Genomic DNA, 57671 nt, shown 5'->3' with positions numbered 1-57671 from the left:
GCCAGGCCACAGGCCAGCGAGGCGAGGGCGAACACCCACAGACACAGCACCAGCACGCGCCGCCTACCGAAGCGATCCGCCAGGGTGCCCGCCGCCATCAGTACACTGGTGCAGGCCAGGGTGTAGGCATTCATGATCCATTGGGCGTCTTGAAAACCGGTGCCCAATTCCTGTTCCAGTGTGGGCAGGATGACCGGCACGCTGGAGATTTCCAGGCCGAACATCAGGGCCACGAGGCAAACGGCCGTGAGTGCCAGGGCATTTCTGGCGGTGCTCGGCGGGGTGAGGGCCGATGCAGCAGCGGCGGACGGCATGATGAGTTCCTTTCAAATAGGGGAGGGCTCTATTCTCTCGGGAACTGGATTCGTTATTCGTGATAAGTTTTCCATTGATATGGGAATCAAGGGCGACAATTGACTCATGGCTACCCCGCGTTTTGATGGCGTCGAACTGTTTTTGCAGATCGTCGAGAGCGGCAACCTGACCGACGCCGCCGAGCGCCTGAACCTGACACGCTCGGCCGTCGGTAAAGGCTTGGCGCGTCTGGAGGCGCGGCTGGGCACGTGCCTGTTGCAGCGTTCCACGCGCCGGCAGCGGTTGACCGAAGACGGGCAGGCGTACTACGAACATTGCCTGCGCGCATTGGCCGAACTGGAGGCGGCCGAATCGGTGCTCGAGAGTGGTCGGCAACAGCCACGAGGGCGGCTGAGGGTCAGTGTGCCGCTGGCGTTCGGGCACCACTATGCGGCACCGGCCTTGTGGGGCCTGATGGAGGACTACCCGGAACTGGAAATCGAGATTTGCTTCTGCGACCGCATGATCGATTTGGCGCAGGAAGGCTTCGACATGGCCGTGCGTATCGGCCCGTTGCCGGATACCGATCGCCTGAGTGCCCGCCGCCTGGGTCAGCAGGTCATGGGGCTGGCAGCGTCACCGGCGTATTTGCAGCGCAAGGGCGCCATTGAACGTATCGAAGACTTGGCTGCTCATCGTGGCATTGCCTACCGCAGCAACACCGCACAGCGCTCGCGCCTGGCTTCGCCCTTGATTGTGGATGACCTCCAGGCGGTAGCCGATGCCGCCATCGCGGGCGTGGGCCTGGCCTGGTTGCCGAGTTGGTTGATTGCCCACTATGCGTTGCGCGGGCAGTTGGAGGCGGTGCTGCCCAGCTATCGCGAGCAGCCGGCGCCGATCCATGTGGTCTGGCCGACGGCGGTGCATATGCCGGCCAAGACGCGGTGTGCCATCGATGCGCTGGTGGCGGCCACCCCGAGTTGCCTGGCGGGCAACTGAAGTCGGTTAGGTCCAATGTGGGAGGGGGCTTGCTCCCGATGGCGGTGTATCAGTGGCAAATGTACCGACTGACACACAGCCATCGGGAGCAAGCCCCCTCCCACAGTAGGTTCTGTGTTGTTCTGCAGATTTGGGTCAGAACGCGATAGAGGTTTGCACATACACCGTACGCGGCTCACCCACATACTTGCCCTTGTTGTTGTCGTCAAACGAGCGCGTGTAGTACTGCTTGTTGAAGATGTTTTTCACCCCCACCGCCACATTCAAATCCGACAACTGCGGGCCGAAATCATAGGCCGCGCGGCTGCTGAACAGCATGTAGCCGGGGATGCGCCCGTTGGCACCGTCGGCGCTTTCGGCCTGGGTGTTGGCGTTGTCGGCGAACTGGCTGCTCTGGTAGCTGCTGTCCACATTCAGCTTCCACGGGCCTTCGGTGTAACCGACGCCCAGGGTGCCTTTGTGCTTGGACGAGAAGGGCACGCGGTTGCCTTTGTTCGGCCCGTCTTCGCGGATGGTCGCGTCCACATAGGCGTACGTGGCGTACACATCAAACCCTGCCAGCGCCGGGCTCAGGCCGTCGAGCGCATAGTTGACGCTCGACTCGATGCCCTGGTGACGAGTTTCACCGCGGGCGATCACCGTGTCGTTGGTCTGGTTGCTGTCGTACTGGTTGTCGAAGTTGATCAGGAACGCGCCGATTTCTGCACGCAGGTTACCGTTGTCATAGCGCGTGCCGAGTTCCCAGGTGCGGGCTTTTTCCGGTTTCACTTCGCCGCTGTTCACGCGGTTGGGCATCTGGCTGTACTGCACGCTGCCGAACGAGCCTTCGGTGTTGGCGTAGAGATTCCACTCATCGGTGAGGTGATAGAGCACGTTCAGCGCCGGCAGTGCGGTGTTGTAGTCGCCCTTGTATTTGACGTTGCTCAGGTTGTTGGTTTGCTGGGACTTGATCATCTCGTAGCGTACGCCCGGGGTGATGGTCCACTTGCCGATATCAATGCGGTCGTCGATAAAGAACGCGTTGGCCTCGGTGCCGCCACGGGTGTCGCGGTCGTTGCGACTGTTGGTGGTGGGGATTTGCTGGTTGGCGGCAATCGGCGTGCGGTAGCGCAACTCGTGACCGGCTTCATTGATATAGCGGTAGCCGACGCCCACTTCGTGGCTGGTGGGGCCAAGGTCGAAGCCTTGGGCGAAACGGGTTTCCAGGCCGCGTACCCAGTATTCGCGTGGCGACAGCGACAGGAAACTGCCCTGGTCCAGGTAACCGCTGCGCAGGGTCTTGGTGAAGAAGCTGTTGACCGTGAATTCGCGGCGGTCCTGCTCGTAGCGGTAGCCGACGTTGAACATCGTGCGGCGGCCCCAGAACTTGTCGTAGGGCCGAGTGGACTGATACGGGTCGGCCTTGTAGTCCTTGACGTTCAAACCACCGGGCATGTCGGCCTGGCCTTCGTAGTACTGCGCCATGGCGTTAAAGCTGTTGGCGTCGTCCAGTTGGTACTTGCCCTTGAGGATCAGGTCGTCGATGCGTGCGTTGCTGTTTTCGCGCCAGTCACCGCCACGGGTACCGGAGTACAAAATCGCGCCGCCCAAGCCGTTGTCGGCCGTGCCGCCGGCCAGCAGGTTGCCGGTGGTCTTGAAGCCGTCGTGGCTGGAAGACGGGCTGGTTTCGGTCTGCAAGCCGCCCTTGACCGTGGGCGCATCCGGAATGGCGCGGGTCACGAAGTTGACGATGCCGCCGACGTTTTGCGGGCCATAGCGTACCGCACCGCCGCCGCGTACCACGTCTACCGCGTCCATGTTGCCCATGCTGATCGGTGCAAAGGACAACTGCGGCTGGCCATAGGGCGCGAAGGGCACCGGGATGCCATCCATCAGTACCGTAGAGCGCGATGCCAGGCGTGGGTTGAGCCCACGAATGCCGAAGTTGAGCGCCATGTCATGGCTGCCGGTGCCGTTGTTTTCCGGGGCGTTGACGCCGGGGATACGGTTGAGCACGTCGCGGGCCTGGGTTGCACCCTGGCGCTCGAACTCTTCGCGGCGGATCACATCACGGGCGCCGGGGTGTTCAAACACGTTGGTTTGCGCCGCGTCACCGAGCCAGTCGCCAACCACATTGGAGGTTTGCAGTTCGAGGGTGGCGGGGGCATCAGCCGGTTGCAGGCTGAAAGCGTTGTCGCCCTCGGCCCGGGCTTGCAGGCCGGTGCCCTCCAGCAGTTTGCTCAGGCCCTCGGCTGCGCTGTAATTGCCCGACAGACCGCGGCTTTGCATACCGGCCGTCACATCGGAGCCGAACGACACCAACACACCGGCCTGGCGACCAAACTGGTTCAGGGCCGCTTCCAGGGTGGTCGGCGCAATGTGGTAAGCCTTGGCGTCGGCGGCCATCACCGCGGGCAGCACGGTCAGGCTGAGGCTGGCGCCCAGTAGAAGTTGGCGCAAGGTGCGGGCAATAAGCGTCGGTTGCTGGGGCATGAAGGCGGTCCTGAGAAGGAAGGATCAAGGTGGCTTTCCTTCTCTGTCACGCCAGGTGCGGAAAACGGCTCACAATTGCGTATAAATATTTTTGAATGCGCTTCCCACTGCAGGAGCGAGCAAGCTCGCTCCTACAATAATCAGGCGCGGGCCTGCACGGTCACCCAATAGCGCGTAAAACGCCGCACTTTCACCGGCAGGCTGATTTCCAGCAGGTCGAGGATGCGTTCGCTGTCATCCAGCGGGTAGCTGCCGGACAGCAACAGGTTCGCCACTTGCGGATCGCAATTGAGCTGGCCGCGACGATAGCGCCCCAGTTCACTCAAGAAGTCTTCAAGGCGCATATGTGCAGCCACCAGCATACCGTCGGCCCAGGCGCCGCTGTTGGCGTCGGTGGCGCGCGGGGTATCCCAGCCCTTGCGGGTGAAATTGACCTGGCGGGTGGCATCGACGCTCAGCGGCAAACCGCTGTAGCTGTTGGGCATGACGTCGACCTGGCCGGCCAGCACTGCCAGTTGGGTGTGGTCGTTGAACTGGCGCACATTCAGGCGCGCCGTCTGGCTACTGAGCAGGCCCTGGCCGGTCAGCACATGCAAGGGCGTGTCACCGGCACGGGTGGTCAGCAGGATTTCACCTTCGAGCAGGCGTACCAGGCGCTGCCGACCGTCGAAATGCACATCCACCGCGCTGCCGGTGTTGAGCTGCAACTGGCTGCCGTCGGCCAGTTGCACCGTGCGGCGCTGGCCCACCGGGCTGCGATAGTCGGCGCTCAGCGGCGGCAGGATATGTTGCTGGCGCAGGCTCCACGCCGCTGCCGAGCCAGCACCGAGGATCAACAGTAACTTCAGCGCCTGGCGTCGGCTGCTGGAGCGCGGTGCATTCAAGGCTGCGTGGGCCAGGGGCGAAGGCATCCCGCGCAGGCGCTGGTTGACCTGTTGGATCTGCTCCCAAGCACGCTGGTGCTCGCTGTGGGCGTTCAGCCATTGCTGCCAGGCCGCTTGCTGGCGAGGGTTGAGCGTGCCTTGCTGCATTTCCAGCAGCCAGTGCACGGCTTGTTCGGCGACTTGGCTGGAGACGTTCATAGGGCGAAGTAGCAACGCATGGCGGCTTTGGTCAGATGACGTTTGACCGTGGCGATGGAGATGCCCAGCTCGGCGCTGATTTGCGCGTAGGTCAGACCGTCGAGCTGGGCCAGCAGGAATGCGCGTTTCACCAGCCTGGGCAGGCCGTCGAGCAGTTGGTCCAGCTCCAGCAGGGTTTGCAGAATAATTGCGCGGTCTTCTTCCGATGGCACCACATGCTCGGGCATTTGCGCCAGGGCATCGAGGTAGGCGCGTTCCAGGTCCTGGCGGCGATAGAAGTTGCACAGCACGCGCTTGGCCACGGTGGTGAGGAAGGCGCGGGGCTCGATCAGCGTCGGGGTTTCCCGTGCGCTGAGCACGCGAATAAAGGTGTCCTGGGCCAGGTCGGCGGCGTTTTCCGGGCAGCCGAGCTTGCGTCGCAACCAGCCGGTGAGCCAGTGGTGATGGTCGTTATACAAAACTTCGACGGTGTTGGAAGGCTGCAACGCGATCACTCCACAAGCATTGACATGCTTTAGAGAACAAGAATTGTTCGCATTGTAGGGTGAGTGACGAGGTTCGGCAATCGGCCAGGGCAGGTGATTCATCCGTTCTCTTTTGCTTATGAGAATATTTATCATTAATATTGCGCGCTGATGAACTTGGCGCCTGCCGCATGAAAAGCAAAACCGCATTGCCCCTTTCCTATCGCCTCGCTGTCACCTCGCGCGTGCTGGCAGCTGTCATCGGTGGTTACTTGATGGCTTCCCTGGCCGCCATCTGCCTGGCGCTCTGGTTGCCCACTTCCCGCGCCGATGCGGTGGTCACCGGCATGATGAGTTCGTTTGTGTTCTACCTGTTGGCGGTGCTGTGGTGTTTTGCTTGCCGCACGGCCTGGCGCGCCTGGGCCGGGGTGATGCTGCCGAGTGCGCTGTTCGCCACGTTGGCCGGCGTAGGTTTCTGGATGGCGCGCTTATGAAAGAGGGCTTTCGCCAGGCCATGGCCTGGCTGCATACCTGGGCCGGATTGATCTTCGGTTGGTTGCTGTTTGCGATTTTCCTGACGGGCACCCTGGCCTATTTCAAAGACGAAATGACCCACTGGATGCAGCCCGAAGTGCAGGCCCATCCCCTGGACGACGGGCGTAGCCTTGCCGTAGCTCAGAATTACCTGCAACAACAGGCGCCCACGGCGGCGCGTTGGTTCATTACCTTGCCGACCCAACGCGATCCCGGCCTGTCGGTGATGTGGCAAGACAAGGTCGAGCCCGGCAAGCGCGGCACCTTTATCCAGAAAACCCTCGACCCGGTCAGCGGCCAGCCCGTCCAGGCCCGCGACAGCAAGGGCGGCGAGTTCTTCTATCGGTTCCACTTCCAGCTGCAAATGCCTTACCCGTGGGGCCGCTGGCTGTCGACCATCGCCGCCATGGTGATGTTGGTCGCACTGATCACCGGCATCATCACCCACAAAAAAATCTTCAAGGACTTCTTCACCTTCCGCCCGCGCAAAGGCCAGCGCTCCTGGCTCGACGGGCATAATGCGGTGGGTGTGCTGGTGCTGCCTTTTCACCTGATGATCACCTACAGCAGCCTGGTGATTTTCATGAACATGGTCATGCCCGCGCCCATCATGGCGTCCTACGGCGATGACAGCCGGGCGTTCTTCGATGAATTGTTTCCCGCTACCAACAATGCGCCCGCCCTGGGTCAACCCGGCCAATTGCTGCCGTTACTGCCGATGTACCAGCAGGCCCGCGAGCAGTGGGCGGGCGGCCATGTGGGGCGGCTGGCGGTCAACAACCCGGGTGATGTCAACGCCTCGGTCAATGTGTCGCGCGCCGGCTCCGACAGCGTGGTGCACGCCTTTGGCAATACCCTGTCGTTCAACGGCACCACCGGCGAGCTGCTGCGGGCCAGTGGCGAGCCGTCTTTGCCTGCGGTAATTGGTGGCAGCTTCTATGGCTTGCACATGGGCCATTTCGCCGGTCCCGTGCTGCGCTGGTTGTACTTTATCTGCGGCCTGGCGGGCACGGCGATGATCGGCACCGGGCTGGTGATCTGGCTTGGCAAGCGCCAGCTCAAGCACGCCAAAACCTCGGTGATGCCGTTTGAACTGCGGTTGGTGGAAGTGTTGAACGTTGCCAGCATGGCCGGGCTGATGATCGCCATCGCCGCGTTTTTCTGGGCCAATCGACTGCTGCCGGTGAGTTTCGCCGAACGTTCTGACTGGGAAGTACAGGCCTTCTTTATCGCCTGGGGCCTGAGCTTGCTGCACGCCGTACTGCGACGCGGTCGTCAGGGTTGGGTTGAGCAACTGAGCTTCGGCGCGTTGCTGTTCGCGCTGATCCCGCTGCTTAACGCCAGCACCACCTCGCAGCATTTGGGCGTCTCTCTGGTCAATGGCGATTGGGCCATGGCGGGCTTCGACCTGACCTGCCTGGCCAGTGGCGTGTTCCTCGCCTGGGCGGCCTGGAAGATGCACCACCGCACGGCGCCGCAACCCAAGGCCGAACGTGCGCGTGGCCTGACGCTCAAGCAGGAGGCCAACTGATGCTGCTCGCGCTGCTGATGTGCTACGCCGGGTTTACGGCGCTGTGCCTGTCCACCGACCGCCACCACGGCGAACTGCTGCACAGCAAACCTACGCCCACTCGGCGCCTGGGGCTGCGGGTGGGTGGCTGGTTGCTGCTGATGGTTGCGATCTGGCCCGCCGTGTTTGCCGCCGGTTGGAGCCAGGGCCTGGTGCAGTGGTGCGCGGTGTTGATGCTCAGCGCCTTGCTGCTGGTGTTGCTGTTGCCGTATCGGCCAAGGCTGGCCTTGATTCTGGCAGGCCTTGGCCTGCTGGCCAGCCCGGTTGCGGCCTTCGCCCTGTTCTGAGCCTGCCATGATGATCAGCCCACCGCCGGAACCTCAGGACAGCCCGCACCCGGATGCGGCCGGTGGGCGTGCGCATTTCCTGCAGGTATTTTTATCCCAGCGTTCGCAGATGGAGGCATTGGTGAGCCGCCGGGTTGGTTGCCGCGCCACGGCGGCCGACCTGGTGCAGGACTTGTTCCTGCGTTTCTGGCGTCGGCCCTTGGTGCAGGTTGAGGAGCTCAGCACTTACCTGCTGCGCTGCGCGGGCAATATCGCCATCGACCATCTGCGCAGCGAAGGCGCGCGGGTACGCAGCAGTGAAGGCTGGCGGCCCGAGCAGCCAGATCACCACAGTTGCGAACCCCAGGCGGCGCTGGAGGCAGGCAATGATCTGCGCCATGTCGAAGCCGCCTTGCGCAGCTTGCCCGAACGCACCCGGCAGATTTTCCTGCTTAACCGCATCCACGGTCGCAAATACGCCGAGATCGCCAAGGCCATGGGGCTGTCCCAAAGCGCCGTAGAAAAACATATGATGCGCGCCCTCGAAGCCTGCAAGGCCAGCCTTCGTGAACCGCCGCCTCCACGTACGCCAGGGAAAGCACCGTGAACGTTACGCCCACACCCGCCCAGGAACAGGCCGCGCTGGCCTGGCTGAGCCTGTTGCATGACCAGCCCAGCAGCGGCGACCAGGCCACGTTCAGCCGCTGGCTGCGCGCCGACCCCGCGCATGTCCAGGCTTACTCCCAGGCCCAGGTGCTGTGGGAGTTGAGCGAAGTGCCGGCACGCCAGCTGGCCGATGAGGACGCGCTGGCCTTGCAGGGCTACCTCAACCAGATCAACACCTCCAGGCGTTCACGGGGGTTGCGCTGGACCGGCGCCCTGGCGATGGCCGCAAGCCTGCTGCTGATGGTGGCGATGGGCGCCGGTTGGCAGCCGTCGCGCTGGGTCGATGAGTTGGGTGCCGATTACGTGACGGCGGCGGGGGAGGTGAAGACCTTCATCCTGGCAGATCAATCCCAGGTCACCCTGGATGCCGACAGCGCCATTGCCGTGGATTTCAGCCAGGGTGAGCGGCATATCCAACTGCGGCGCGGGGCGGGGTTTTTCAGCGTGAGCCACACGGGACAGCCCTTTGTGGTGGAGGCGGGCGGTGGTGAGGCGCGGGTGCTGGGCACCCAGTTCGAAGTGCGTCTGCAACCTGCAGGCGCTGAGGTCACCGTGCTGTCCGGGCGAGTCGGCGTAACCCCATCCAAACAGGGCCTGCAACAGGTCCTGGCAGCGGGTCAGCAAGTGGCCTATGCCGACGGCGTAGCCGACGCCCTGCACGCGGTCGACAGCCAGTCACGCCTGGCCTGGCGTGACGGCTGGCTCAATTACTACAAGGCGCCGCTGGCAGATGTGGTCAAGGACCTGAGCCGTTACTACCCGGGCCGCATCCTGTTGCTTAACGATGAAATAGGCGCCAGACGCGTCAGCGGCAGTTTTCCGAGCAACGATCCGCAGGCGGTGTTGAATGCGCTGCAAGCGGTGCTCGGCTTTGAGCAACATTCGCTGCTGGGGCGCATGATCGTGTTGCGCTAGGCCCAAGGCGTCGTTCACCGAACCTTCATCGCAATCACCCAAACCTGTCACCAAACGGTTACACGTGCCGTGGATCATCCCTGGTTCCTGAGCAAATGGTCAGGAAGAGCCTCTCTGCCCCATACAACACAACAATGTCAGTAAGGGATCAACACGTGAACTACAACACTCTTTATGCCCTGCTTATGGCATCGGGCCTGGGCGGCTTTGCGCCGCTGGTTCTGGCCGATGACACACAGGATGTGGGTTCGGTGAATGTTACCGGCAAGCAGACCCTGGGCAACGGGCATATGATTCGCGAGGAAAGTGCCAAGGCGCGCTCGACGGTCACCAAAGAAGCCATGGATGAAATGTCGGCCACTGCCAACGCCATCGACAAGCTCAAGTACACCCCGGGCATCAACGTTTCCAGTGATGACGCCAGCGGTACCAGCGGCACCAGCTTCACCATGCGCGGTATGAGTTCGGACCAGGTCGGGGTTTCAGTCGACGGCGTGCCGATTAACGACTCGGGCAACTACAGCGTGTATTCCAACCAGCTGGGCGACCCGGAAAACCTCGCCGAAGTGTTCGCCACTCAGGGTTCGTCGGAGGCGGACGGCCCGCACATCGGCTCCAGCGGCGGCAACATCGGCATGATCACTGTCCGGCCGACCAAAGACGCCGGGGTATTCGCCAAGCAGACCGTAGGCGCCAATGCCCTGCGCAAGACGTTCGTGCGGGCAAATACCGGCGATTTTGGTGGCTTGAAAACCTGGGTCTCGGCGTCGCACCTGGAAGGCGATAAATGGCGCGGCAAGGGCACCCTGCGCAGCGACAAAATCGAGTGGAGCAGCCTCTTCGAAGGTGACAACGGCAGCTCCACACTGGCCACGGTCAAGTACAACAAGCAGGAAAACTACAACTACAACAGCCTGAGCAAGTCACAGTTCGAGACGGAGGGGCGACGCAAGGATTACGCCGAAAGCCCGGTGTACAAGGCAGGTTTGTTGTCGGCGTCCTACAAGCTCAACCGCAACCCCTTCGAAAGCGTAAACGCTACGCTGACCCAGCGCTGGCAATTGCAGGACAACCTGTCGCTGACCGTCACGCCGTACTACTACTACTGGTCCAACGGCGGCAGCTTCAGCGGCCAGACCGCCTCCAACCTGGGCCCGAAGTCCGACAAGGCCGGCAACTACGACCTGAGTAACCTGCAATCGGCCAACTACTATCGCCCGTCGTGGACCGAGACCTGGCGCCCCGGTGTCACCGCCAAAATGAAGTGGGACATCAACGAAGCGCACAGCCTGGACTACGGCTACTGGTATGAGCGCGCACGCCAGCGCCAGACCCAGCCATTTATCGGGATCAACGGCGAAGGCGCGCCCGATGATGTGTGGGGCGATTACAACAGCGGCGGGCAGGTGGTCGACAAGAATGGCGCCACCGTACAAGGTCGCCACTATTACACCGTCACCCCGGCGCAGAAACTCTGGGTGCAGGACAATTGGCAAGCCACGCCGGACCTGAGTTTTGTCGCGGGCCTGGCCTACCAATACGTCGAGCGCGACGGCGACAACCTCGGCAGCCTGTACGACAAACCGGAAAAACGTAACACCCGTTACCACCAGTTCCTGCCCAATTTCAGTGCCAAGTACCAGGTCGATGAAAGCAACCAGGCGTTCTACAACGTCACCCGCAATATGCGCACACCGCCCAACTATGTGCTCTACAACAAGGGCGACTCCGTCAGCCTCAAGTCCGAATTGAGCTGGAACCAGGAACTGGGCTGGCGTTATACCGAAGACGACATGGCCCTGAGTGCGACCTTGTTCTATATCAGCTTCAAGGATCGCCAGGTGTCGACCACCGACGCCAGCGGTGACTACATGGTGCTCAACGTCGGCAGCGTGGATAACAAGGGGCTGGAACTGGAGTGGAGTGGCTTGTTGCCGCACAACTTCAACTACTACGCCTCGTACACCTACACCCAGTCCGAGCAGAAGGACGATTTGCTGAGCAAGAACGTGCTGCTGCCAACCTCGGGCAAGCAACTGGCCAACGTGCCGGAAAACATGTTCAATCTGGTGTTCGGGTACGACGACTCGCGGTTCTACGGGAATGTCGCGGGCAAGTATGTCGGCAGCTTTTATGGTGATTTGACCAACAAGGAAAAGATCGAAGGCCGTACGGTGTTTGACCTTAACGCCGGTATTTACTTGCCGGTGGACAAAAAGATCATCAAGTCGGCAACCCTGCGGTTTTCGATGCTCAACGTGTTTGACAAGCAATACCTGAGCTCCGCGCGTACCGTTGCGTTCAACTCGGCGCCGGTCAACGGGCTGGGGGCAAGCACGGCGTATTACAACGTCGGCGAGGAGCGCACCGCGATGGTGTCTCTGGAAGCCAACTTCTAAGGCCACCACACGACCCAATGTGCAGAGCTGACGTGTGTGGGAGCTGGCTTGCCTGCGATAGCGGTGTGTCAGTCACAGGTATTGAACCTGTTACATCGCCATCGCAGGCAAGCCAGCTCCCACATTTGATTGGGTGTTACTTCAGGGCGGCCATGATTGCTTCGGGGTTGTAGTCGCGAATCAACGTGCCGTTCACATCCACAAACGGGATTCCGCCACCACCCAGCGCCTCATAGGCCTTGCGCGCCTGGGCGTCCTTTTCGATATCCAGCGCCTGGTACGGTATGCCTTTCTGGTCCAGAAAACGCTGGATCTGCTTGCAGTACCCGCACCACTGCGTGGAATACAACACCACACGCGCCGAGGCGCGTACCTGCTCCGACACTACCTGGGAGGGGTTGAACACCCGCTCGATCTTGCCCCAGTTCTGGATCGCAACCACCACCAGTAACACCAGCAGGACTTTCTTCAGAACCCCGCCCAGCATCAGTTACGGCGCTTGAGCTGGTCGGTCAGCTGGGTCGGCAGGCCCTTGATGATCAAGGTGCCGGCGGCTTCGTCGTACTCGATCTTGTCGCCCAACAGGTGCGCTTCGAAGCTGATGGACAAACCCTCGGCGCGCCCGGTGAAGCGGCGGAACTGGTTAAGGGTGCGTTTGTCGGCTGGAATTTCCGGCGACAGGCCGTAATCCTTGTTGCGGATATGGTCGTAGAACGCTTTTGGCCGATCTTCATCGATCAGGCCGGAGAGTTCTTCCAGGCCCATGGGTTCGCCGAGCTTGGCCTGGCTGCTGGCGTAGTCCACCAGGGTCTTGGTCTTTTCGCGGGCCGATTCGTCAGGCAGGTCTTCGCTTTCAACGAAGTCACTGAACGCCTTGAGCAGGGTGCGGGTTTCGCCCGGGCCGTCGACGCCTTCCTGGCAGCCGATAAAGTCGCGGAAGTACTCCGAGACCTTCTTGCCGTTCTTGCCCTTGATAAACGAGATGTATTGCTTGGACTGCTTGTTGTTCTGCCACTCGGAAACGTTGATGCGTGCCGCCAGGTGCAGTTGGCCCAGGTCCAGGTGGCGCGAGGGCGTCACGTCCAGCTCGTCGGTGACCGCCACGCCTTCGCTGTGGTGCAGCAGGGCGATGGCCAGGTAGTCGGTCATGCCTTGTTGGTAGTGGGCAAACAGCACATGGCCGCCGGTGGAGAGGTTGGACTCCTCCATCAGCTTCTGCAGGTGCTCCACCGCCGTGCGGCTGAAGGCGGTGAAGTCCTGGCCACCGTCGAAGTATTCCTTCAACCAGCCGCTGAACGGGTGCGCGCCCGACTCGGCGTGGAAGAAACCCCAGGCCTTGCCTTGTTTGGCGTTGTAGCTCTCGTTGAGGTCGGCAAGCATGTTCTCGATAGCGGCCGACTCGGACAGTTCTGAGTCGCGGGCATGAAGAACTGCGGGTGTGCCGTCGGGTTTTTTGTCGATCAGGTGGACGATGCAATGACGGATCGGCATAGGCTTCTCGGCTGGTTGAAGGGGGAGCGGTCGGCCTCCCCGAAAAGTCGCCCAGTGTACCGCACCCATTGGCCGCGACGTGCCCCAAAGGGCATTTTGGATGGCCTCCGACCGCCCATATGCCTTTTTTTCACGGTTTAGAGCGATAAAGCTGACCAAATGGGTATGTTGAGGCGGATATTTCCCCGTCTCTGTGCTAGTTTTGCCCCGTCTTACGCCAAGTCTCGGCGTTAAGCGTGCATTCAGCATTTGTCAGGTCGAACCAATCCCCGTTTCAAGCATCTATAACCCCGATCTCCGTGGTTATAGCCGGGGATGCCAGGCCATGACGGTCGGGCTCGACGGCTGACACTGCACTCTGCAATCCATATGAATTTGATAGGGAAGGAACACCACAATGGCTTTGACTAAAGACCAACTGATCGCTGATATCGCTGAAGCTATCGACGCGCCAAAAACCACCGCGCGCGCTGCTCTGGACCAACTGGGCCAGATCGTTGCCGATCAGCTGGAAAATGGCGGCGAAATCACTCTGCCAGGCATTGGCAAGCTGAAAGTGACCGAGCGTCCTGCCCGTACCGGCCGTAACCCTTCGACTGGCGCTGCCATCGAAATCGCTGCCAAGAAAGTTATCAAGCTGGTTGTGGCTAAAGGCCTGACCGACGCTGTTAACAAGTAAGACGCAGTAAAAAAAACCGTGCTCCGGAGTGATCCGGGCACGGTTTTTTGTTGCCTGCGTTTTTTAACTGTAGGAGCGAGCTTGCTCGCGAAAAACGTTAACGATAACGCGCCCGTCCTGGTTGAGCGCGGCGCCTTGGCGTTTTTCGCGAGCAAGCTCGCTCCTACAGGTTGGCGTCAGCGGACCCAGCGCTGGCGCCAGATCTGCTGCTCGTTCTTGGTCTGGAATGTCCAGGCCACAAAGCGGCTCTGCTTCTGCCCCTGGGACATCTCCACTACCTGGCTTTCCAGCACGCCGGCTTTTTTCAGCGCGGTTTCGATCGCAGGCAAGTTGGACGCTTTTGACACCAGGGTGCTGAACCACAGCACTTTGTGGGCAAAATGCGCGCTCTCGGCGATCAATTGCGTTACAAACCGCGCTTCGCCGCCTTCACACCACAACTCGGCCGATTGGCCACCGAAGTTGAGCACCGGCAACTTGCGCTTCGGATCCGCCTTGCCCAGGGCGCGCCACTTGCGCTCGCTGCCCTTGGTGGCTTCATCCATGGATGCATGGAACGGCGGGTTGCACATGGTCAGGTCAAAGCGTTCGCCCGGCTCCAGCAAGCCCAACAGGATCTGCTTGGGGTTGGGCTGTTGGCGCAGCTGGATAACCTTGCTCAGGTCATTGGACTGCACGATGGCCTTGGCGGCGGACACGGCAATCGGGTCGACCTCCGAGCCCAGGAAGTTCCAGCGGTACTCCATGTAGCCAATCAGCGGGTAGACGCAGTTGGCGCCCATGCCGATATCCAGCACCTTGACGATCGAGCCACGTGGGATCTTGCCGTCGTTGACGCTGGCGAGCAGGTCGGCGAGGAAGTGCACATAGTCGGCACGCCCCGGTACCGGGGGGCACAGGTAATCGGCCGGGATGTCCCAGTGCTGGATGCCATAGAACGACTTGAGCAACGCCCGGTTGAACACCCGCACCGCGTCCGGGCTAGCGAAGTCGATGCTCTCCTTGCCATAGGGGTTGATGATCACGAATTTCGCCAGTTCCGGCGTGGTCTTGATCAGCGCCGGGAAGTCGTAACGGCCCGTGTGGCGGTTGCGCGGGTGCAAGGTGGCCTCTTTGCGCGGCGCGACGGGCTTGGTCGTGGCGGCGGTTTTAGGCTTCTTGCGCGGAGGTTTTGGCGTAGTCGGGGCGGTCATGATGATTCTGGTGTTGGCTCAAAGTGGTGAGCATTGTCACACATTCCTGAACACAACTCGGTCAAATGTGGGAGCTGGCTTGCCTGCGATGCAGGCGACTGGGTGTATCAGGCAGACTGAGGTGATGCTATCGCTGGCAAGCCAGCTCCCACAGGGATAGGGTTTTGATTGGGAAATGGTGTCGTTTGCCTGGACAAAAAAAAGAGACCCGAAGGTCTCTTTTTTACGCGACTTGAGCCTTACAGGCTGGAAATCCGCGCATGTTGCTCCGCCAGCTTGCCCAAAGCCTGTTCAGCCTCAGCCAATTTGGCGCGTTCTTTCTCGATCACCTCAGCCGGCGCCTTGTCGACGAATGCCGCGTTGGACAGCTTGCCGCCCACCCGCTGCACTTCGCCTTGCAGGCGTGCGATTTCCTTGTCGAGACGGGCCAGTTCAGCGCCCTTGTCGATCAGGCCGGCCATGGGCACCAGTACTTCCATGTCACCGACCAGCGCGGTGGCAGACAGCGGTGCTTCGGCATCGGCAGCCAATACGGTGATCGACTCCAGCTTGGCCAGCTTCTTGAGCAGCGCATCGTTCTCGCTGAGACGGCGCTGATCTTCGGCACTGGCATTCTTGACGAACACGGCCAATGGCTTGCCCGGCCCGATGTTCATCTCGGCGCGGATGTTGCGCGTGCCGAGCATCAGGGTCTTGAGCCATTCGATATCGCTTTCGGCGGCCTCATCGATGCGCACTTCGTTGGCCACTGGCCAAGGTTGCAGCATGATGGTCTTGCCTTCGATACCGGCCAACGGCGCCAGGCGCTGCCAGATTTCTTCGGTGATGAACGGCATGAACGGATGCGCCAGGCGCAGCGCCACTTCGAGCACGCGCACCAGGGTGCGACGGGTGCCGCGCTGGCGTTCGACCGGCGCGTTTTCGTCCCACAGTACCGGCTTGGACAGTTCCAGGTACCAGTCGCAATACTGGTTCCAGATGAACTCGTACAGGGCCTGTGCGGCCAGGTCGAAACGGAACTGGTCGAGCTGGCGGGTCACTTCGGCTTCGGTACGTTGCAGCTGCGAGATGATCCAGCGATCAGCCAGGCTCAGCTCATAGGCTTCGCCGTTCTGGCCGCAGTCTTCGCCTTTGTCCAGCACGTAGCGCGCGGCGTTCCAGATCTTGTTGCAGAAGTTGCGATAGCCTTCGACGCGGCCCATGTCGAACTTGATGTCGCGACCGGTGGAGGCCAGCGAGCAGAAGGTGAAGCGCAGGGCGTCGGTGCCGTAGCTGGCGATGCCGTCGGCGAATTCGTCGCGGGTCTGCTTTTCGATCTTTTTCGCCAGTTTCGGCTGCATCAGGCCCGAGGTGCGTTTCTGCACCAGGGTTTCCAGGTCGATGCCGTCGATGATGTCCAGCGGGTCCAGGACGTTGCCCTTGGACTTGGACATCTTCTGGCCCTGGCCGTCGCGCACCAGGCCGTGTACGTACACGGTCTTGAACGGTACCTGCGGGGTGCCGTCTTCGTTCTTCACCAAGTGCATGGTGAGCATGATCATCCGGGCAACCCAGAAGAAAATGATATCGAAGCCGGTGACCAGCACGTCGGTGGAGTGGAATTTTTTCAGGAACTCGGTCTGCTGCGGCCAGCCCAGGGTGGAGAACGTCCACAGGCCCGAGCTGAACCAGGTGTCGAGTACGTCATTGTCCTGTTGCAGCGCGATGTCGGCGCCCAGGTTGTGCTTGGCACGCACTTCGGCTTCGTCGCGGCCTACATAGACCTTGCCCGACTCGTCGTACCAGGCCGGAATGCGGTGGCCCCACCACAGCTGACGGCTGATGCACCAATCCTGGATGTCGCGCATCCACGAGAAATACATGTTTTCGTACTGTTTAGGCACGAACTGGATGCGACCGTCTTCAACGGCGGCAATCGCAGGTTCTGCCAGCGGCTTGGTGGACACGTACCACTGGTCGGTCAGCCACGGCTCGATCACAGTGCCGGAGCGGTCGCCCTTCGGCACTTTCAGGCCGTGGTCGTCAACGCTGACCAGCAAACCGGCGGCGTCGAAGGCTGCAACGATCTGCTTGCGCGCTTCAAAACGGTCCAGGCCTGCGTATTCGGCCGGGATCTTGCCGTCAATGCTGTCGTTCAACGAGCCGTCCAGGTTGAACACCTGGCAGGCTGGCAATACGGCGGCATTCTTGTCGAAGATGTTCAGCAACGGCAGGTTGTGGCGCTTGCCGACTTCGTAGTCGTTGAAATCGTGGGCCGGGGTGATTTTCACGCAGCCGGTGCCGAATTCAGGATCGCAATAGTCATCGGCGATGATCGGGATACGACGGCCAACCAGTGGCAGTTCAACGAACTTGCCGATCAGCGCCTGGTAGCGCTCGTCGTTCGGGTTAACGGCCACGGCGGCATCGCCGAGCATGGTTTCCGGACGGGTAGTGGCGACGATCAGGTAATCATTGCCTTCAGCGGTCTTGGCGCCGTCGGCCAGCGGGTACTTGAGGTTCCACAGGAAGCCTTTCTCGTCATGGTTTTCCACTTCGAGGTCGGAAATCGCCGTGTGCAACTTGGTGTCCCAGTTAACCAGGCGCTTGCCACGGTAGATCAGGCCGTCTTCGTGCAGGCGCACGAAGGCTTCCTTCACGGCTTCCGAAAGGCCGTCGTCCATGGTGAAGCGCTCGCGGCTCCAGTCCACGGACGAACCCAGGCGACGGATCTGACGGCTGATATTGCCGCCGGACTGGTCTTTCCATTCCCAGACTTTCTCCAGGAATTTCTCGCGGCCCAGGTCGTGACGGTTCTGGCCGGTGGCTTCCAGTTGGCGTTCCACCAGCATTTGCGTGGCGATACCGGCGTGGTCGGTACCTGGCTGCCACAGGGTGTCTCGACCCTGCATACGGCGGAAACGGATCAACGCATCCATGATCGCATTGTTGAAGCCATGGCCCATGTGCAGGCTGCCAGTGACGTTCGGTGGCGGGATCATGATGGTGTAGGAGTCGCCCGCACCTTGTGGGGCGAAATAGTTCTCGGACTCCCAAGTGTTGTACCAGGAAGTTTCGATAGCGTGGGGCTGGTAGGTCTTATCCATGCGCGGCGGGACCCTAGTTGGCATTTATTCAGGAAAGCCGGCAAGTATAACGGGGGATAGGGGCGAGGGCGAGGTGAAGACGGTTTAAGACCGATGCAGAATTAATGTGGGAGCTGGCTTGCCAGCTCCCACAGGGATCTATGCAAGGTTTAAGACTGGTATTGGCTGAGCAACCGCTCCATGCGCGCATCCATCCGACGCTTGATCTCGGCTTCGATATGCGGCGCAAAGTCATCGATCACATCCTGCATGATCAGCTGGGCGGCAGCGCGCAGTTCGTTGTCCAGGTGCAGCAGCAGGGCATCGGGGGCTTTTTCTGCGGCGGGGGCGGGTTGTTCAACCACAGGTTCCGGCGCGGCAGACTTGTGGCCGACCATGTCGAACAGCAGCGGTATCTGTACCTCGCCATCGGCCGTTTCGGTCAGCAGCGGCGGTTGCAGGTTGTCATCACCCAGCAACTGACGGATCGACTCCAGGTCGTCCAGCAGGTGGTCGTCTTTTTTCAGCGGGTTGGGAGTGTCCATCGTGTGCTCTAAAGTCGTTGTAACCGGTGATCCTGCAGAGAATAGCCCTGTTCGCGATAGAAACGAAAACTCTCCCGCGCGGCCTGACGAATAGCCGGGTCTTCCACCACCACTTCCGCCACACGGGCGAACGCCTTGGCAAAGGCCGGTACTTTCAGGTCCAGATTGACCAACAGGTCATGGTGATCGCCGCAACTGTCGCCCAGGCCCAGCACTACCAGGCCTTCGGGTTCTGATTCGGCGGGGCCGTGGGGCACGAAGCTTTCGCCCTTGAAGCGCCACAGGCGCGCATCCAGCTCATCGCGTTGGGCGGCATCGCTGCAATGCAGGTAGATGCGATGGCCCATGCGCCAGGCTTTTTCGGTGAGCTTGCAGGCAAAGTCCAGGCGCGCGAGGGGATCGGCGCTGGGCAATATATAGAAGTCGACTTGGGTCATTGCAGTTCCTGGTGCTGGCCCGCGGCCTCTGTAGGAGCGAGCTTGCTCGCGAAAAACCTGAGGACACCGCGCTCATCCAGGATGGGCGCGTTATCGTTGGCGATCTTCGCGAGCAAGCTCGCTCCTACAAAGGGCGCGGGGGGCGCTTAGGCCTTGGCGCGATCCAGCAGGTATTGGGTCAGCAGGGGTACCGGACGGCCAGTTGCGCCTTTGTCCTTGCCGCCGCTGGTCCAGGCGGTGCCGGCGATGTCCAGGTGGGCCCAGTTGAAGTTCTTGGCAAAGCGCGACAGGAAGCAGGCCGCCGTGATGGTGCCGGCTTTCGGGCCGCCAATGTTGGCGATGTCGGCGAATGGGCTGTCCAGTTGTTCCTGGTACTCATCGAACAGCGGCAGTTGCCAGGCGCGGTCGTCGGCAGCCTTGCCGGCGCTGAGCAGTTGCTCGATCAGTTCGTCGTTGTTGCCCAGCAGGCCCGACGTGTGGGAACCCAAGGCAACGATGCACGCGCCGGTCAGGGTGGCGATGTCGATCACGGCCTGGGGCTTGAAGCGCTCGGCGTAGGTCAGGGCGTCGCACAGCACCAGGCGGCCTTCGGCGTCGGTGTTGAGGATTTCCACGGTCTGGCCGCTCATGGTGGTGACGATATCGCCCGGGCGGGCCGCGCCGCCGCTCGGCATGTTCTCGGCACAAGCCAGAATGCACACCAGGTTGATCGGCAGCTTGAGTTCCAGCACGGCACGCAGGGTACCGAATACGCTGGCGGCGCCGCCCATGTCGTACTTCATTTCGTCCATGCCGGCGCCCGGCTTGAGGCTGATGCCACCGGTGTCGAAAGTGATGCCTTTACCTACCAGGGCGTAAGGCTTCTCGGACTTCTTGCCGCCGTTGTATTGCATCACGATCAGGCGTGGCGGCTGGTCGCTGCCCTGGCCTACGGCATAGAACGAGCCCATGCCCAGGTCCTTGATCTTCTTCTCGTCCAGCACTTCAACCTTCAAGCCCTTGAACTCTTTGCCCAATGCCTTGGCCTGTTCGCCCAGGAATGTCGGGTGGCAGATGTTCGGCGGCAGGTTGCCCAGGTCGCGAGTGAACGACATGCCGTTAGCGATGGCCTGGGCGTGGGTCACGGCGCGCTGAACTTCAGCCTGAGCGGCCTTGATGGTCAGCAGGGTGATTTTTTTCAGGGCGCGCGGTTCGGCCTTCTGGCTCTTGAACTGGTCAAAAACATAACCGCCGTCCAGCAGCGACTCGGCCAACAGGCGGGTCTTGCCGTAGCTGTCACGGCCCTTGACCACGATTTCGTCGAGTGCCAGTGCCGCATCGCTGCCGCCCAGGCCCTTGAGGGTGGTGAGAATGCCGCTGATGATCTTGCGCAGCGTACGGTCGCCCAGTTCGGCGTCCTTGCCCACGCCCACCAGCAATACGCGCTCGGCCTTGAGGTTGGGCAGGCTCTGCAGCAGCAGGCTCTGGCCGACTTTGCCGGCCAGGTCGCCGCGCTTGAGGATCGCGCTGATCGCGCCGCCGCTCAGTTCGTCCAGTTGCTTGGCGGCGACGCCGAGTGTGCGGCCTTCGCCGACAGCGACCACGAGGGTGGCGGTTTTCAACGTTTCGGGGCTAACGCTTTTTACAACCAATTCCATGTTCGGGTCCCTTATCAAGGTCTGTGAGCCTGGAGTTTGTACTCAGGCTTGAAGCTCGGCAGCTTGGTAAACCGCCTGCGGGCAAAGGCCGCAGTTTGAACCTCGCCGACGGAGCCTGACAACCCTTGGCGCACGCTTTGTGCGTGCGCATGAGTAAGCTCCGTGACAGGCGCGGTCAATCACAGGATAATGCGCCATCTTTTCAGCCGGCCCGTGGTAAACGGGTCGACTTGGTATGCTTGCTTGTTTGGCCGCCTTAGCCTGACAACCCTGGAGTGTCTGGTTTGATCGTCTTCCGTTATCTGTCCCGCGAAGTCCTGTTGACCCTGAGTGCCGTGAGTGCGGTGTTGCTGGTCATCATCATGAGTGGTCGTTTCGTCAAGTTCCTGGCTCAAGCCGCCGCAGGCGCACTGGACCCAGGCTCGTTGTTCTTGATCATGGGCTACCGGATGCCCGGGATGCTGCAGCTGATCCTGCCATTGGGCCTGTTTCTCGGCATATTGCTGGCCTATGGCCGGTTGTACCTTGAAAGCGAAATGACCGTGCTGTCGGCCACCGGCATGAGCCAGCAGCGGTTGCTGGCCATGACCATGGTGCCCGCCGCCGGTGTTGCCCTGGTGGTGGCCTGGTTGAGCATGAGCCTGGCGCCCCAGGGGGCCATGCAATTCCAATTGCTGCTGAACAAGCAGGATGCCATGACCGAGTTCGACACCCTTGAGCCCGGACGCTTCCAGTCGCTCAGCGACGGTTCACGGGTGACCTACACCGAAACCATGACTGACGACCGTTCCAACCTTGGCGGCGTGTTCATCTCCCAGAAGAACCTCGGTCAAAACCAGAAGGATCGGGGTATTTCGATCCTGGTGGCCGACAGCGGTCGCCAGGAAATCCGCCCCGACGGCAACCGCTACCTGATCCTGGAAAACGGCTACCGCTACGACGGCAGCCCGGGTTTGGCGGACTACCGGGCGATCAAGTACGACACCTATGGCGTCATGCTGCCCAAGCCCGAGATCAGCGGCGAGGTCACCGACCGCGACGCCCTGCCGACCGCATCGCTGTTCGGCAGCCAGGAACTGCGCTCCATCGCCGAGCTGCAATGGCGTTTGTCCCTGCCGCTGCTGGTATTTATCGTGACCCTGATGGCCGTGCCGCTGTCGCGCGTCAACCCGCGCCAGGGGCGTTTCCTCAAGCTGCTGCCGGCGATCCTGCTGTATATGGCCTACCTGACCATCCTGATTTCTGCCCGTGGCTCCCTGGAGAAAGGCAAGTTGCCGCCAGCCCTTGGCCTGTGGTGGGTGCACGGGGTTTTCCTGATGATCGGCCTGGGGCTGCTCTATTGGGAACCTATCCGTTTGAAAATGAAGAGCCGTCGTGGCCAGAAGGAGTTGGCCCGTGGCTAAGCTTGATCGCTACATTGGCAGCAGCGTACTGATCGCCATCCTGGCGGTACTGGGCATCATCCTCGGCCTGGCCTTGCTGTTTGCCTTCATTGATGAAGTCGGCAACGTCACCGACACCTATACGGTCACGGATGTGCTGAGCTACGTGGCGCTGACTGCGCCGCGCCGTCTCTACGACATGATGCCGATGGCGGCGCTGATCGGTTGCCTGATCGGCCTGGGCACCCTGGCCAGCAACAGCGAACTGACCATCATGCGCGCCGCTGGCGTATCCATTGGTCGTATCGTCTGGGCGGTGATGAAGCCGATGCTGCTGCTGATGGCGTGCAGCGTGCTGATCGGCGAATACGTTGCGCCCCCGGCCGAAGCCACTGCCCAGGCCAATCGCGCCCTGGCCCAAGGCTCGGGCGATGCGCAAAGCGCCAAGCACGGCTTGTGGCACCGCCAGGGTGATGAGTTTATCCACATCAACGCCGTACAACCGGGCGGCCTGTTGATCGGTGTCACGCGCTATACCTTCGATAAAGAGCGGCACATGCTGTCTTCCAGCTTCGCCAAGCGCGCGCAATACAATGCCGAGCAATGGCAGTTGAGCGACGTCACCACTACCTACTTCCGCAATGTGGGCCAAGGCACCAAGGCCAGCACCGAAGTGGTCAATGTACCGACCGAACAGTGGGATATCGCCCTGAAGCCGGAACTGCTCAACACCGTGGTGATGGTCCCCGAAGCGCTGCCGATCTCCGGTTTGTGGAGCTACATTCATTACCTCAAGGAGCAGGGCCTGAACAACGGCCGCTACTGGCTGGCGTTCTGGGTGAAAGTCCTGCAACCGGTAGTCACCGCTGCATTGGTGTTGATGGCGATTTCCTTCATCTTCGGGCCGCTGCGCTCCGTAACCCTGGGCCAGCGGGTATTTACCGGTGTGCTGGTGGGCTTTACCTTCCGCATCGCCCAGGATTTGCTCGGGCCGTCGAGTTTGGTGTTCGGTTTCTCGCCGCTGTTTGCGGTGCTGGTGCCGACGACCATCTGCGCCGTGGCCGGGTTCTGGTTGCTGCGTCGGGCCGGTTGAAGCCACGCTCGCAAAATGCCAGCCACTGTAGGAGCGAGCTTGCTCGCGAAAATCCGCGAAACGCTGCGTTCATCCAGGATGAACGCGTTATCGTTGGCGATCTTCGCGAGCAAGCTCGCTCCTGCAGTTTTAAGCCCCATTAAAATGGGGCTTTTTTGTATTGGTCAGCAAAGATGACGTCTGGCCCGAGCATCAGGTACAATTCCCGGCTATTTTTCAGCGGGCAATCTGCCTGCAGCCTTTTTGAGTGTTGATCCGTGAGTGATTTGAGTCATATCCGCAATTTCTCCATCATCGCCCACATTGACCATGGCAAGTCGACGCTGGCCGATCGGTTTATCCAGATGTGCGGCGGCCTTGCCGAACGTGAAATGGAGGCCCAGGTCCTGGATTCCATGGACCTTGAGCGCGAGCGCGGGATCACCATCAAGGCCCACAGCGTTACCCTGTATTACACCGCCAAAGACGGTATCAAGTACCAGCTGAACTTCATTGACACCCCGGGCCACGTAGACTTTACCTATGAAGTCAGCCGGTCCCTGGCGGCCTGCGAAGGTGCGTTGCTGGTGGTGGATGCGGGCCAGGGCGTTGAAGCCCAGTCCGTTGCAAACTGCTACACCGCCATCGAGCAAGGCCTGGAAGTCATGCCGGTGCTGAACAAGATCGACCTGCCTCAGGCCGACCCGGACCGTGTAAAAGAAGAAATCGAAAAAATCATCGGTATTGACGCCACCGACGCCGTCGAGTGCAGCGCCAAGACCGGCCTGGGCGTCGACGAAGTGCTCGAACGCCTGGTCAAGACCATCCCTGCGCCCACCGGCAACTACGAAGATCCGCTGCAAGCGTTGATCATCGATTCCTGGTTCGACAACTACCTGGGCGTTGTCTCCCTGGTACGCGTGCGTCAAGGCCGCGTGAAGAAGGGCGACAAGATCCTGGTCAAGTCCACCGGCAAGATCCACCTGGTGGACAGCGTCGGTGTGTTCAACCCCAAGCACACCGCTACTACTGATCTGAAAGCCGGCGAAGTAGGCTTCATCATCGCCGGTATCAAGGACATCCACGGTGCGCCAGTGGGTGACACCCTGACCCTGAGCTCCACTCCTGACGTGGCGATGCTGCCGGGCTTCAAACGCATCCAGCCGCAGGTCTACGCTGGCCTGTTCCCGGTCAGCTCCGACGACTTCGAAGACTTCCGTGAAGCGCTGCAGAAGCTGACTCTCAACGACTCGTCGTTGCAGTACACCCCGGAAAGTTCCGACGCCCTGGGCTTCGGTTTCCGTTGCGGGTTCCTGGGCATGCTGCACATGGAAATCATCCAGGAGCGCCTGGAGCGCGAATACGACCTGGACCTGATTACCACGGCACCCACGGTTATTTTTGAGCTGGCGCTGAAAACCGGTGAAACGATTTACGTCGACAACCCGTCCAAGCTCCCGGATCTGTCTTCCATCGAAGACATGCGCGAGCCGATTGTGCGCGCCAATATTCTTGTGCCGCAGGAACACCTGGGCAACGTAATTACCTTGTGTATCGAAAAGCGTGGCGTACAGCACGACATGCTGTTCCTCGGTACCCAGGTGCAAGTGACCTACGATTTGCCGATGAACGAAGTGGTTCTGGACTTCTTCGACCGTCTCAAATCCACCAGTCGCGGCTATGCTTCGCTGGATTACCATTTCGACCGTTATCAATCGGCTAATCTGGTGAAACTGGATGTGTTGATCAACGGCGACAAGGTCGATGCCCTGGCACTGATCGTGCACAAGGACAACGCGCATTACAAAGGTCGCCAGTTGACCGAGAAGATGAAAGAACTGATTCCGCGCCAGATGTTCGACGTTGCGATCCAGGCCGCCATTGGCGGGCAGATCATTGCGCGGACTTCCGTCAAGGCTCTCAGAAAGAACGTACTGGCCAAATGCTACGGCGGTGACGTAAGCCGTAAGCGCAAGCTGCTTGAGAAGCAAAAGGCCGGTAAAAAACGCATGAAGCAAGTGGGCAACGTGGAAATTCCACAAGAAGCCTTCCTTGCGGTGCTCAGGTTGGATAGTTAGGTCCTATGTCACTAAATTTCCCGCTGTTGCTGGTCATCGCCGTTGCCGTTTGCGGCCTCCTGGCGTTGCTCGATCTGGTGTTCTTCGCCCCGCGTCGGCGGTCGGCCATTGCTTCCTATCAGGGCAGCGTCAGCCAGCCCGATGCGGTGGTGGTCGAGAAGCTGAACAAAGAGCCCTTGCTGGTTGAATACGGCAAGTCGTTCTTCCCGGTGTTGTTCATCGTGTTGGTGCTGCGTTCGTTCCTGGTGGAGCCGTTTCAGATCCCTTCGGGGTCGATGAAGCCAACCCTGGACGTGGGCGACTTCATTCTCGTGAACAAGTTTTCCTACGGGATCCGCTTGCCGGTGATCGACAAGAAAGTCATCGAGATCGGTGACCCGCAGCGCGGCGATGTGATGGTGTTCCGCTACCCAAGCGACCCGAACGTCAACTACATCAAGCGTGTAGTCGGCCTGCCGGGCGATGTGGTGCGCTACACCAGCGACAAACGCCTGTTCATCAACGGTGAGTCGGTGGCCGAGAAGCTGCTGGGCGCCGAGCCGAACACCCTGGGCAGCGCCGAGCTGTACCAGGAGAAACTCGGTGCGGTAGAGCACGAAATCCGCAAGGAAATGAGCCGCTACCGCGCGATGCCTGATGGCCAGTGGAAAGTACCCGCCGGGCACTACTTCATGATGGGCGACAACCGCGACAACTCCAACGACAGCCGTTACTGGGATGACCCCAACATTCCCAAGGACCTGCTGGGCATGGTGCCCGACGAGAACATCGTCGGCAAAGCCTTCGCGGTCTGGATGAGTTGGCCGGAGCCCAAGCTCAGCCACCTGCCGAACTTCTCGCGGGTCGGGCTGATCAAGTAATACAAGCGGCGCTGTGAACACAGCGCCGAATGCTTTTCTGGGGCTTGGACATTTTCCGATGCCCGGTACCCATCAGGATTTGAATTTGAACACTGCGTCAATCGTCGATGGCCGCCGGTGCCATCAACTAGATATGGATAAACCGTGACCGTTTCTCTAAGTCGTCTCGAGCGCCAGCTCGGCTACACCTTCAAGGACCAGGAATTGATGGTCCTTGCCCTCACACACCGCAGCTTTGCAGGGCGCAATAACGAGCGCCTGGAATTTCTCGGTGACGCTATCCTCAATTTTGCCGCCGGCGAGGCGCTGTTCGAGCGTTTCCCTCAAGCGCGCGAAGGCCAGTTGTCGCGCCTGCGCGCACGTCTTGTGAAAGGCGAAACCCTGGCCGTGCTGGCCCGAGGTTTCGGCCTGGGCGAGTACCTGCGGCTGGGTTCCGGTGAGTTGAAAAGCGGCGGTTTCCGTCGCGAGTCAATCCTGGCTGATGCCCTGGAAGCCTTGATCGGTGCGATCTACCTCGATGCCGGGATGGAGACTGCCAAGGAGCGCGTTGTCGCCTGGCTGGCCTCGGAAATCGAAAGCCTGACGCTGGTAGACACCAACAAGGATCCCAAGACCCGTCTGCAAGAGTATCTGCAGTCCCGCGGTTGCGAACTGCCACGCTACGAAGTGGTGGATATCCAGGGCGAACCGCATTGCCGCGTGTTCTTCGTGGAATGTGAAATCACCTTATTGAACGAAAAAAGCCGAGGTCAGGGTGTGAGCCGTCGTATTGCCGAACAGGTAGCGGCCGCTGCAGCACTGATTGCCCTGGGCGTGGAGAATGGCCATGACTGATTCAACCGCAACACGCTGTGGCTATGTTGCCATCGTCGGCCGCCCGAACGTGGGCAAGTCCACGCTGCTCAACCACATCCTCGGCCAGAAGCTTGCGATCACCTCGCGCAAGCCTCAGACCACCCGCCACAACATGCTGGGTATCAAGACCGAAGGCAACGTGCAGGCGGTGTATGTCGATACCCCGGGTATGCACAAAGGTGGCGAGAAAGCCCTGAACCGTTACATGAACAAGACCGCTTCGGCGGCGTTGAAAGACGTCGACGTGGTGATCTTCGTGGTCGACCGCACCAAGTGGACCGACGAAGACCAGATGGTTCTTGAGCGTGTGCAGTACGTCACCGGCCCCTTGATCGTCGCGTTGAACAAGACCGACCGCATCGAAGACAAAGCCGAGCTGATGCCGCACCTGACCTGGTTGCAGGAACAACTGCCGAACGCCCAGATCATGCCGATCTCGGCTCAGCACGGCCACAACCTCGAAGCTCTGGAGCGCGTGATCGCCGGTTACCTGCCGGAAAACGAGCATTTCTTCCCGGAAGACCAGATCACCGACCGCAGCAGCCGCTTCCTCGCCGCCGAACTGGTACGCGAGAAAATCATGCGCCAGATGGGCGCCGAGCTGCCGTACCAGATCACCGTCGAAATCGAAGAGTTCAAGCAGCAGGGCAAGACCTTGCACATTCATGCGCTGATCCTCGTCGAACGTGACGGCCAGAAGAAAATCATCATTGGCGACAAGGGCGAGCGCATCAAGCGCATCGGCACCGAAGCGCGCAAGGACATGGAGCTGCTGTTTGACTCCAAGATCATGCTTAACCTGTGGGTGAAGGTTAAGGGTGGCTGGTCCGATGATGAGCGTGCGTTGCGCTCCCTGGGCTATGGCGACCTGTAACGGGTCTCGAACACACTGCAAAACCTTGTGGGAGCGGGCTTGCCCGCGATGAGGATGTAACATTCAGCAGAGATGTTGACTGTGACGCCGCCATCGCGGGCAAGCCCGCTCCCACATTGGATCGACGCTGTTTCACGTTCTGCGAGAGAGCCTCATGTCCGCCTCCCCCCCCAGCCAACTCGCCTACGTCCTGCACAGCCGCGCCTATCGCGAGACCAGCGCTTTGGTGGACTTCCTCACGCCCCAAGGCCGCCTGCGTGCGGTGCTGCGCAGCGCGCGGGGCAAGGCGGGTACCCTGGCGCGGCCTTTTGTGGCCCTGGATGTGGAGTTTCGTGGCAAGGGCGAGTTGAAGAACGTCGGTCGTCTGGAAAGCGTCGGCACCTCTGCCTGGCTCAACGGCGATGCCTTGTTCAGCGGCCTCTACCTCAATGAACTGCTGATCCGCCTGCTGCCCGCCGAAGATCCGCACCCGGCGGTCTTCGATCACTACGCTGCCACCTTGCTGGCCCTTGCTGAAGGCCGTCCGCTGGAGCCGCTGCTGCGCGCTTTCGAATGGCGCTTGCTCGACGACCTGGGCTATGGCTTTGAATTGCACAACGACCTGCACGGTGATCCTGTGGCCGCCGACGGCATGTACCGCCTGCAAGTGGATGCGGGCCTTGAGCGCGTGTACCTGTTGCAGCCGGGTCTGTTTCAGGGCACCGAACTGCTGGCCATGAGTGACGCGGATTGGAGCGCGCCGGGCGCCTTGTCCGCCGCCAAGCGCTTGATGCGCCAGGCCCTGGCCGTGCACCTGGGCGGGCGGCCGCTGGTCAGTCGCGAGTTGTTTCGAAAGCCCTGACATCCCCGTGTATGCTGTGCACCGATTCTTTCCCTTTTCAGGAGCGCTTCCGTGACCACCAGCAATCGCATTCTTCTTGGCGTCAACATCGACCACGTCGCCACCCTGCGCCAGGCCCGGGGCACCCGTTACCCCGACCCGGTCAAGGCCGCGCTGGACGCCGAAGAAGCGGGCGCCGACGGCATCACCGTGCACCTGCGCGAAGACCGCCGCCACATCCAGGAGCGCGATGTGTTGCTGCTCAAGGACGTGCTGCAAACCCGCATGAACTTCGAAATGGGCGTCACCGAAGAAATGATGGCGTTCGCCGAGCGCATTCGCCCGGCGCATATCTGCCTGGTGCCCGAAACTCGTCAGGAGCTGACCACCGAGGGCGGCCTCGACGTCGCCGGCCAGGAAGCGCGGATCAAGGCCGCGGTGGAGCGCCTGTCGAAGATCGGCAGTGAAGTCTCGTTGTTCATCGACGCCGACGAGCGCCAGATCGAAGCCTCGCGCCGTGTGGGCGCCCCGGCGATCGAGCTGCACACTGGTCGTTATGCCGATGCAACCACCCCGACCGAAGTGGCCGACGAGCTGCAACGCATCATCGACGGCGTGAATTGCGGGCTCAACGAAGGCTTGATCGTCAATGCCGGCCATGGCTTGCATTACCACAACGTCGAAGCCGTGGCTGCGATCAAGGGCATCAACGAACTGAACATCGGCCATGCGCTGGTCGCGCACGCGCTTTTCGTCGGTTTCAAAGGCGCCGTGGCCGAGATGAAAGCCCTGATTCTGGCCGCTGCCAAGCACTGATAAACAATGAAGATCATTGTGGGAGCTGGCTTGCCTGCGATAGCGGAGTGTCAGTTGACGCATTCGTAGCTGGCCCACTGCAATCGCAGGCAAGCCAGCTCCCACATGATGAGTCGTCGGCGTTTTTGGCATGCGGCAATGCGAAGCCTTACTGTTTAGCCGACGCAGGTGTATCGTATCAGCCCTTTGCGGGCCCTTGGCCTGCGGCAGATACGCGAGGTTGTTGTGTCCCGATCCTTTTCCCGTCGACAAATCCTGGGTGGTCTTGCTGGCCTGGCCGTAGTAGGCGTCGGTGCCGGTGGTGGCTACCGCTACTGGCTGGGGAAAGTCGCTGAGTCCGAGGCGGGGCACGATTACGAGCTGATCGCCGCGCCCCTGGACGTAGAGTTGGTGCCGGGGCACAAAACCCCAGCCTGGGCATTCGGCCCTTCGGCACCGGGCACCGAGTTGCGGGTGCGCCAAGGCGAATGGCTGCGGGTGCGCTTCATCAACCATCTGCCGGTCGCCACCACCATCCACTGGCACGGCATCCGCCTGCCGCTGGAGATGGACGGCGTGCCCTACGTCTCGCAATTGCCCGTGCTGCCTGGCGAATACTTCGACTATAAATTCCGCGTGCCCGATGCCGGCAGCTACTGGTATCACCCTCACGTGAGCAGCAGCGAAGAACTGGGCCGTGGCCTGGTTGGCCCGTTGATCGTGGAAGAGCGTGAACCCACCGGTTTCAAATACGAACGGACCTTGAGCCTGAAGAACTGGCACATCGACGAAGAGGGCGCGTTTGTCGAGTTCAGCATCCCCCGTGAAGCGGCACGTGGCGGCACTGCCGGGCGCCTCTCCACTATCAATGGCGTGCCCCAGGCGGTCATCGACCTGCCAGCCGGGCAAATCACTCGCGTGCGTTTGCTCAACCTCGACAACACCCTGACCTATCGCCTCAACATCCCCGGCGTCGAAGCGCAGATCTACGCGCTGGACGGCAACCCCATCGAGCCGCGCCCGCTGGGCAAGGAATACTGGCTGGGCCCGGGGATGCGCATCTGCCTGGCAATCAAGGCGCCGCCAGCGGGTGAAGAGCTGTCGATCCGCAACGGCCCGGTGCGCCTGGGCACCTTCCGTTCGGTGGCCAATACCGACGCGCCCACCGAATGGCCCCCGGCATTGCCGGCCAACCCGGTCGCCGAGCCGGACCTGGCCAATGCCGAGAAACTCAACTTCAATTTCGAATGGGTCGGTTCGGTGTCGGTCAATGTCGAAAACGGCAAGCCGCCGAGCCTGTGGCAGATCAACGGCCAGGCCTGGGACATCACCGACAAGACCTGCGCCGACCGCCCGATTGCCAGGCTTGAGAAGGGCAAGAGCTACATTTTTGAACTGAAGAACATGACCCAGTACCAGCACCCGATCCACCTGCACGGCATGAGCTTCAAGGTGATCGCGTCGAACCGCCACAAGGTCATCCCGTATTTCACCGACACCTACCTGCTGGGCAAGAACGAACGCGCCCGCGTGGCGTTGGTGGCGGATAACCCGGGGGTGTGGATGTTCCATTGCCATGTGATCGATCATATGGAAACCGGCCTGATGGCCGCGATTGAGGTGGCGTGATGCGCCAGATTCGCCCCACCGCGATTATCGACCGCAGCCGCGACCAGGACTTTATGCGCGAAGCGCTGGCCCTGGCCGCCCAAGGCGCTGCGCTTGGCGAAGTGCCGGTGGGCGCGGTGCTGGTGCAGGACGGTGCAATCATCGGCCGCGGCTTCAACTGCCCAATCAGCGGCAACGACCCCAGCGCCCATGCCGAAATGGTCGCGATCCGCGCTGCCGCCCAGGCGATCAGCAATTATCGCCTGCCGGGCAGCACCCTCTATGTGACGTTGGAACCGTGCAGCATGTGCGCGGGGTTGATCGTGCATTCGCGGATTGCGCGGGTGGTGTACGGCGCACTGGAGCCCAAGGCCGGGATTGTGCAGAGCCAGGGGCAGTTTTTTACCCAGGGCTTTCTGAATCATCGGGTGTTGTTTGAAGGCGGGGTATTAGCCGAGGAGTGTGGGGCTGTCCTGAGCGAGTTCTTCAAAGCCCGACGAGCCAAGCCACCTTCTAACTGACACTGAGAAACCACTGTGGGAGCTGGCTTGCCTGCGATCGCGGTGTATCAGCCACTGAGCCGTTGGCTGACAGATAGCTATCGCAGGCAAGCCAGCTCCCACCTTTGATCTTCATTTTTTCAGGACGAGAGGGGGGTCATTTGCGAGCGATGATCACCGCCCGCATCGGCGCCGGCAGCCCTTCAATGGTCTTGCTGTGATCCTCAGGGTCCAGGAAGTCACTCAGCGACTGATACTTCATCCACTCGGTCCCGCGCTGTTCCTCAACCGTGGTCACGCTCACATCCACGCACCGCACCTCACTGAACCCGGCGCGGCGCAGCCACAGCATCAACGCCGGCACCGAGGGCAGGAACCACACGTTACGCATCTGTGCATAACGGTCTTCCGGTACCAGCACCTGCTGCTGATCGCCTTCCACCACCAGGGTTTCCAGGACCAGCTCGCCGCCCTTGACCAGGGTGTCTTTGAGCGCCAGCAAGTGCTCGATCGGCGAGCGGCGATGGTAGAACACGCCCATGGAGAACACCGTGTCGAAGCCTTCCAGATTGGCCGGCAAGTCTTCGAACGGGAACGGCAGGTGCCAGGCCCTGGGTTCGGACAGGTAACGCTGCACCGCCTGGAACTGGCAGAAGAACAACCAGTTTGGGTCCACGCCGATCACGCTGTCGGCCCCCGCGCCGAGCATACGCCACATGTAGTAGCCGTTGCCGCAGCCCACATCAAGGATGCGTTTGCCCTTCAAGTTCAAGTGCGGTGCTACCCGCGACCACTTCCAGTCCGAACGCCATTCGGTGTCCACATGCACGCCGAACAGGTGGAACGGACCTTTGCGCCAGGGGCTCAGGCCCATCAGTGCCGTGTGCATCTGTGCGCGGGTTTGGTCGTCGCAGTCGGTGTCCAGCACCAGGCCGTTCAACAGGTCGACTTCGCTGGGCTGGATCTTCGGCAGCGCGTCCAAGGCACTCTGCCAACGCTCCAGGTCGCCATGACCTTTTTCCATCTTGCTGTCGAGCTGCGCTTGCAGGCCCTGGGCCCATACGGCCAAAGGAGTGCCGACCAGGTGGCGGGCGAGGGGAGACAAATCAATCATGGCAAGGCAATCAACGAGGCAAAGTTAAGACACTGGAACCACGGCACGACTTTCGAGAACCCGGCCGCCAGCAGGCGTTCGCGGTGTTCTTCGAGGCTGTCGGGCTTCATGACGTTTTCGATGGCGCTGCGCTTCTGGGCGATTTCCAGTTCGCTGTAGCCGTTGGCGCGCTTGAAGGCGATATGCAGGTCGGTCAGCAGCGCGTGCTCCTCGCTGTCGTTGAAGCGCAGCTTCTCCGAAAGGATCAACGCACCGCCTGGCAGCAAGGCCTGGCGGATACGTCCGAGTAAGGCCAGGCGTTCATCGGGAGCGATAAATTGCAGGGTGAAGTTCAGCGCCACGACCGAGGCGGGCGCAAATTGCAGCGCGAGGATATCGCCCTCGATGACCTCGACCGGCAGCAACTCCTGGAACATCGAGTCCTGGCCGTTGAGGTATTCGCGGCAGCGCTCGACCATCGCCGCCGAGTTATCTACCGCGATCACCCGGCAGCCATCGGTGCGCACATGGCGGCGCAAGGCCTGGGTCACGGCGCCCAGGGACGAGCCCAGGTCATACAGCACACTACCGGGCTGGGCAAATTGCGCGGCCAGCACGCCCAGGTTCTCGACGATGGTCGGGTAACCCGGCACCGAACGCTTGATCATGTCCGGGAACACCCGCACCACATCCTCGTTAAAGGCGAAGTCCGGCACCTGGGGCAGGGGCTGGGCGAATAGGCGATCGGGTTCTTTGCTCACGGTTGTTCCGGCGACGAGGGGGAAAGGCCGGCATTTTAGCCAAGTTGCTCGTCGGATGCGCGGGTTGTCTGATGGAAAGCCGAGGCGGTGATGCCCCATTGCCCGAGCCAGTAGGTAGCGATCAACCAATACGGCGCGGCTTCGAAGGCGACAACAAAGCGGTTGATGCCGATCAGCGTATCGGAAATCACAAACGATATTGCACCTGCCGCCGCCAGCAGGGCCGAGCGTTTCGGCACCTCGCTGCCCAAACGCGCCAATGCTCGCCAGAGCATGGCGCTGATCACCAGCGCGTAAACCACCACCGGTATCAGCAGGTCGCCCAAGCCATGGGCAATCAGAATACTCAGCAGCACCGCCCCCACCCCCAGGGCCAGCATCAGCGGCAACAGTGCCAAGCGCCGGCAGTCGCTGAAATAGGCTTTGAGGTAGGCCAGATGCGCAAACAAAAACGCACCCAGGCCGAAGATAAACAAATCCCCCGGCCAGGCGAGCAATACGTCGCCCACCACGGAAAAAATCAACCCCAGGCTGATCCAGCGTCGATACTCAGTGGGCGGCGCGTCATGCAGCCAACCCAGCAGCGCCAGCACCGGCAGCGGCTTCACCAACAGGCACAGCAGCGTCGCGTGAGTCGCCAGGCCGTAGATAAAGGTACCGGCGCCCATCAAGGCAAGGATCAGCCACGGCATATCAGTTCACCGTAATGGCGCAGTCAAAGGTCTCGGCGGGTTCGGCTTCCGGCTCCCAGGGTTGCTGGGAGGTCAGGCGCAAACGGCCTTGCCCTGGGGCGAATGCCTGGAAGCGCCAGGTGGATTGGCCACCGCCGCCGATCACGCCGGATTCGGTGCTGCTGTAGACCTCGGGGCTCAAGGCGCGCAACACGCCGCCGGCGGAGTCCTGGATGGCCCAGCGGTAACCGGTGGTGGGGTTGCTGGGCAGGGTGAGGATCAGGTTTTGCCCGTTTTTAAGCAGGAGCGGGCAGGCGCTCTGGTTGTCCACGGTGACGTTTTGCTTTGGCGCACTGGCGCACGCGGCCAGCAGGGCAAGGCTCAAGGGGAGAAGCAGGCGGGCAGCGGTCATGAAGGCTCCGTTTATACACGACGAAGGGCGAGCATAACCGAAGATGAGACAGGGTGTGACAAGCAGGACGTGTGTTACGGCCACTGACGCCATCGGGGGCAAGCCCCCTCCCACATTTGACCGCGTTGTCATTCACGACGCCGGTCCCCTGTGGGAGGGGGCTTGCCCCCGATGAGGCCGGTTCAGGCGCTAGAGCTCTATCAGAACAGCACCTTCGCCACATCCGCAAACCGCTTGGCAAAGTGCACCGTCATGCCTTCCTTCAAATACTCCGGCAGCTCTTCAAAGCTCCCACGGTTGGGCTCCGGCAGGATCAACTCGTGAATCTTCTGGCGCCGCGCCGCGATCACTTTCTCACGCACCCCGCCAATCGGCAGTACATGCCCGGTCAGCGTCAGTTCGCCGGTCATCGCCACGCCTTTCTTTGGCGGCTGGTTACGCGCCAAAGACAGCAGCGCACTGGCCATGGTCACACCGGCGCTCGGGCCGTCTTTGGGGGTGGCGCCTTCCGGCACGTGCAAGTGCACGAAGGCTTCGTCGAAGAACTTCGGATCACCGCCAAACGACTTCAGGTTCGAGCTGATGTAGCTGTAGGCGATTTCGGCGGATTCTTTCATCACTTCACCCAATTGCCCGGTGAGCTTGAAGCCGCGATTGAGCGTGTGGATACGCGTCGCCTCGATCGGCAAGGTGGCGCCGCCCATGCTGGTCCAGGCCAGGCCTGTGATCACACCGGTACCGGACAGCACTTGCTCGTTGCGAAACACCGGCATACCCAGGGAGCTTTCCAGGTCCTTGTTGCCGATCTTGATCACGCTGTCGGGCTCATCCAACAGCTTGACCACCGCCTTGCGCACCAGTTTGCCCAGTTGCTTCTCCAACTGCCGCACCCCGGATTCCCGCGCATAACCGTCGATCAATGCACGCAGGGCGCCGTCGCTGATGGTCAGGCTGTTTTTCGCGACGCCGGCTTTTGCCAGCTGCTTGGGCCACAGGTGGCGCTTGGCGATGGCGACTTTTTCTTCGGTGATATAGCCCGACAGACGAATCACTTCCATGCGGTCCAGCAACGGGCCGGGAATCGAGTCCAGGGTGTTGGCGGTGCACACGAACAGCACTTTGGACAGGTCCAGGCGCAGGTCCAGGTAGTGATCGAGGAATTCGACGTTCTGCTCCGGGTCCAGGGTTTCCAGCAGCGCCGATGCCGGGTCGCCCTGGAAGCTCTGGCCCATCTTGTCGATCTCGTCGAGCATGATCACCGGGTTCATGACTTCGACGTCTTTCAAGGCCTGCACCAGCTTGCCGGGCAGGGCGCCGATGTAGGTGCGGCGATGGCCCTTGATCTCGGCCTCATCGCGCATACCGCCGACGCTGAAACGGTAGAACGGCCGGCCCAGGGACTCGGCAATGGATTTGCCCACGCTGGTCTTGCCCACACCCGGCGGGCCCACCAGCAGCACGATGGAGCCGGCGACTTCGCCTTTATAGGCGCCGACGGCGAGGAATTCGAGGATACGGCTTTTGATGTCATCCAGGCCCGCGTGATGCTTGTCCAGCACCTTGCGTGCGTGTTTGAGGTCGAGTTTGTCGGCGCCATACACGCCCCATGGCACTGAGGTGGCCCAGTCCAGGTAGTTGCGCGTGACCGCGTATTCCGGCGAGCCTGTTTCCAGGATCGACAGTTTGTTCAGTTCTTCATCAATGCGCTTTTTCGCCTGGGCCGGCAGCACCTTGCCTTCCAGGCGCTGCTCGAACTGCTCGACATCGGCACTGCGGTCGTCCTTGGTCAGGCCCAGCTCCTGCTGGATGACCTTGAGCTGTTCCTTGAGGAAGAACTCGCGCTGATGCTCGCCGATCTTGCGGTTCACTTCGGCAGACAGCTCTTTTTGCAGGCGCGCCACTTCCACCTCTTTGCGCAGCATCGGCAGCACTTTTTCCATGCGCTTGAGCATGGGCACGCAGTCCAGCACTTCCTGCAGCTCGTTACCGGTGGCCGACGTCAGCGCGGCGGCGAAGTCGGTGAGCGGCGACGGGTCGTTGGGGCTGAAGCGGTTGAGGTAGTTTTTCAGCTCTTCGCTGTACAGCGGGTTGAGCGGCAGCAGTTCCTTGATCGCATTGATCAGCGCCATGCCGTACGCCTTGACCTCGTCGGTCGGCTCGCTGGGCTGATGCGGGTATTCGACTTCCACCAGGTACGGCGGGCGGTGATGCTTGAGCCAGGTCTTGATGCGTACGCGGGTCAGGCCCTGGGCGACGAATTGTAACTTGCCGTTCTCGCGGCTGGCGTGGTGCACCTTGACCAGGGTGCCGTACAGCGGCAGGGCGGAGGTGTCGAAGTGCCGCGGGTCTTCAGGCGGCGTGTCCATGAAAAACAGGGCAAGGGAGTGATGCTCGGATTTGCTCACCAGCTCCAGGGTTTCGGCCCACGGCTCTTCATTGACGATCACCGGCAGCACTTGCGCCGGGAAAAACGGCCGATTGTGGATCGGGATGATGTAGACCTTGTCCGGCAGGTTCTGCCCAGGCAGCGCCAGGCCGGTGTTGGACGAGGAGGTTTCGGCGTTTTCGGGGTCGGCGTTTTCGGGGTCGGCGTAATCGTTGAGGTCGTAATCAGGGACGTCTTGCTGGTCGCTCATGGGGCACCTGCATAAGGGAGTATGCAGCTTAGATGGGGCGGGGGAGCAGTGGTTTCAATGGTGGGGGTGAGATAGCAATATATTGCATGAGATTTCCGGGCAGGGCACAGATGGCCTAAGGCGCGGTAGAGCGTTTTAATGCCGCGCCTTGAGGCAGACGCGGCATTTTTGGGTGCTTACACGTTGACCACGGCTACGGTGTTGTTGCCGAAGTTGGAGACGTACAGGTATCTGCCATCTTCGCTGCAGGCCAGGCCGGTGGGTTGATTGAAGCCGGGAATACTTCCAACCAGTTCCTCGGTCGTGGTGTCGATGATTCGGACGGTGTTGCTGGCGAATTCCGTCACGTAGGCTAGCCGTTTAACGGGGTGGAAAGCGACGCCTCGTGGGGTGGCAAGTCCCGTAAGTGATTTAACGAGCTTAAGATCGTCTTTTTCGGTGTTGTAGATAGCAACTGCTCCTAAGTTGGGAATGCATACAAACAACCTTTCGAGGGGGGCAAACAGTGGTGAATGTGCAAGAGCGCTTGCAATTCCATTGTTAGCGATCGTATGAGTTAGAACTCTGGTAGCTATGTTGACTCGCATCGTATGGTCGGTAACTGCAAATAGTGCTGTAGCTTGTGGGTTAGTAGTTATCGCCGTAGAGTTAGTTTGACGAGTGTCTACACTGCCTATGTAAGTTTCCAATGTTGCATTAAGGAAATATATATAAGGGTGGTGTGGCGGTGTGACGCCTATAAATAGTTGCGTTCCGTTAGGGTTCAGGCAGATTGCCCTAGCGTCAGCCCCTAGCCGGTAAAAGTAACGGAAAGTGAAATTGCTGATGTTGAGGATTGGAGTGGATTGCATAGTGGAGGCCCCTGCCACCGAAAAAAACAGTCTCGAGTCCGAAGGATGCAACGCCAAGCCATGGACAACACTCCCAACCGTATTCACCGTCCTTACCGTATTGCTCTCCAAATCAATCACCGAAATCGAAGGCGTACGCCCATTCGCCACACAAACTTTTTTACCGTCCCGACTGGCCACGATGTAAGTCGGCCCATTCCCCACCTCAATCTCCCGAACAATCTCCCCCCCAGCCCTGCGTATCCGATAAGTAGCCACGTTAAAGTGCTGCGCTGTTTCCTCACAGTTATACCCATCCAACGATACCCAGCCTTCCACGCGGACTTCGGTGTCATCGGCAAAGTCTTCAAAATACTCGGCAGGTATGTGATCAAGCGTACGCCCGGCACTGACTTCCGCCGGTGTTACATCAACCGCGCGCCGCAGCGCCAGGTCGGTGGTGCTGTACAGGTTGATCCCCACCGCGCGGCCTGCGCGGAAAAACGGCCAGGCCCTGATTTGTACCGAGTTGGCCTCGTTGGGATTGATCACCCCATTTACCGCCTCGGGTACGCTCAGCAGGTTCAGCGTTTGCGCAGAAAAACTGTCCACATCGACGGTCAGTCGAGGAGATTGAGTCGTGATGCCGTCGCGCAGCACGTCAAAGTGAACCGTAAACGTCTCTCCCACATAGGCCGCGACATAGTCGCTTAACGGGGCGAATGTAATGTAGTCATGACCCGCGTCGGGAATACCGGGTTTGCTTGGGATATTGGGCGTGCCTACGCCGGGCTTTCCTTCGATGCGCAGGGTCACAAGGTCACTCCCCAGCATGGGGTACCTGACCCGCAACGTAGTGATGCGGGGCGATGGCGTCCATACGTTCAGGGGATTTAGACGCATGGTGCATGGCGACACCTGGGTGGCTTCCAGCAACGTCGGGCATTCGGTCAGTTGCAGCGCCGCCCCCACTTTGACAACCAAAGGCAGGGACTTGCGCGGGGTATCCGTAGGCAGCGTGCGGACTTCCCAGTGCAGCGCCACGATGGCTCCTTTATTGGCCAGGACGATAGCACGGGCAAGTGTGAAAGGCAGGGGGAAGCCAAACCACGCGCTGGTCACTTTCAGCCACGCAAAGGTAAAACTGCCGCCAGGCTTACTGCCTGTCGCCACCACCCTTACCTCATCATTGAGCGAGATGCTTGAGTGGGGATCGACCAGCACTCTGAGATTGCCTTTGTTGATGAGTTCGTCAAATTGGTGGTCTGGCGCAGGTGCCTCCGGTGATCTGGGGGGCGGAAGCAAGACTGAAATATTACCGACGGGTATGGTGATCGATTGCGAGGGATTGGCGGCATCGTTATTAACGATGTAATAGGCGGTGAAAGTGGAACCCTTGAGCGGTTCAAACAGGCTGTAGTCCAACAAGTAGTCAATGTCCAAACCCTGCGAGAACTCGCTGAAGCTTTCATACACAACGTCGCCTGTAGTGGTTCTGCCTTCAATGACCAGGTCGACCTTGTCATTCACGCCCAGCCGGGTGCCGGGCACGATAATGCTAACCGGGTCGATTTCGGGCAGCGCACCATTCTCCAGGTTGCGTACTTGCGGCGCCGGGCGGCGATTGTCCACTGCTTTGCCACGAATACTGTAAATGACAGCATTGGACGGGGTGTTGAGCTCGTTGGAGCGGACCCGTTCATAGAAAGCCAACAAACGGCCTCCCCCCAGGAGTTCTATAAAGTTGTTGAATGGCAAACGGATCAATACGCGAACCAGGTTAGGCTGCAACACCCAATGAGATTCAGTGTGGTCCAGACGCTCCCCGTTATTTGTCAGCCCTGAATAAGTGACCTGTATCTGGTCGTTGACTTGCCACCCATGGCCTCTTAACGGTACTTCAAAATTCAGATCATCGGTGTGCACATCCGTGTCGATGTATTCCTCGTCCGTGTCGGCATCGTATTCAGACTCGGTAACATGACCCTCTATCAGTTGCGGTACGGTTCCGCCACCGGTCCTGTTTTGTATGAGCCTGGGGATGGAAAAGCCGATGGATTGATTTCCGGCCTTATCCTTTACGAACCACTCAAGAATGTTGGGTCCCGGCGTTACTTGCAGCCAGGTGCCGTTGTAGACGGTAATAATGATAGGGGCGGTGCGGGAAGCTTCAAAACTGGTCACCCTGTGAGTGACGAACACACCGCCAATGCTGATATAGATCACATCGCCTTCTTTGCGGTGATGAACTTGATCCACTGCCCGGTTTACCGGGTAGTTATCGATGATCATCTTGACGCCTTTTTGCGCATCCGCAGGGTTTACGACGCCAAAGGCCTCAATAGTTGTATCTTCGAAGGTAATACCTGCCAGGTTTTCGTTGATAAGCGGCGTACTGACTTGAGGGTCACGACCGCCAGGTGCTTTGGTATCCACCCAGATACTGAACGCCTTGGTGTGGCCAGTCGTACCGCTCAGGCGTCTGACGAAGGCTTGCAAGATATTATCGGCCTGGTCGATGAATCTGACGCTCTCTATGGCCAACTTCACATGCTTGCGTTGCATGGCATCATCGTCGGTGACGGTGTAGTGATCCACTTCTATGCCGTTAAGTTCCAGGTAGACAAAGTCCCCCGCCGCCTGTTCGGCCCAGGCGAGGAGGATGCAAATTACCCCAACGGCGTTCACCGTCAATGCGGCGTTATTCAGGGCGCCGTCGGTACCTGCAATGGCGGTAAGATTGGGGATAATCAGGTCGAGGTCGCTGAAGGGTAATGTGGCGCCGGCATTCTGGTGAGCCGGTGCATTGGGCAGGCGGTCAGCTGAGAGGCGCGCAGCGGACACCGTGGGTAGCAGATCGTTTGTCATGACGAGTACCTGATAAAAGTAGATTGGGCACGCGACCCATCATCGCTTCAGGTCGAGCGGCAGCTTTATTCAAGGCTCTTGCTACGCAAATTGCCTAGCTGTGAGAACTGACAGTGCCGACAGACGGTATGGCCGGTCTCATGTCAGCCATACCGCGTCAAGGTCAAAAAAATGACTTGAAAACTCCAGTGTTTACTAGGTTTACTTCCTGGTGGTCCCAGCTAATCTGCTTACATAAAAATCTCGATACGATAAGACGTTTTTTTGACGCTTGGACGCCAGCCGACTGGGATGCGTATGACACAAGGAAGGCACCGCACAGAACGCCGAGCGCGGCCGGCAGTTACCGCATTGCAGTGGCGCCACACCTTTCAAACCCGGATTGCCGGGGTGCTCGCGCTGTTGTTGCTGGTGGTCGTGGCGGCTACCTATTTTGCCGTCAAGGCCGCCACTACCCGCGCCGTGGAGAACCAGGCCCAGGTGCAGTTGGATACCGGGCGGCAGGTGTTCGAGCGCTTGTTGGACCTGCGCGGCCGCCGCCTGCAATACGGCCTGGATTGGCTCACCATCGATGGCCCGTTCAAGCAGGCGGTGGCCGGTGGTGCGACGGTGCCGATCCTGGAGGCTCTGGGGCGCCATGGTACGGGGGTCAGTTCCAGCGAAGTGTTTGTGTTGGGCCTGGATGACAAGATCATGGTCAGTACCTTGCTGGCGATGAAGCGAGGGGAGGCGTTCCCCTATGCCGGTGCATTGCGCAGCGCGCGCCGCAGCGGCCAGCAAATGTTGATCGTCGCCATGGCCGGGCGCCCCTATTTGCTGGTGCAGAAGGAAGTCCTTGAACCCGCGCCCATCGCCCGGGTGATCATGGGCTTTCCCATGGATACGCAATTTGCCCATGAGCTGCGTTCCATGAGCAACCTTGAGGTGTCGTTCCTCAGCGTACACGGCGGCCATGTTGGGCAGCTCTTCACCACCCAGCCTGGCAGTTTGCGCCCGAGCGTCATCGACCTGTTGCTGGGCACGTCGATCGATCCGCAGGCGCGGGTCCAGCTGTTCCACGGCCAGCGCGTGCTCAGCCAGGTGTTGCCCCTGGCCAATAGCGGTGAAGGCGATGAAGTGCGTGTGCTGCTGCAAAGCCCGCTGGACCACGCCCTGGAATCCTTCGCACCGCTGGACCGGCAATTTATGTTGATTGCCGTGGCGGTGTTGTTGGTCTCGCTGGTGGCTGCGTTATTTTTAGCGCGGCGGGTATCACGCCCGCTCAATGCTTTGGTGCAGGCCGCCGAGCGGATCGGCGCCGGTGACTACCACACGCCGGTGCGGGTGCGCGGCCACGATGAGTTCGGCCTGTTGGCCCGCGCTTTCAATGCCATGCAAAGCGGCATCGCCGTGCGCGAACGACAGTTGGCCCATAACGCCTTGCATGATGCGCTCACCGGCCTGCCCAATCGCGCCCTGGCCATGGAGCGGCTGGGCAGTGCGATCAGTGCGCGGCGGCCGGTGGTGTTGCTGTACCTGGGGATTGAAAACTATCGGGTCATCAACGAAGGCTTCGGCCCCCAGGGTGTGGAAGAAATGCTCTGCGAAGCCAGCCGCTGCCTGTCCATGAGCCTGCTGGCCAGCGACACCGCCGCGCGCATTGCCGGCAGTGAGTTTCTGCTGTTGCTGGAAAACACTGAAATCGACTCCGCCGTCGCCCGTGCCGACGGCGTGTACGCGCTGCTGACCCAACCCCAGCGCATCGGCAACGATGAAGTGCGCCATGAAGTGAGCATCGGCATTGCCGCGTACCCCGCAGACGGCCAGCAGGTCGAGGAACTGATCAATCGCGCCGCCATCGCTCGGCATGACGCGGCCACCATGCCGGGGCATTTGCAGATCTACCAGCCTGATCGTGACCTGGCTTACCAACGCCAGATTACCCTGATTCGCGATCTGCGCCGGGCGGTGATCGAAGGCGAGTTGTTCCTGTGCTATCAGCCCAAGCTCGACCTCAAGCACGGCCATGTGGGCCAGGCCGAAGCCTTGCTGCGTTGGCAACACCCGACCCTTGGGCAAGTGTCGCCCACCGAGTTCATTCCCCTGGCCGAACGCACCGGCAGCATGGGGCCCCTGACCTTATGGGTGATTGAAGAGGCCATCCGCCAGATTGCCGAATGGGCGCTGCGTGGCCTGGTGATTCAACTGTCGGTGAATATCTCGGTGAACGACCTGGCCGATGACGACCTGGCCATTCGCGTCACTGCGCTATTGATCCGATACGACGTGAGCGCCGAGCACCTGATTTTCGAAATCACCGAAAGCGCGATCATGCACAACCCGCAACAAGCCCTCAGCGTGCTGGAACAACTGCGTGGCTGCGGCATCAGCCTGTCGGTGGATGACTTCGGTACCGGTTATTCGTCGCTGGCGCAGTTGCAGCGCCTGCCGGTGCAGGAGTTGAAGATCGACCAGTCGTTTATGCGTAATCTCGACAGTACCAGCGGCGACGGCGTGATCGTGCGTTCCACCATCGAGATGAGCCACAACCTGGGCCTCAAGGTTGTGGCCGAGGGTGTGGAGTTCGAGCACAGCCTCACCCTGCTCAAGCGCTGGCAGTGCGACACGGCCCAGGGCTACCTGATCAGCCGGCCACTCAATGCCATGGCGTTCGAGCGCTGGATGCGGCGTGCGCGTGTGCCAACCTAGACAGTTTAACTGTGGGCTACTTTGGCAGCGTTTCAGCGACCAAGGTTTGCAATCGCGCCCACAACCGTTCGACATGCTGGCGTTCGGTGCCCAGTGCACCGATAGACACCCGCACCATCCAGCGCTCATCGAGGAGGGCGGGGGTGACGTAGGCATCGCCTGACTGGTTGAGTTTTTCTGCCCAGGCTCGGGTGTGAGTATCCAGCGCCTGGCCTTCCAACCCCGGCGGCTCATGACGGATGCACAAGGTTTGCAGGGCGGGCGTAGCCACCAATACCCAGTGCTCAGTGGCTTCGATCTGCTCTGCCAGCCAGCGCGCATTGGCCAGGTCTCGCCGCAGCCGCGTTTGCAGGCCGCTGACGCCTTGCTCGCGTATCAGAAACCACAACTTCAAGGCGCGAAAACGGCTGCCCAGGGAGATCCGCCAGTCACGGTAGTTTCGCACTTGGCCGTCTGCGCTGGACTGCAGGTAGCTCGGGTTGGTGGTCATGATTCGAATCAGATGTTCGCAGTCGCGCACAAAGTACACCGAGCAATCGAAGGCTGCGCCCAGCCATTTGTGTGGGTTGAGCACCAGGGAGTCGGCTTTTTCGATGCCCTGCCACAGTGCCCGGCATTCCGGCAGGATCATCGCGGCGCCGGCCATGGCCGAGTCCACATGCAGCCATACACCGTGGCGTTGGGTCACGTCGCCAATCGCATCCAGAGGGTCGATCGCCATGGCGGCGGTGGTCCCGGTGGTGGCAATCACCACGCAGGGTGTGTTGCCGGCGGCCAGGTCCTGTTCGATGGCGTGCGCCAACGCCTGGGGCGACATTGCATTGTGTGGGTCGGTGGCGATGGTGCGGATATGGTTCTGGCCGAACCCTGCGAGGATCGCCGCCTTGTTGACCGAGCTATGGGCGTGAGCTGAGGTGTAGACGATCAGAGGCGCGCCGCTGTTTTGCAGGCCGTCATGCATCAGCGCGTAATCGGAGCTGCGCTCCCTGGCGCTGATGAGCGCCACCAGGGTGGAGGTGGACGCGGAGTCCTGGATCACGCCGCTCCATGCGCTGCTCAGGCCCAGCATGTCGCGCAGCCAGTCGGTGGTCACTTCTTCGATTTCGGTGAGGGCCGGGCTGGATTGCCAGGACAAGCCCACCACACCCAGGCCGGTGCTCAGGCAATCGCCCAGCACCGACGACAGCTCCACATTGGAAGGGAAGAAGCCAAAAAAACTCGGATGCTGCCAATGCAGCAACCCGGGCATGATCAGCTTTTCGACGTCGCCCATGATCTGTTCGAACGGTTCGGCGCTGTCAGGCGGGTTCACCGGCAGGGCGGCTTTGATCTCGCCCGGCAGGGTGGTGGGCTGCACACCGCGTTGCTCGATGTTTTGGCGATAGTCGGCGATCAGGTCGATCATGGCGTAGCCATGGCGGCGGAATTCTTCGGGGGTCATATAGAAGTGTCCATTGGCAAGCGCGAGAAAAGTATCAGCACCAGAAGTAAAACGGTTCGCCCGGGATATAGCCGATAAACGACTGCATGCTGATGCGTGTGCCCGAATCGAATCCGCAAATGGCGTGGGGGCGGCGAGTGTTGATGATCACCAGTTCGTTTTTGCGCGGCCGGATACGCAAAGGCGTTTGCAAGCGCTGCTCGGGCAATTGGGCACCCTCGAAACGCTTGACCTCATCGTACGCAAACGCTGGGGTGTCCCAGATGATCAATTCACCTCCCGAAGGCGGCGTTTGCAGGTAGATATTGGCGCTCAATTGCTGCTCCAGTTCGGCGACCGAGCGGGGCAGGCAATCCACGTGGGGAACGGTTTCCGAGAGGTGCGCGGTCTCGGGGAACATGGCGCGGATAATCCCGCAAAACATCGGCTGGCCCTGGAAGGCGGCGGCGACCGCGCCTTGCGGCCAAATCGCCTGGAGCTGCTGCATCAAGGCTTGAATCGGCGGTTGTTGCGGGGCGCAAATGCGGTCGATCAGGCTGCGCATATGCGCGGCGTCAGCGTAATACTTGCGTTGGGCTTCACTGCCCGTGGCCTTGCCGTAGGTGGAATTGAACGGCGTGCCCCAGCGATGCACGCCATAGAAATGCTGTACGACGTGCCCGCCCTCGTAGGTTTCGTGGCTGTATTGTTCCAGCTTGGCGGTTTCGCTGATGCTGTGAATCAGCCGTGCGCTGGTTTTTTCGTTGGCGAAGTCGGGTACTCGAATGGCAAGCACTTGCCCGCTGATCAGTTTGCTTAAACTTTGACTGTCGAGTTGTTCGAGCTCCAGGATTTTCGCCGAAATACAGGGGGTTGGTTTTACAGCGCTATGGTCCGTCATAGTGAAAAGCTCCATTTGAATGTCATCCGTGCACCCAGGTATTACGCAGGGCGTGCGCACTAAATTAATTTCAACGGGCGGGATGCAAGCGGGATTTTTCCTGGCGTGGCGGTTTTCAGGGACGAAAAAAAGGCGGCTACCATCAGGTAGCCGCCTTTGTTTTACCGCCGGTGCTGCTTAATCCGGCAGTTTGAACGCCATCACATAGTCACCCTGTTTGGTACCCAGGGAGCCGTGACCGCCCGCCATGACCAGCACGTATTGCTTGCCGTCCTTGCCGGTGTAGGTCATCGGGGTGGTTTGCGCGCCTGCTGGCAGGCGGCCTTCCCACAGTTGCTTGCCGTTTTTCACGTCATAGGCACGCAGGTACTGGTCCAGGGTGCCGCTGAGGAACGCGACGCCACCGGCGGTGGTGAACGTACCGCCCAGGCTAGGCACGCCCATGGTCAGCGGGATTGGAACCGGCGAGCTGTCACGCACGGTGCCGTTCTTGTGCATCCAGATGGTCTGGTGGTTGGTCAGGTCGACCGCTGCCACGTAGCCCCACGCTGGCGCCTGGCACGGCAGGCCCATCGGCGACAGCAGTGCTTCAAGGATCACACCGTACGGCGCGCCTTTGTTCGGCTGCACGCCTTCGGTTTCGCTGACGCGCGGGCCTTGCTTGGCGATGTCGGCGGCCGGGATCAGCTTGGATTTGAACGCCATGTAGCTTGGGTTCACGAACGCGATCTGGCGCACCGGGTCAACCGAGATGCCGCCCCAGTCGAACACGCCGAAGTTGCCTGGGTACACGATCGAGCCTTGCAGCGACGGCGGGGTGAACGGGCCGTCGTAGCGCATTGACTTGAAGTCGATCCGGCAGATCAGTTGGTCGAACGGCGTCACGCCCCACATGTCACGCTCCTTGAGGGGCGGCGGCATGAAGTTCAGGTCGGACTTGGGTTGGGTCGGGGAGGTGCGATCGCCAGCCACTGCGCCTTGCGGTACAGGGATTTCGTTGATCGGAACCACTGGCTGACCGTTGCTGCGATCCAGCACGTAGATGCTGCCTTGCTTGGTCGATGCCATTACCGCTTGCTTGACGCCGTCGGCGGTTTTGATGTCGATCAGCGAAGGCTGGCCTCCCACGTCCATGTCCCACAGGTCGTGGTGGGTGAACTGGAAGGTCCACTTCACATGGCCGGTGTCGATGTCCAGAGCGGTCAGGCCCGCTGCATATTTCTCGGAGTCATCGGTACGGTCGCCGCCGTACTGGTCGGGCATCTGGTTGCCCATCGGCAGGTACAACATGCCGAGTTTTTCATCCACGGCGAACATGGACCACATGTTCGGCGAGTTGCGGGTGTAGGTCTTGCCCTCGGCCAACGGGGTGGTGTCGTCCGGGTTGCCGCTGTCCCAGTTCCACACCAGCTTGCCGGTGTGCACGTCGAACGCGCGGATCACGCCGCTCGGCTCGTCGATGGAAACGTTGTCAGTCACGTGACCGCCGATCACCACCAGGTTCTTGGTCACGGCCGGTGGTGAAGTGGAGTAGTAACCGCCTGGGGCGAAGCTGCCGATGTTGGCGCGCAGGTCCACCTGGCCTTTGTCACCGAAGTCTTCGCACATCTTGCCGGTGTCGGCGTTCAGGGCGATCAGACGGGTATCGGCGGTCGGCACGAAAATGCGTTTCGGGCAGGCAGTCGGTGCGGCAGCCGGGCTGGCGCTGCCGGTCGGGCTCTGTTCGGAAGCGTAGGCAGCGTCATCGTGGTACGACACGCCACGGCAGGTCATGTGCGCCCAACCCTTGAAGTTCTCGGCGCCCTGGCTGCTGATCTTCGGATCGAAACGCCAGATTTCCTTGCCGGTGTCCGGGTCCAGTGCGATCACCTGGCTGTGCGGCGTGCACACGTAGAGCATGCCGTTGACTTTCAGCGGGGTGTTTTCCGCAGTGGTTTCACCCGGGTCGTTAGGCCCTGGGATGTCGCCAGTACGATAGGTCCACGCCGGCACCAGCTTGTGGGCGTTTTCCGGGGTGATCTGTGCCAGCGGCGAATAACGGTCACCAAAGGCCGAGCGGCCATAGGAGTTCCAGTCGCCATCGGCCTGGGTTGGCGCAGCGCTGGCCATACCCGGTACCGCGTCGCGGTCCAGTTGGCCGGTCTTGACCATTTCACCTGGGTTGGTGAACTGGCTGGCCAGGGCGGTCGCGCCCGCCAGCACCACGGCCACGCTCAGTGCGCCGGTACCCAGCGGCGCGGCTTGGCCACGCAGCAATGGCCGGCGGAACCACGGCAGCAGCATGACGATGCCCAGGGCGAACAGCAGGGCCAGGCGCGGCACCAGTTGCCACCAGTCCAGGCCCACTTCCCACAAGGCCCACACGGTGCTGGCGAACAACACCAGTGCATACAGGCCCAGCGCGGCGCGGCGGGTGGCCAGCAGCAATACGCCGGTCAGGGCAATGCCGATACCGGCCAGCAGGTAGTACAGCGACCCGCCGAGCATACTCAGCTTGACGCCACCGGCCAGCAAGGCCAGCCCCATGATCAGCAGCAAGACCCCCAGCAGCCTGGGCAACAGGCGGCTTGGGCTTGAGGCACCATCAGTGCTCATAGTGTGTTTCTCCGTTACGTTGGAATTATGTAACCCCGTGCTTCACTCACTGTAGATGACGATTCGGCTCGGGCTTGGTTCATCGTTATTGTTGGTTTTTTCTGTGGATAACCGGGTTATCCACAGGCGGGCAATCAATCCCCTGGCGCAGGTCGATTCAAGACAGCGCTGTCTTTGTGCAAGAAGAGATTCGGCAATTGGGGTCGACCGGGAGGTGAAGCGTTTCAGATTGTTGCGAAGGATAATGCGGCGGGGCGTTTTGAGAAAGGGTGAATCGCAAGATGCATCATTTCAGTTTTGGTAACAGTGACAGATAGTCGCTGCAATACCGATCAGTCACGCGAACGCAATGCTCAACGCGACGACGATCAAATGTGGGAGCTGGCTTGCCTGCGAAGACGTCGGTCCAGCAGACAGTGATGTTGACTGACCCAGCGCTTTCGCGGGCAAGCCCGCACAGGGGGGTTGCGGTGATGATTAGAAGGTAGTGCGAACCCCGAACTGCACGCTTCTACCTGGCGCCGGCGCAATATCGCGCAGGATCGAGCTGGCATAGCGCACGGTCTGGTTGGTCAGGTTTTCACCGTTGACGAACGCCAGCCACTGGCTGCCACCCACATTGAAACGGTAACCCGCGCTGGCACCGAGCGTGGTGTAGCCGTCGGTGCCGCTCTCGTTATCCGGCACGCGTCCTTGGCCTGCGGCATGTTCCACGTCGATACGTGCCTGCCAGCGATCCAGTTCCCACAGCAAGCCGCTGTTCAAACGCAGGGGCGCAATGCGCGGCAAGGCTTCGCCGGTGTCCAGGTTGGTGGCGCGGGTGTAATCGCCCGACAGTTCCAGCGCGAACTTGCCGTAGGCACCTTCGCCGAGCTTCCAGTGATCCTGGGCTTCGAAGCCGGCGAAACGTGCGCGCACGCCGGAATAGCCGTACTCGGGAATACCGCCCGCGTCTTCTTCACCCTCGTCGTTCAACGTACGGCCAGTGCCGAGCAAACCGATGTAGTTGGAGAAGCGGCTGTAGAACACGCCAAAGCTGCCCTTGTGGGTGCCGTTGTCAAAGCGCAGCGCCAGGTCGCTGGACACGGCCTTTTCCTTTTTCAGGTTGGCATCGCCCAACTCATAGGTGCCGGTGGCGACATGGGCGCCGTTGGCATACAGCTCATAAAAGGTCGGGGCGCGTTCGGTGTAGCCCAGCGTCGCGGCCACGGACCAGACAGGCGTCAGCGTATAAACCGCACCGGACGACAGGCTGCCTGCGGTGAAGTCGCTGGATTTATCCGCATTGGCAAAGCGCGCATTGCCCTTGCCGTCCGGGTCGACGTTGGTGTGTTCCAGGCGCGCACCGAGGCTGAGTTTCAAGCGTTCGGTGGCTTGCATCTCTTCGAGGATAAACAAGGCGCCAGCGTTGGTATCGGTCTGCGGTACAAAGGCTTCCTCACCCAGGGCCGAGAATTCATTGCGGGTCACTTGGGCGCCAACCACGCCATCGAACGGGCCGATGGGCTGGTGACGCGCCTCCACCCGGGCTTCATAGCCTTTGTTCTTGAAGGTCGTGCCGGTTTCGCCACCTTCGATTTCGCGGTGCTGATAATCGGTGTAGCCCGCGTCGATCTTCACCGAGGTAAACGGGCCCTGCAGGTTGCGGATCTCGGAGGCAAAGGCGTAATGATCCTGCTTCATGCGGATGCGCACATCCTGCTCGGCGGGGGAGCCGTAATTGCTGTCGTAGTTGCTGTAGGACAGGCCAGCGTAACCATCATCCCAGGTGTAGGAGCCACCCACTGCGCCGCCGTCCTGACGCCCGTTGCTGTTACCCAGGCGGCCATTTTTGCCGGGACCGTTTTCGCTCTCCGGCGCGTGGCGGCTGCGGGCATACCCGGGGATTTTCAGGTCGTTGAATTCCCGCGCATTGGCGTCCAGGTGCAAGGCGAAGGTGCCGTTGCCGGCCTCTAGCTTGCCGGCGCTGCTGCGGGTGGTGTCGGCGCCGCCGTAGCGCAGTTCACCCGCACCGTGGATGCCTTCGATGGCCTCGGTGGGGATGCGGTTGTCGAAGGTGTTGACCACGCCGCCGATGGCGCTGCCGCCGTACAACAAGGCCGCCGGGCCGCGCACGATTTCAATGCGGTCGACATTGATCGGGTCCAGCGGCACCGCGTGGTCATAAGACAGCGACGAGGCATCCAGCGCGCCCACGCCGTTGCGCAGGATGCGAATGCGGTCGCCATCCTGGCCGCGAATGATCGGGCGGCTGGCGCCCGGGCCGAAGTAAGAAGACGACACGCCCGGCTGCTTGTTCAGGGTTTCACCGAGGCTGCCTTTTTGTTGCAGCGTCAGGTCATCGCCTTCCAGCACGGTGGTGGGCGAGGCGAGTTGTGCGCTGCCCAGCGGGTTACCGGTAACAACCTGGGGAGGCAGTTCCAGGGCATGGGCTTGAGCGCCGATCAGCAAGGCAGTGGCGAGGGGAGACAAACGCCAGAGGGAAGGCAGAGACATCGGAGATTCCTAGGCAAAACTTCTGATAAGTAAAGTTACAATATAACATCTCTTTTTTGTAGAAAAGGGGGAACTTTTCCTGACGGGCTATATTCAATGCGATGCTTCCACCTGCACGCCCCGTCGGCTAAGGTGCGCGGCTGTGTTTCCTCTTTTTGCAAAAGGCCTGGCATGACCGCGACAAGCAACGACCCGCTCCACGGTGTGACCCTGCAACACGTGCTCACCACCCTGGTGGAACATTACGAGTGGAGCGGCCTGGCCGAGCGTATTGATATCCGCTGCTTCAAGAGCGACCCGAGCATCAAGTCGAGCCTGACCTTCCTGCGCAAGACGCCCTGGGCGCGGGAAAAAGTCGAAGGGTTGTACGTCAAGCTGATGCGCACCAAACGCCCGCTGGACTGAGCCCATGAAGCGTTTTGTCGCAACGGCCGCACTCGCCGGTTGGGTGGGCTTGGCGATCCAGCAATACCTGATTCTGTATTCGCGCTGGTCCATCGGCGCCAGCCTGCTGGGCGGGCTGATCAGCTTCCTGAGTTTTTTCACCGTATTGACCAACACCCTGGTGGTCGTGGTGCTCAGCTATGCGCTGGTGACTCGCGAATCTGCCGCCAAACGGTTTTTCCTCAGGCCTGGCGTCAGCAGTGGGATCGCCACGAGCATTGTGGTGGTGAGCCTGGCCTACAACCTGCTGCTGCGGCATCTGTGGAGCCCGCAAGGCTTTCAATTTATCGCCGATGAATTGCTGCACGACGTCATGCCGTTGTTGTTTGTGGTGTATTGGTGGCGGTGTGTGCCCAAGGGTGCGTTGCGGCTCAAACACATTGCCGGCTGGGTGATCTACCCATTGGTGTACTTCGGTTATGTGCTGCTGCGGGGGCATATGCTCGGGCAGTATCAGTACCCGTTCATGGATGTGGACAGCCTCGGTTATCCACAAGTGTTTGTGAATGCCGGAGGGATTTTGGCAGGGTTTATCGTCATTGGGCTGGTGATCGTTGGCCTGGACAAGCGCCTCAAATCACCCTCGATTTAAAGTGAGCACCATTAAGGTGGGAGCTGGCTTGCCTGCGATAGCAATCACAGGCAAGCCCCACCTTTATTCTTCTTCGCTGCCTTCGGCACGCCAGTAGCCCACGGCCTTGAGGTATTGCTCATCGACCTTGTGGGTATCCAGCAGCACCCGCCGTACCTGGCGTGACAACCTGGTTTCGGTGGCGACAAAGCTGTACAGCGTGCCGCCGGGCAGTGTCAGGTTTCGCACCACATCGAGCAGGTCATCCTGACCACGCAGCACCCAAATAACCTCGACGTCCGCCGCGCTTTGCAGCGCTTGTTGCTCCGCCGCATCGGCGATTTCAATCACCGCCAGCACCTTGCGCCCGGCCGGCAGTTCTTCCAGGCGTCGACCGATGGCGGGCAGGGCGGTTTCGTCGCCGATCAGCAGGTAGCTGTCGAAAATGTCCGGCACGATCATTGAGCCTCGTGGCCCACCGATATACAGGTGCTGACCGACCTGCGCCTGCTCGGCCCAGGTAGACGCAGGGCCATCGCCATGCAGCACGAAGTCGATATCCAGCTCGCCGATTTCCAGGTCGTAGCGTCGTGGCGTGTAGTCGCGCATGGCCGGTTGCGGGCCGTCGCCCTTGATGGCGAACGTCGGGCTTTCCAGCGCCGCTTGCTCGGCGGCGTTCTGTGGGAACAGCAGCTTGATGTGATCGTCGCTGCCCAGGCTGATAAAGCCCGCCAGCTCAGGCCCGCCCAGTGTGATGCGACGCATGCGCGGGGTGATGTCCACCACCCGCAGCACTTCCAGGCGGCGGCGTTTGATTTCGTGGGTTACGCGGTGAATGGCTTGTGTGTTCATTGGTCTGTCCCGTCGGCAATGGCTTGAGCGGTGCGGTTGAGCAGCGCCGCAACACGAACGATTTCCTGTGGGCTCCAGTGCCCGTTGTGCGAATGCAAGGCATGGCGCAGGTTATGCACCGCTTCGTGGATTTCAGGTGGGCGGTCGTGGCCGCGCAGTGAGCGTTTGCTGACGTCGATGCGCATACGTACGCCGTCCAGAGCAACCGCTTGCTCGCTTAAGAAGAGACGACCGGCGTCGGTGATTGTGTGGTGTTTTTTCCCGCCTTCGGCAGTGCCGCTGATCAGCTCGCTCTCTTCGAGGAAGGTCAGGGTCGGGTAGATCACGCCGGGGCTGGGGCTGTAGGCGCCGTCGAACAGGCTTTCGATGCGGCGTATCAAATCGTAGCCGTGGCATGGCTGTTCGGCGATCAGTGCCAGCAGCAGTAATTTCAGATCACCCGGTGCGAAGACGCGAGGACCGCGACCGCCACGTTTTTCGAATTCACCGCGAGGTTCGTTTCTCATGCAGGGCCTCCAGAAAGATTTAGATATAACTTAAGATATATCTTAATGTGACGATAGGGCTTGGCGACCAACGGTCATCGGCGTCTTTTTCAGGAGAGATCCTTTGAATACCTGGAATACGATTAATTTTAGAGTGATAACTTTAATTAGAGTTTACACTCGGTTAAGTTCGAGTGCGGCAGCGGGTTTGTGGTATTTTTCTGACTGAAAGTTCTTTCGGTTGGCACTGTTTTTTGGGTTGTAGTCTTGTTCTTACAGCCACTTTAAAAGTTTTGGCAAAGTGCCATGTTTTTCTCTCAATCCCTGATTAATAGGGCTACGCAGGTGTGAGAGGTTGCCTGCATACCGACTGTTATTTTGAGTTGATCATTGTTGGGCGTTGCAACTAACGGCAACGCGTTCGTTGTTAAGGCGGTTACTTGGCGACGAATCACTCAATGTTGATAACTACAGGTATTGACCATGTTCAAGAAGTTCGCGATTGCTGTTCCCCTGGCTGTTATGGCGCTGTCCTCCTCGGTAACAGCTTTTGCTGCCGGTGAAGCCAGCCACACCGTCAACATGAAGGCCACCATCCCGACTACCGTGTTCCACGCCCAGCCGCGTGACCCGAACTGGGGTCGCGATGAAACCATGACCTACAACCTGGTCAGCGGTGAGCTGGCGCCGTTGAGCGCCATCTACGACATCAAGAACACCAATGGTTCGGTTCACGCCTACATCGAAGGTGGCCCGGCCGTGCTGTTCAACGGTGACCCAAGCCAGAACATCCCGCTCACCACCACCCTCAATGGCGTGACCCTGACCGGCACCCCACAGGAAGTGGTCAACGAAGCCGACTCCACCCCAGGCGTAGGTGCGGAGATGCGCATCGTCGCAGCCAAGCCTTCGGCGACGCAGCGCGGTTCGTACACCTCCGTGATGCCAGTGGTCTTCGACGCGGTACTGCCAGTAGGGCCTTGATGCCAATCTAATGCCCGCTTGGCGCGGGCATGACTTTTCAGGTCGGCGAATTCCTCCTCCGTTCGCCGGCCTGGTTTTCGATTCTGGTCTCCTGGCATTCAGAGTATCCGTTCATGTTCCCGATGACGCCTATCGCGGCTGCGCTTGCGCTGCTGATATGTACGAGTGCGCTGGCGGCACCTGCTGCTTCCGGTGCAGCCACACCCGGCAGCCTGATCACTCAGGCCCAAGGCTTGCCCGCAGGCTTTGCCGATCACTTTTTCGATGTACCCCTGGCGGTGCGCGTAGACCTGGACCACCAACTGCTTGGCGAAGCGCTGATCGTGCTGTCCCGGGACGACCGCGTCACCCTGCTCGAATTCACCGACACCGGCGACAGCAAGGTGCCGGCTGCCACCCGCGACACCTGGCAAGGTCTGCTGGAAAAAGGCGTGGCGTTGGGCGCCTGCACCCAGTCTTGCCCGCAAAAGATGATCTCTGCTTACTACAACCTGGAAAGCTCCCAGTTGTCGATCCTCACGCAGGACGTTGAACTGAGCAGCGAAGCCCCGCGCTTTTACGATCAGCCCGACGGCGGCAGCCTGGGGTTGATCATCAACAACCAGCTCAACCTCAATGGCGGTCAGCAAGACAGCCTCGGCGGCCGTTATGGTTTGCAAGCCAGTTCCAGCGTGGGCAACTGGAGCCAGGTGTTCAACCTGCAACTGGCGCGTCAGAGCGGTAATGACCAACCCATGCGCCACGCGATTCATGAGCTGTATACCCAGCGTGAACTGGAGGGGCAGTTTTTTCGCCTCGGCCACTTCACCCCCAATTCCGATGGCCTGACCCGTCAACTGCGCAGCTTCGGCGCCAGCCCCGACACCGCCTTGGGCGTCATGTACGGCAGCTCCGACAGCCTGGCGATCAACAACCCCAAGCCCAGCGTGTACCCGATCTACGTCACCGCCAACCGTCAGGCAGCGGTAGAGATTTATCGCAACGGCTTGTTGATCAACACCCAGGCCGTGGCCGCCGGCCTGCAAACCCTGGACACCCGGCCACTGCCCGGCGGTATCTATGAAGTGGAAGTGCGCCTGGTGGAAGACGGCCTCACCACCAGCACCACCCAGGAGCTGGTGTACAAGCCCGGTAACTGGCGCAACGCCGAAGACCGCTGGCGCTACAACCTGTTCGCCGGGCGCGAAACCAAGCTGTTCAGCAACTGGGACGAGCAAGCCTCGGGTGCGGTGACGGCCGGCGCGTCGCTCAATTACCTGCTGCACCCACGAGTGATTCTTGGCCTGTCGGCTCGCCAGGTGCGCGAGCAACTGCAATATGGCAGCTCGGTGGACTGGACCGTTGCCGACAACACCAGCCTCTATGCCAATGTTTATCAAACCCGTGAACATGGCACCGGCCTTGACCTGCAAGGGCTCTACAGCTTCGGCGCGACCAACCTGGTGTTCAGTCACAACCGCAGCTGGCTCGACACCCGCGACACCTACGAAACCCTGCCCGACGGCACGCGCCTGCGGCGCAACACCTTTGTCGGCCAGGCCAGCAATTCGGCGTTGTCGGTCAACCATCGCCTTGATGCGAAAAACACCTTGAACATGCGCGTGTCCCACAGCCAAGGCAACGTCGAAGGTGCGGGGCTGGACCTGGGCTGGAGCCGTCACGACAGCTTTTTCGGCAGTGACGCCAACTGGCGTTTCTCGGTGTTCGACCGCCCCGGCAGCGCCGGCACCAACGACCAGCGCAACCGTGGCGTGGATGTGAGTCTGAGCGTGAACCTGGGCAGCGATGGCCGGCAGATTTCCGGCAGCATCGGCACCCGCACCGCCCGTGATGGCGGTCGCGATAACAATGCGTCGATCACGTATCGCCAGAACCTCACCGACCATGTGCTGCAAAGCGTCTCGGCCACGGCGATCACTGATACCTACGGCGTCGGCCTGTCAGGCATGGCCAACTTCAGTACCGACGTGGTCAGCGGCGACGGCTTTGTGCAGCGCAGCTCCTTCAACGGCGACCTCAGCGGTGGCTTGAACCTCAACAGCACCTTCGTCGCGGGCGCCGGGAAAATGCTGCTCAGCAGCCAGTACCAGGGCAACGGCGCGGGGATGATTATCGACGTGGAAACCGACCTCGATGAGATCGCCCTGCGCGCCGACGACCTGGGTGGCGGCAGCGCGGTACTGCGTCCGGGACGCAACTATGTGCCGGTCTCGGCTTACAAGAGCAGCAGCGTGAGCTTCGACTTCGAAGGCAACCACCCGCCGGCGGCGAACATCCAGCCCGCGCGTTCCAGCTACCACCTGAACAAGGGCGGCGTGGACTACCGCAAGATCACCGTGATGAAAACCGTCACCGTACTCGGCCGCCTGCTGGATGAACGCGGTGCGCCGCTTAAAGGCCATCACGTGATCAACCACGCCAGCCGTGGGGTCAGCGAAGTGGACGGGTTCTTCTCCATGGAGATGAGCGCCAGCGCGCCGACCCTGCAGGTGCGCTACCAGAACCAGTTGCTCTGCCAGTTCCGCCTGGACCCGAGCACCGCGCCGAATGAAAACGACGTGCTGATGATCGGTGACTTGCGCTGCACGCCGGACACGCTGGCCGAAGCTAACCACAAGGGCGAAACCGCCGGTTGACGGCGGTTGAAACGGGAGTTCATGACCTTGATTACCGCAATGAAAAAACGCTTGGGGCTCTGTGCATTCGCGCTGGTTTTGGGCACTACCTACAGCTTGCCGGCACTGGCTATCGTCGAGCAGATCACGGCAGTGTTTCGCCCCGATCCGGCCAACCCAACGAGCAATAAATTCGTCAATACCACGCCGCAAAGTGGCTTGTGTCCCTGGCACGTTCCCGCCAGGTGCGAGGCGGTCAATACCTTCAGTATCCGTAACAGTTCGTTCCGGGCCTATTCCAATGGGCCGATACCGGCGTTTCCGGAGGATCCGCGCCAGAGCGCCTATTTCAAGGTGCCCTCGGCATTTCGCGATCTGCAAGTGACTCACACCGTCACCGGTCGTGCGGAGACGGTACAGATGCGCATTGCCGGTATTGGGGGACGGTGGAATGTCTCTTATCCACCGGGTGTGTCCGGCTGGGCCACGCCAGGTGTGGGCTGGAACGCTTATTGGCGAGGGGCGCCGGCACCGTGCTTGCCGATCAATTACATGGCGGCGGGACAAGCGTATGCGCTCTTTTTCTGGATCGTTCCGGAGAACGCCGGAGCCTGCAGCGTTACAAATGGTATGGAAATCGGGCGGATGAGCTACAGCACGCTTGAGTACGGCTACGAACTCAAGACACCAAACCCTCTGGGTATGGACGCTGGTACTTATGAGGGTTCCATCACTTACACCATGGGCCCGGGTGGCGATATGGATTTCGGCACCACCATGATCCCCGACGAAAACAC

At 60.6% G+C, this 57671-nt stretch carries 47 protein-coding genes (2 of these 47 only partly in view); 24 read left to right on the top strand and 23 right to left on the bottom strand.

Going from position 1 to position 57671, the window contains the following annotated elements; translation table 11 throughout:
- On the bottom strand, window positions 1–314 hold the 5' end (the start) of the coding sequence (locus tag JFT63_RS07410; RefSeq protein WP_198843684.1) for an MFS transporter. It extends 1198 nt beyond the left edge of the window; the window shows 314 of its 1512 coding nt (coding positions 1–314); the start codon lies at window positions 312–314; its stop codon lies off the left edge, out of view.
- 106 nt (window positions 315–420) lie between these two features.
- Between JFT63_RS07410 and JFT63_RS07405 the strand changes: the two genes are divergently transcribed.
- Window positions 421–1293 carry a LysR family transcriptional regulator gene (locus JFT63_RS07405; protein ID WP_198843683.1) on the top strand — a complete coding sequence of 291 codons (873 nt, stop codon included), beginning with the start codon at window positions 421–423 and terminating at the stop codon, window positions 1291–1293.
- A gap of 135 nt (window positions 1294–1428) precedes the next feature.
- Here the strand turns inward: JFT63_RS07405 and fecA are convergent, their stop codons facing one another.
- The 3 genes from fecA to JFT63_RS07390 all read right to left on the bottom strand — a co-directional run bounded on the left by fecA (window position 1429) and on the right by JFT63_RS07390 (window position 5332).
- Window positions 1429–3765: a TonB-dependent Fe(3+) dicitrate receptor FecA gene (fecA, locus tag JFT63_RS07400; RefSeq protein WP_198843682.1), complete on the bottom strand. Its 2337-nt coding sequence runs from the start codon at window positions 3763–3765 to the stop codon at window positions 1429–1431.
- A gap of 140 nt (window positions 3766–3905) precedes the next feature.
- A complete protein-coding gene (locus JFT63_RS07395; protein ID WP_198843681.1) occupies window positions 3906–4847 on the bottom strand; it encodes a FecR domain-containing protein in 942 nt (313 codons plus the stop codon).
- Window positions 4844–5332: a sigma-70 family RNA polymerase sigma factor gene (locus JFT63_RS07390; RefSeq protein ID WP_057701753.1), complete on the bottom strand. Its 489-nt coding sequence runs from the start codon at window positions 5330–5332 to the stop codon at window positions 4844–4846. The genes JFT63_RS07395 and JFT63_RS07390 overlap by 4 nt, the downstream gene beginning before the upstream one ends.
- Before the next feature lie 170 nt (window positions 5333–5502).
- Between JFT63_RS07390 and JFT63_RS07385 the strand changes: the two genes are divergently transcribed.
- The 6 genes from JFT63_RS07385 (at window position 5503) to JFT63_RS07360 (ending at window position 11661) form a co-directional block, all read left to right on the top strand.
- Window positions 5503–5805: a DUF3649 domain-containing protein gene (locus JFT63_RS07385; RefSeq protein WP_186561270.1), complete on the top strand. Its 303-nt coding sequence runs from the start codon at window positions 5503–5505 to the stop codon at window positions 5803–5805.
- Entirely contained in the window at window positions 5802–7376 is a 1575-nt protein-coding gene (locus tag JFT63_RS07380) for a PepSY-associated TM helix domain-containing protein (RefSeq protein ID WP_198843680.1), read from the top strand. Before JFT63_RS07385 ends, JFT63_RS07380 begins: the two co-directional genes overlap by 4 nt.
- Complete coding sequence (locus JFT63_RS07375) at window positions 7376–7702, top strand: DUF3325 domain-containing protein (RefSeq protein ID WP_057701470.1); 327 nt, start codon at window positions 7376–7378, stop codon at window positions 7700–7702. Before JFT63_RS07380 ends, JFT63_RS07375 begins: the two co-directional genes overlap by 1 nt.
- 7 nt (window positions 7703–7709) lie before the next feature.
- Window positions 7710–8288 (top strand): RNA polymerase sigma factor, encoded by a 579-nt coding sequence (locus JFT63_RS07370; RefSeq protein WP_057701469.1) that lies wholly within the window; start codon window positions 7710–7712, stop codon window positions 8286–8288.
- Window positions 8285–9262 carry a FecR family protein gene (locus JFT63_RS07365; RefSeq protein WP_186561266.1) on the top strand — a complete coding sequence of 326 codons (978 nt, stop codon included), beginning with the start codon at window positions 8285–8287 and terminating at the stop codon, window positions 9260–9262. The genes JFT63_RS07370 and JFT63_RS07365 overlap by 4 nt, the downstream gene beginning before the upstream one ends.
- A 155-nt stretch (window positions 9263–9417) precedes the next feature.
- On the top strand, window positions 9418–11661 hold the full coding sequence (locus tag JFT63_RS07360; protein WP_198843679.1) for a TonB-dependent receptor: 2244 nt from the start codon (window positions 9418–9420) through the stop codon (window positions 11659–11661).
- 136 nt (window positions 11662–11797) lie between these two features.
- Here JFT63_RS07360 and JFT63_RS07355 read toward each other — a convergent pair whose 3' ends face one another.
- Together JFT63_RS07355 and yejK are read right to left on the bottom strand one after the other, a co-directional pair.
- Window positions 11798–12148, bottom strand: coding sequence for a glutaredoxin family protein (locus JFT63_RS07355; protein WP_198708754.1), 351 nt, complete (start codon window positions 12146–12148; stop codon window positions 11798–11800).
- Window positions 12148–13152, bottom strand: a complete 1005-nt coding sequence (yejK, locus tag JFT63_RS07350) for a nucleoid-associated protein YejK (RefSeq protein WP_057701465.1) — start codon at window positions 13150–13152, stop codon at window positions 12148–12150. Before yejK ends, JFT63_RS07355 begins: the two co-directional genes overlap by 1 nt.
- A gap of 397 nt (window positions 13153–13549) precedes the next feature.
- On the opposite strand from yejK, the gene JFT63_RS07345 reads away from it, so the two are divergent.
- Window positions 13550–13831 (top strand): HU family DNA-binding protein, encoded by a 282-nt coding sequence (locus JFT63_RS07345; protein ID WP_005785131.1) that lies wholly within the window; start codon window positions 13550–13552, stop codon window positions 13829–13831.
- Window positions 13832–14007: 176 nt separating this feature from the next.
- On the opposite strand, the gene rlmF is transcribed toward JFT63_RS07345, so the two are convergent.
- The 5 genes from rlmF to JFT63_RS07320 all read right to left on the bottom strand — a co-directional run bounded on the left by rlmF (window position 14008) and on the right by JFT63_RS07320 (window position 20708).
- Complete coding sequence (rlmF, locus tag JFT63_RS07340) at window positions 14008–15024, bottom strand: 23S rRNA (adenine(1618)-N(6))-methyltransferase RlmF (RefSeq protein WP_057701464.1); 1017 nt, start codon at window positions 15022–15024, stop codon at window positions 14008–14010.
- A 239-nt stretch (window positions 15025–15263) separates the two neighbouring features.
- On the bottom strand, window positions 15264–18110 hold the full coding sequence (locus JFT63_RS07335) for a valine--tRNA ligase (protein ID WP_198843678.1): 2847 nt from the start codon (window positions 18108–18110) through the stop codon (window positions 15264–15266).
- A 149-nt stretch (window positions 18111–18259) separates the two neighbouring features.
- Window positions 18260–18634 (bottom strand): DNA polymerase III subunit chi, encoded by a 375-nt coding sequence (locus tag JFT63_RS07330; protein WP_198843677.1) that lies wholly within the window; start codon window positions 18632–18634, stop codon window positions 18260–18262.
- 8 nt (window positions 18635–18642) lie between these two features.
- Window positions 18643–19071, bottom strand: coding sequence for a DNA polymerase III subunit chi (locus tag JFT63_RS07325; RefSeq protein ID WP_057701461.1), 429 nt, complete (start codon window positions 19069–19071; stop codon window positions 18643–18645).
- A gap of 146 nt (window positions 19072–19217) precedes the next feature.
- Window positions 19218–20708 carry a leucyl aminopeptidase gene (locus JFT63_RS07320; protein WP_057701460.1) on the bottom strand — a complete coding sequence of 497 codons (1491 nt, stop codon included), beginning with the start codon at window positions 20706–20708 and terminating at the stop codon, window positions 19218–19220.
- A gap of 284 nt (window positions 20709–20992) precedes the next feature.
- Between JFT63_RS07320 and lptF the strand changes: the two genes are divergently transcribed.
- The 10 genes from lptF to tadA all read left to right on the top strand — a co-directional run bounded on the left by lptF (window position 20993) and on the right by tadA (window position 31573).
- Window positions 20993–22111 (top strand): LPS export ABC transporter permease LptF, encoded by a 1119-nt coding sequence (lptF, locus tag JFT63_RS07315; RefSeq protein ID WP_198843676.1) that lies wholly within the window; start codon window positions 20993–20995, stop codon window positions 22109–22111.
- A complete protein-coding gene (gene lptG / locus JFT63_RS07310) occupies window positions 22104–23183 on the top strand; it encodes an LPS export ABC transporter permease LptG (RefSeq protein ID WP_057701458.1) in 1080 nt (359 codons plus the stop codon). The genes lptF and lptG overlap by 8 nt, the downstream gene beginning before the upstream one ends.
- A gap of 257 nt (window positions 23184–23440) precedes the next feature.
- Window positions 23441–25240 carry a translation elongation factor 4 gene (gene lepA / locus JFT63_RS07305; protein ID WP_057701457.1) on the top strand — a complete coding sequence of 600 codons (1800 nt, stop codon included), beginning with the start codon at window positions 23441–23443 and terminating at the stop codon, window positions 25238–25240.
- A gap of 5 nt (window positions 25241–25245) precedes the next feature.
- Window positions 25246–26100 carry a signal peptidase I gene (gene lepB, locus JFT63_RS07300; protein ID WP_005785144.1) on the top strand — a complete coding sequence of 285 codons (855 nt, stop codon included), beginning with the start codon at window positions 25246–25248 and terminating at the stop codon, window positions 26098–26100.
- 144 nt (window positions 26101–26244) lie between these two features.
- A complete protein-coding gene (rnc, locus tag JFT63_RS07295) occupies window positions 26245–26934 on the top strand; it encodes a ribonuclease III (protein WP_003188856.1) in 690 nt (229 codons plus the stop codon).
- Entirely contained in the window at window positions 26927–27829 is a 903-nt protein-coding gene (gene era / locus JFT63_RS07290; RefSeq protein WP_005785147.1) for a GTPase Era, read from the top strand. The genes rnc and era overlap by 8 nt, the downstream gene beginning before the upstream one ends.
- Window positions 27830–27983: 154 nt before the next feature.
- Window positions 27984–28670, top strand: coding sequence for a DNA repair protein RecO (recO, locus tag JFT63_RS07285; RefSeq protein ID WP_057701456.1), 687 nt, complete (start codon window positions 27984–27986; stop codon window positions 28668–28670).
- A 51-nt stretch (window positions 28671–28721) separates the two neighbouring features.
- On the top strand, window positions 28722–29465 hold the full coding sequence (gene pdxJ / locus JFT63_RS07280) for a pyridoxine 5'-phosphate synthase (RefSeq protein WP_005785150.1): 744 nt from the start codon (window positions 28722–28724) through the stop codon (window positions 29463–29465).
- Between the two features lie 225 nt (window positions 29466–29690).
- Window positions 29691–31073 carry a multicopper oxidase family protein gene (locus tag JFT63_RS07275; protein ID WP_198843675.1) on the top strand — a complete coding sequence of 461 codons (1383 nt, stop codon included), beginning with the start codon at window positions 29691–29693 and terminating at the stop codon, window positions 31071–31073.
- Window positions 31073–31573 (top strand): tRNA adenosine(34) deaminase TadA, encoded by a 501-nt coding sequence (gene tadA / locus JFT63_RS07270; RefSeq protein ID WP_057701453.1) that lies wholly within the window; start codon window positions 31073–31075, stop codon window positions 31571–31573. The genes JFT63_RS07275 and tadA overlap by 1 nt, the downstream gene beginning before the upstream one ends.
- Before the next feature lie 136 nt (window positions 31574–31709).
- On the opposite strand, the gene cmoB is transcribed toward tadA, so the two are convergent.
- The 6 genes from cmoB to JFT63_RS07240 form a co-directional block, all read right to left on the bottom strand.
- Window positions 31710–32666, bottom strand: a complete 957-nt coding sequence (cmoB, locus tag JFT63_RS07265; protein ID WP_198843674.1) for a tRNA 5-methoxyuridine(34)/uridine 5-oxyacetic acid(34) synthase CmoB — start codon at window positions 32664–32666, stop codon at window positions 31710–31712.
- Window positions 32663–33406: a carboxy-S-adenosyl-L-methionine synthase CmoA gene (cmoA, locus tag JFT63_RS07260; RefSeq protein ID WP_186561255.1), complete on the bottom strand. Its 744-nt coding sequence runs from the start codon at window positions 33404–33406 to the stop codon at window positions 32663–32665. The genes cmoB and cmoA overlap by 4 nt, the downstream gene beginning before the upstream one ends.
- A gap of 35 nt (window positions 33407–33441) precedes the next feature.
- Complete coding sequence (locus tag JFT63_RS07255; RefSeq protein ID WP_057701450.1) at window positions 33442–34098, bottom strand: lysoplasmalogenase; 657 nt, start codon at window positions 34096–34098, stop codon at window positions 33442–33444.
- Window position 34099: 1 nt separating this feature from the next.
- Window positions 34100–34489, bottom strand: coding sequence for a protease inhibitor I42 family protein (locus tag JFT63_RS07250; protein ID WP_057701449.1), 390 nt, complete (start codon window positions 34487–34489; stop codon window positions 34100–34102).
- 200 nt (window positions 34490–34689) lie between these two features.
- Window positions 34690–37125 (bottom strand): endopeptidase La, encoded by a 2436-nt coding sequence (gene lon, locus JFT63_RS07245; protein ID WP_198843673.1) that lies wholly within the window; start codon window positions 37123–37125, stop codon window positions 34690–34692.
- 176 nt (window positions 37126–37301) lie between these two features.
- On the bottom strand, window positions 37302–40823 hold the full coding sequence (locus tag JFT63_RS07240; protein ID WP_198843672.1) for a YncE family protein: 3522 nt from the start codon (window positions 40821–40823) through the stop codon (window positions 37302–37304).
- Between the two features lie 351 nt (window positions 40824–41174).
- On the opposite strand from JFT63_RS07240, the gene JFT63_RS07235 reads away from it, so the two are divergent.
- Window positions 41175–43511, top strand: coding sequence for a putative bifunctional diguanylate cyclase/phosphodiesterase (locus tag JFT63_RS07235; protein WP_057701446.1), 2337 nt, complete (start codon window positions 41175–41177; stop codon window positions 43509–43511).
- Between the two features lie 16 nt (window positions 43512–43527).
- On the opposite strand, the gene JFT63_RS07230 is transcribed toward JFT63_RS07235, so the two are convergent.
- The 4 genes from JFT63_RS07230 to JFT63_RS07215 all read right to left on the bottom strand — a co-directional run bounded on the left by JFT63_RS07230 (window position 43528) and on the right by JFT63_RS07215 (window position 50923).
- Complete coding sequence (locus JFT63_RS07230) at window positions 43528–44952, bottom strand: pyridoxal phosphate-dependent decarboxylase family protein (protein WP_198843671.1); 1425 nt, start codon at window positions 44950–44952, stop codon at window positions 43528–43530.
- 34 nt (window positions 44953–44986) lie between these two features.
- The gene (locus tag JFT63_RS07225; protein ID WP_198843670.1) at window positions 44987–45832 is read right to left on the bottom strand and encodes a 2OG-Fe(II) oxygenase; all 846 of its coding nucleotides are present in this window, start codon (window positions 45830–45832) and stop codon (window positions 44987–44989) included.
- 177 nt (window positions 45833–46009) lie between these two features.
- On the bottom strand, window positions 46010–48427 hold the full coding sequence (locus JFT63_RS07220; protein WP_186561240.1) for a glucose/quinate/shikimate family membrane-bound PQQ-dependent dehydrogenase: 2418 nt from the start codon (window positions 48425–48427) through the stop codon (window positions 46010–46012).
- A gap of 477 nt (window positions 48428–48904) precedes the next feature.
- Window positions 48905–50923 carry a TonB-dependent receptor gene (locus JFT63_RS07215; RefSeq protein ID WP_198843669.1) on the bottom strand — a complete coding sequence of 673 codons (2019 nt, stop codon included), beginning with the start codon at window positions 50921–50923 and terminating at the stop codon, window positions 48905–48907.
- 171 nt (window positions 50924–51094) lie between these two features.
- Between JFT63_RS07215 and JFT63_RS07210 the strand changes: the two genes are divergently transcribed.
- A complete protein-coding gene (locus tag JFT63_RS07210; protein WP_003188882.1) occupies window positions 51095–51328 on the top strand; it encodes a VF530 family DNA-binding protein in 234 nt (77 codons plus the stop codon).
- A 4-nt stretch (window positions 51329–51332) separates the two neighbouring features.
- On the top strand, window positions 51333–51959 hold the full coding sequence (locus JFT63_RS07205) for a Pr6Pr family membrane protein (protein ID WP_198843668.1): 627 nt from the start codon (window positions 51333–51335) through the stop codon (window positions 51957–51959).
- A gap of 63 nt (window positions 51960–52022) precedes the next feature.
- Here JFT63_RS07205 and JFT63_RS07200 read toward each other — a convergent pair whose 3' ends face one another.
- Window positions 52023–52790, bottom strand: coding sequence for a siderophore-interacting protein (locus JFT63_RS07200; protein ID WP_186561234.1), 768 nt, complete (start codon window positions 52788–52790; stop codon window positions 52023–52025).
- Complete coding sequence (locus JFT63_RS07195) at window positions 52787–53296, bottom strand: PadR family transcriptional regulator (protein ID WP_198843667.1); 510 nt, start codon at window positions 53294–53296, stop codon at window positions 52787–52789. Before JFT63_RS07195 ends, JFT63_RS07200 begins: the two co-directional genes overlap by 4 nt.
- A gap of 462 nt (window positions 53297–53758) precedes the next feature.
- Here JFT63_RS07195 and JFT63_RS07190 point away from each other — a divergent pair, with 462 nt between their 5' ends.
- The 3 genes from JFT63_RS07190 to JFT63_RS07180 all read left to right on the top strand — a co-directional run.
- Window positions 53759–54259, top strand: a complete 501-nt coding sequence (locus JFT63_RS07190; RefSeq protein WP_057701438.1) for a CS1 type fimbrial major subunit — start codon at window positions 53759–53761, stop codon at window positions 54257–54259.
- 113 nt (window positions 54260–54372) lie between these two features.
- Complete coding sequence (locus JFT63_RS07185; protein ID WP_186561334.1) at window positions 54373–56895, top strand: CS1-pili formation C-terminal domain-containing protein; 2523 nt, start codon at window positions 54373–54375, stop codon at window positions 56893–56895.
- A 21-nt stretch (window positions 56896–56916) separates the two neighbouring features.
- Window positions 56917–57671, top strand: the 5' portion of a protein-coding gene (locus JFT63_RS07180) for a hypothetical protein (protein WP_054897685.1). 493 nt of this gene lie beyond the right edge of the window; only the first 755 of its 1248 coding nucleotides appear in the window; its start codon is at window positions 56917–56919; its stop codon lies off the right edge, out of view.

Source organism: Pseudomonas sp. MF7453, assembly GCF_016405455.1.
Lineage (GTDB): Bacteria > Pseudomonadota > Gammaproteobacteria > Pseudomonadales > Pseudomonadaceae > Aquipseudomonas > Aquipseudomonas paralactis.
Note: the sequence above shows the minus strand (reverse complement) of the source record. Positions and strands in the feature narration are given on the sequence as shown.

Excerpts from the sequence above, each read along its gene's own strand:
- yejK (WP_057701465.1), bottom strand. The coding sequence starts at position 13,152 with ATGCCGATCCGTCATTGCATCGTCCACCTGATCGACAAAAAACCCGAC.
- JFT63_RS07190 (WP_057701438.1), top strand. The coding sequence starts at position 53,759 with ATGTTCAAGAAGTTCGCGATTGCTGTTCCCCTGGCTGTTATGGCGCTG.
- JFT63_RS07215 (WP_198843669.1), bottom strand. The coding sequence starts at position 50,923 with ATGTCTCTGCCTTCCCTCTGGCGTTTGTCTCCCCTCGCCACTGCCTTG.
- JFT63_RS07255 (WP_057701450.1), bottom strand. The coding sequence starts at position 34,098 with ATGCCGTGGCTGATCCTTGCCTTGATGGGCGCCGGTACCTTTATCTAC.
- JFT63_RS07405 (WP_198843683.1), top strand. The coding sequence starts at position 421 with ATGGCTACCCCGCGTTTTGATGGCGTCGAACTGTTTTTGCAGATCGTC.
- cmoB (WP_198843674.1), bottom strand. The coding sequence starts at position 32,666 with ATGATTGATTTGTCTCCCCTCGCCCGCCACCTGGTCGGCACTCCTTTG.
- JFT63_RS07375 (WP_057701470.1), top strand. The coding sequence starts at position 7,376 with ATGCTGCTCGCGCTGCTGATGTGCTACGCCGGGTTTACGGCGCTGTGC.
- rlmF (WP_057701464.1), bottom strand. The coding sequence starts at position 15,024 with ATGACCGCCCCGACTACGCCAAAACCTCCGCGCAAGAAGCCTAAAACC.
- JFT63_RS07355 (WP_198708754.1), bottom strand. The coding sequence starts at position 12,148 with ATGCTGGGCGGGGTTCTGAAGAAAGTCCTGCTGGTGTTACTGGTGGTG.
- JFT63_RS07225 (WP_198843670.1), bottom strand. The coding sequence starts at position 45,832 with ATGACGGACCATAGCGCTGTAAAACCAACCCCCTGTATTTCGGCGAAA.
- JFT63_RS07195 (WP_198843667.1), bottom strand. The coding sequence starts at position 53,296 with ATGAGAAACGAACCTCGCGGTGAATTCGAAAAACGTGGCGGTCGCGGT.
- JFT63_RS07380 (WP_198843680.1), top strand. The coding sequence starts at position 5,802 with ATGAAAGAGGGCTTTCGCCAGGCCATGGCCTGGCTGCATACCTGGGCC.
- JFT63_RS07185 (WP_186561334.1), top strand. The coding sequence starts at position 54,373 with ATGTTCCCGATGACGCCTATCGCGGCTGCGCTTGCGCTGCTGATATGT.
- fecA (WP_198843682.1), bottom strand. The coding sequence starts at position 3,765 with ATGCCCCAGCAACCGACGCTTATTGCCCGCACCTTGCGCCAACTTCTA.
- JFT63_RS07325 (WP_057701461.1), bottom strand. The coding sequence starts at position 19,071 with ATGACCCAAGTCGACTTCTATATATTGCCCAGCGCCGATCCCCTCGCG.
- JFT63_RS07330 (WP_198843677.1), bottom strand. The coding sequence starts at position 18,634 with ATGGACACTCCCAACCCGCTGAAAAAAGACGACCACCTGCTGGACGAC.
- JFT63_RS07385 (WP_186561270.1), top strand. The coding sequence starts at position 5,503 with ATGAAAAGCAAAACCGCATTGCCCCTTTCCTATCGCCTCGCTGTCACC.
- lon (WP_198843673.1), bottom strand. The coding sequence starts at position 37,125 with ATGAGCGACCAGCAAGACGTCCCTGATTACGACCTCAACGATTACGCC.
- JFT63_RS07345 (WP_005785131.1), top strand. The coding sequence starts at position 13,550 with ATGGCTTTGACTAAAGACCAACTGATCGCTGATATCGCTGAAGCTATC.
- JFT63_RS07250 (WP_057701449.1), bottom strand. The coding sequence starts at position 34,489 with ATGACCGCTGCCCGCCTGCTTCTCCCCTTGAGCCTTGCCCTGCTGGCC.
- JFT63_RS07230 (WP_198843671.1), bottom strand. The coding sequence starts at position 44,952 with ATGACCCCCGAAGAATTCCGCCGCCATGGCTACGCCATGATCGACCTG.
- JFT63_RS07200 (WP_186561234.1), bottom strand. The coding sequence starts at position 52,790 with ATGAACACACAAGCCATTCACCGCGTAACCCACGAAATCAAACGCCGC.
- lepB (WP_005785144.1), top strand. The coding sequence starts at position 25,246 with ATGTCACTAAATTTCCCGCTGTTGCTGGTCATCGCCGTTGCCGTTTGC.
- JFT63_RS07370 (WP_057701469.1), top strand. The coding sequence starts at position 7,710 with ATGATGATCAGCCCACCGCCGGAACCTCAGGACAGCCCGCACCCGGAT.
- JFT63_RS07320 (WP_057701460.1), bottom strand. The coding sequence starts at position 20,708 with ATGGAATTGGTTGTAAAAAGCGTTAGCCCCGAAACGTTGAAAACCGCC.
- JFT63_RS07240 (WP_198843672.1), bottom strand. The coding sequence starts at position 40,823 with ATGACAAACGATCTGCTACCCACGGTGTCCGCTGCGCGCCTCTCAGCT.
- JFT63_RS07205 (WP_198843668.1), top strand. The coding sequence starts at position 51,333 with ATGAAGCGTTTTGTCGCAACGGCCGCACTCGCCGGTTGGGTGGGCTTG.
- JFT63_RS07335 (WP_198843678.1), bottom strand. The coding sequence starts at position 18,110 with ATGGATAAGACCTACCAGCCCCACGCTATCGAAACTTCCTGGTACAAC.
- era (WP_005785147.1), top strand. The coding sequence starts at position 26,927 with ATGACTGATTCAACCGCAACACGCTGTGGCTATGTTGCCATCGTCGGC.
- tadA (WP_057701453.1), top strand. The coding sequence starts at position 31,073 with ATGCGCCAGATTCGCCCCACCGCGATTATCGACCGCAGCCGCGACCAG.
- recO (WP_057701456.1), top strand. The coding sequence starts at position 27,984 with ATGTCCGCCTCCCCCCCCAGCCAACTCGCCTACGTCCTGCACAGCCGC.
- JFT63_RS07395 (WP_198843681.1), bottom strand. The coding sequence starts at position 4,847 with ATGAACGTCTCCAGCCAAGTCGCCGAACAAGCCGTGCACTGGCTGCTG.
- JFT63_RS07210 (WP_003188882.1), top strand. The coding sequence starts at position 51,095 with ATGACCGCGACAAGCAACGACCCGCTCCACGGTGTGACCCTGCAACAC.
- JFT63_RS07220 (WP_186561240.1), bottom strand. The coding sequence starts at position 48,427 with ATGAGCACTGATGGTGCCTCAAGCCCAAGCCGCCTGTTGCCCAGGCTG.